Raw genomic sequence first — 55,715 nt, forward strand, 5'->3', positions numbered from 1 at the left:
ACGCTCGGCAACGTCACCGAGTTCAACTCGATCGCCTACCTCTACGACGGCGGTTCGTTCCAGGCCGGTATCTCGGTTGACGAGCTCGAAGGCTGGTCCACCAAGGCAAACGGCATCGGCGTCTCCGGTATCGTTTCGGCTTCGGTCGGCGGCGTTTCGTTCGACTTGCTCGGCGGCTACGACACCGAGTGGGAAGAAGGCGCCATCCGCGCTCTGCTCTCGGCTGACCTCGGCCCGGGCGTCTTCCAGCTCGCTGGTATCTGGGCTTCCAACCCGAACACCTACTGGGCTGAATCCGAGTGGTCCGTTGCAGCTTCTTACCGCTGGAACGCTACCGACAAGCTCGCCATCACCCCCGGCGTTCAGTACTTCGGCAGCCTCGCGGACTCGTTCACCGACTTCGGTAGCGACGACATGTGGCGCGCTGGCGTAACGGTTGACTACAAGATCACCGAAGGCCTCGCGACCCGCGTGTCGGTTCAGTATCAAGATGCTGACAACCAGGACGACCAGGTATTCGGCTTCGTCCGTCTGCAGCGCGACTTCTAAGATCGTCTGACTTCGGTCAGAAGAGAGAAACCCGGCTTTCGAGCCGGGTTTTTTCGTTTCCGAGAAGTGCAACGCTCAGCCACGGCCGGCGACGCGACCCGATTAAGCCGGGTGCATGCGCCCGTCGAGGTCAATGGTCGAGGTGGCCCTCTGAGTGCAGCCGATCGGTGCTAACTTGGCGCCGCAGTTGTGATGGCGGTGATAAAGGCGCTCACTGCCTGGCGAGGGCCGTCAAGATGCAGCAACGGTGCATGGCCTTGACCTCGTGCGGTGAATGCTACCGCTCCGGAATGCCGCTTGCACATTTCTCTTACCGTCCCTTCCGAGAGCAGCCGGGAGTGCTCCCCTCTGATAACCAAAAGCGGCATCCGGGAAAGGGCATCAAACTGCGGCCAGAGATCTGGCAACAATGCCTCAGCGGTCAGGCCCAGCAATTGCCGCGCAATGGCGACATCAAAATCTGGCATAGGAGCGCCGTCCTCGTCGCGGTAGACCGCCTTTGCCATCTGCAGCCAATCGCGTTCGCCGAGGATCGGGAAATCGGCTCCGTGGAGCTCTTTCAGATAGCCAGGCGCCTGGGGCCAGCTTGTCGGCTCGCTTGGCTCCTTGTTGAGATAGTTTCGGATGGCGAGCAGGCCCTCGATTTCGATGACAGGCCCAATGTCATTGAGGACCGTGCCTGCAATCAGGTGGGGTGCAACGCCGATGAGGTGGTGCAGGATCAGGCCCCCGCGGGAGGTGCCGATGAAAACTGCGCGATCAATCCCCAGATGCGTGCAGGCCGTAATGACGTCGGTTGTTTCGATTGCGATTGAGTAGTGGCTCTTGTCGTCGTCACGCTGCGAATTGCCTCGGCCGCGATAATCGAGTGAGAAGACGGTGTGTCCGCCACCGGACGGTGACGAAAGAAAGTTTGCGAGCTCGTGAAAATCGCGGCTGTTGCGGGTGAGGCCCGGCAGGCAGATGATCGGAACTGCAGGTGCGGGGAGTACAGGGCCGTAGCTTCGCGCGTAGAGTTGCAAATCATCAGCCGCGAGGAACCGATGTTCCCGAAACCCGCCTTGATTCATCGCCTGCCTGCCTCCAACCGCTAACGGCAGGATCGTAGCGGCTCGAGGTGAAAGAGCAAGGCGTGTGCATAGCGCGCATTCGCTGCGAATGGCTCGCTAGCAGCGCGCCACTTCAAGCGGCGAAGTTGGCATCACTGTGAACGTGGTCATCTGCCTTGTCAGTAGGGCGAATTGCATTGTCGCCGTGGACCGCCATAGGGCTGATACGAGTTGTCCCAGGCGCGATAGGACCGATAGCGGGCGTAGCACCAGCGCGTATGCCCATTGCCGCTGACTGCGCGCGGCCCATTGTAGTATCGCGGCTGGCTCAACAAACCACCGACGATTGCGCCTGCCGCAAGCCCGCCAATGAAAGCGCCGACATCATTGTCGTTGTTGTAGTGGCGGCGATAACGGTCGCGATAGTAGCCATCCCGGTAATAGCCGTCCCGATAGTATCCGCGTCTGTCGCCATCACGATAATAGCCGCGCCGGCCGCCGCGCTCGCAATAAGGAACGACACAACTGGGGCGGTTCTTGCGGGCTTCACCGCGCTCGTATGGGAACTGAGCCTTTTGAATGTCAGTCGTTTGCGATAGCTGCGGAGCGATCGGGAATGCATTGGCAGGCGGAACACTGCTCATTGCCGTCGCCAGGGACAGGGCGATAATGGATAAGGTCTTCATTGTGTTCACCATTTCCTTCAGGAAAGATCGAACCCTCAGAAGGGAAATGGCTTAAGCCGCATTTTGTGCCGCCGGCGATCATCACGATTACTTGAACGGCGAGTGGCGCGTTCGGTTATTACCGCCCCATTCTCAGGTCTTCGACGATATCGGCATTCTGCCCGAGCCTCGACTTGTAAACCTGATAGTTTTCCATGACCCGCTGTACATAATTGCGGGTCTCCTGGAATGGAATGCGCTCGATCCAGTCGACGACTTCGTCGATCGGCTTGCCGCGCGGATCGCCATAGCGGCTAAGCCATTCGGGAACACGGCGCGGTCCGGCGTTGTAGGCAATGAAGGTCAGGATATAAGACCCGCCAAAACTGCTGATCTGTTCGCCGAGATAGTGAGCGCCAAGCGTGGCGTTGTAGCCGGCATCGCTGGTCAGCCGGTCCTGCGAATAGGCAAGGCCATAGCGGTTGGCGACGCCCTTGGCGGTACCCGGCATCAGTTGCAGCAGGCCGCGGGCATTGGCGGTGGAGATGGCTGCGGGATTGAAGGCACTCTCCTGCCGCGCGATCGCATAGGCGAGCGCCTTGCCGGAACCGTCGATATTGGCGCTCGAAGGAATCACGCCGACGGGGAAGGCGAGGGCCGCGACATCGATGCCGCGTCCGAATGCAATCTTGCCGATCTGGAGCGAAAGCTGGTGGTTTCCGGCCTTCTCCGCGCGCGCCGAAAGCAGGGCGAGTTCGCCGGGACTGTTCAGTTCCTCGGCAAGTGCACGGTAGATACTGTCGGCGCGCCAGGCATGCCCGGCGCTTTCAAGGCGGGAGATCGCCCGCACCGCCTCGCGATTTTCGAATTGTGCCCGGTCGTCCGCCGACGGGGCAGGGTAGGCGACGTTCAGCGTCTTGCGGCCGAGCCGGGCGGCTGCGAGTTGCCCATAGAAGGTGCCGGGGTAGCGCGCCGCATTGGCGAAAAACTCGCTGGCATTGCCCGATCCGCCGGCCTCGGCCGACCGGCCCAGCCAATACCAGGCGCGGGAGGCGGAAAGCGGGCGGTTTGACGCATCGAGGATGCGGCGGAAATGGCGAGCTGCGATCGCCGGATCTTCCATGCCGCGTAGTGCATACCAGCCGGCGTGGAATTCGGCATCGACGATATCGGTCGCCTCCGTGGCCATGTGACCGGCCGCGATCCGGTAGGCCCCCTTGAAGTCGCCGGCGTCGAGCAGGCCTCGGCTGACAACGCGTTGCTCGACCCACCATTCGCCGGGATTGACGAGCATCCCTCTGTCCTTGGGCATACGGGCAAGCAACTTGGCCGCTTCCTCGTATTTCTTCTGTTTGCGTAAGGACTCGATCTGAACGAAGAGATAGGCGGGATCCTTGCGCCTGGAAGGATCGACCGCCGCGATCAGTGCATCTGCCTTGTCGTTTCCGCGGTTGACGGCCGCCCAGGCACGATAGAGCGACTGCGCCTTGCCGAGATCGCCAAAGCGTTCGGCCTGTTCAACGCGGTTGCGGTAGAGGAGCATGGCCATGCGTCGCTGATGATCGGCCGGCGTAAGTAGCCCGGAAAACTCCGCGAGAATCCGAGTCTCCATCTCCTTGTCCAGCGCGTCCCGTTGCCAAATCCCGCGCAACCGTTTCGCGGCTGCTTCCGTTTGTCCCTGGGCGACAAGTGCGCGAGCCAGGATGAGGGTTCCCTCGGTTGTCTCGGGCTGCGTGGTGCCAAAGGCGGCAAGGACGTCAGGCGCCGGCGGGTTTTCGCGATAGAGCGCCCGCTCCGAATTCGCGCGCAGGGATTTCAGGCCGGGCCATCCCTGAAGTTCGCGCTGGGCATCGGCGATCTCAAAGGAAGGAATGCCGCGCTGGCCGGAAACGGCAATCGCCCAGGTCAGGATGTGACGATCGAGCGCATCGCGGCTCATGGCATTGCGCACGGAAATCGCGGTCGCCGGCTGCCGGTTGGAGAGGGCGTCGAGGCCCGTCTTCAGATCGCTGTTGACCGGAGTGGCGATCGCCGGAATGGCATTGGTGGTCTCGTCGGTAGCAACCTGCGCAGCCTTGTTCGATATGTCGGGTTTGCGCGCCGGAACCGGGACTCGTTCCAGCGTTTCGGAACTGATCGCCGGCGATGTGAGCAACGCAGCGCCGACGATGGCGGCGACAGGCAGAAAATTTGATCCGCGCATCAAGAGGCCGTGTTCCCCGTGTCTCACATTCAGCTGCCGCCGGATTGTCTGAGGCAAGACTAGCGGCCAATATTGATCATGACAATCGCACCATGCCGCGCCGCGCCCATGGCGGAGCCGGACCATTATGCGGGCCGAACGTCAAGCTTTTGCATGAAAACCGGCGTGAAATGCCGTGTCACGACGCTTGCCGCAGCCCCCTCACATGATTATGGTGCGGCAGTTTTTTAACCGTCGATTACGGCCAAAGCATGAGTGCATTTTGCGTCTTTGCGCCGTCAGGAGTTGTGCATGTTCAAGGGTTCCATTCCCGCTCTCGTAACACCGTTCACCGCGACCGGCGCGGTGGATGCGGATGGTTTCGTCGCGCATGTGGAATGGCAGATAAAAGAAGGCAGCCATGGTCTCGTGCCAGTCGGCACCACCGGCGAGTCTCCGACCCTTTCCCATGACGAACACAAGAAAGTCGTCGAGCTCTGCATCGAGACGGCCGCCAAGCGGGTGCCAGTGATCGCCGGCGCCGGCTCCAACAACACGACGGAAGCAATCGAGCTCGCCCAGCATGCCGAAAAGGCTGGTGCCGATGCGATCCTCGTTGTCACCCCCTATTACAACAAGCCGACGCAGAAGGGCCTCTTTGCGCATTACGCCGCGATTGCCGAAAGCGTGAAGCTGCCGATCGTCATCTACAATATCCCCGGCCGCTCGGTCGTGGATATGAGTGTCGAGACCATGGCGGCGCTCAGCAAGGCCTATGCGAACATCATCGGCGTCAAGGATGCGACGGGCAAGATCGAGCGCGTTTCCGAACAGCGCATGGCCTGCGGTCCGGATTTCGTTCAGCTTTCCGGTGAGGACGCAACCGCGCTCGGTTTCAACGCCCATGGTGGCGTCGGCTGCATTTCCGTCACGGCCAATGTCGCTCCGCGCCTCTGCGCCGAGTTCCAGGAGGCGACGCTTGCCGGCGAATTCGCCAAGGCGCTCGCCTATCAGGACAAGCTGATGCCGCTGCACAAGGCGATCTTCATGGAGCCCGGCCTTTGCGGCGCGAAATACGCGCTGAACCGTCTCGGCCGGATGAGCCGCACCGTGCGTTCGCCGCTCTTGTCGACGCTGGAGCCGGCAACCGAAGCGGCGATCGACGCGGCGCTGAGGCATGCAGGATTGACAAACTGATGGCACCCAAAGGAAGCCAGCGCACGGTCAACAAGGTTGTGGCGGAAAACCGAAAGGCCCGCTTCAACTACGAGATCGTCGACACCTACGAGGCCGGTCTGGTTCTGACCGGCACCGAGGTCAAGTCGTTGCGCGAGGGCAAGGCCAACATCGCTGAGTCCTATGCGACGGACGAAGGTGGAGAGATCTGGCTGATCAACTCCTATCTGCCGGAATATCTGCAGGCGAATCGCTTCAACCATGAAACGCGGCGGCGGCGGAAGCTGCTTCTGTCGAAGCGCGAGGTCAATCGTCTGCAGGGCGCGGTCAATCGCGAAGGCATGTCGCTGATTCCGCTGCGCATCTACTTCAACGAGCGCGGCCGGGCCAAGCTAGAGCTGGCACTCGGCAAGGGCAAGAAGCTCCACGACAAGCGCGAGACCTCGAAAGAGCGCGATTGGAATCGGCAGAAAAACCGCCTGTTGAAGGATCGCGGCTAAGCGATCCCTAGTCGCCCCGCATCTATACCAACAAAAATAACGGCGGCGATCAAAGCCGCTCATATTTGAGGCTCGCGCGATGCGCGCCCCTACCGTCTCCCCAAAGCGTTCGACTGTTCTTTGAGCAATGCTCGAAAGCGATAGCTTGAGTGATTGTCGTCGCTTTAGATTTCGACGGGGTCCGCCACCGGTTCGGCCGTATGCCGCGGCGTGCGTTCGGAAGGCTCGCGGCCGATTTCGGCCCGCAGCGTTGCGAGGTCGATGAAGTGATCGGCCTGGCGACGAAGGTCGTCGGCAATCATCGGTGGCTGGGTGGACATTGTCGACACGACCGAGACCTTGCGGCCCTTGCGCTGCAGCGCTTCGACGAGCGTGGTGAAGTCGCCGTCACCGGAGAAGATGACGAGGTGATCGACGGTCTCGGACTGTTCCATTGCATCGATCGCCAGTTCGATGTCCATGTTGCCCTTGATCTTGCGGCGGCCAAGTGAATCGGTGAATTCTTTGGCCGGCTTCGTCACGACCTTGTAACCATTGTAGTCTAGCCAGTCGATCAGCGGGCGGATCGAAGAATATTCCTGATCTTCAATGAGGGCGGTGTAGTAGTAGGCGCGCAGCAGGTAACCGCGTTTTTGAAAGGCTTTCAGGAGTTTGCGATAGTCAATGTCAAAGCCGAGGCTCTTCGATGCCGCGTAGAGATTGGCGCCGTCGATAAAAAGTGCGATCTTTTCGCGGGGATCAAACATCGTCTTTCCTTTTCAATGCCGGCGCATCAAATGCCCGCTGCCGGCCGATACGCAAAAATAAGTCGGTTACATTAATAATTGCTGATATTGCAAATAATGTAGGCTAGGCATTGCATTATTCCAGCAGGGCGCTCGCGAATATAGCTAGTTTTAGCAGTTGCTATAGATAGTCCACATCCCTGGAGTGCCTTTTCTACCAGGCGTTTTGGCGTCGAGGCCGATGATGCAACCAGGTGTTTGCGGCTAAGGTTTTCCAGCCCATTGGGATCGCATTTTATCACGAAGTGTGACGTTACGTGAGCGGCACTTGAAGGAAAAACTTGAACTTGTCTTGTTTTGATTGTATCCGGGCGGCTAATTCCAGAAATCGGAGCCGACGAGGCCGTCGCTAGACGGCTGTTCCGGTTTCGTGTCGTCAATCCGTGCAGCGGCGATGCCGCCGCGCTTCGAGCCCAAAAGGACAGGCAATGGCCCGCGTCACCGTCGAAGATTGCATCGACAAGGTCGATAACCGTTTCGAACTCGTTCTGCTTGCCAGCCACCGCGCGCGCCTGATTTCCCAGGGTGCCGCCATCACCATCGACCGCGACAACGACAAGAACCCGGTCGTTGCGCTGCGCGAGATCGCCGATGAGACGCTTTCTCCCGGCGACCTCAAGGAAGATCTGATCCATTCGCTGCAGAAGCATGTTGAAGTGGACGAGCCCGAGCCCGATCCGGCTTCGCTGCTTCAGTCGGAAGCGGAAACCACCTTCACCGAAGTTGCCGAGGACGAAGATCAGCCGGAAGCGATCACGTTCGACCGCATGTCGGAAGAAGAACTGCTGGCCGGCATCGAAGGTCTTGTGCCGCCGGAAAAGAGCGACGACTACTGAGATCCTTCGCGGAACGCCCGTTCCTGCGTGTTTTCAAAGCAGTGCGCCACTCGTATGATTGGCGCACTTTTTTATTGATATCTTCTGGAGCGGGATGAGGAAAAGTGGATGCGGTTTTCCGCCCGCATCCCGCTCTACCTTATGAGAAACGATCACGTTTATGATTTAGGTCGTTTCGAGCTAAATCATCCTGATCTAGAGGACCGCTAGCGAATGATGCGCCAATACGAGCTCGTTGAGCGCGTGCAAAAATACAAGCCCGACGTCAATGAAGCCTTGCTGAACAAGGCCTACGTCTATGCGATGCAAAAGCATGGCCAGCAGAAGCGGGCAAGCGGCGATCCCTATATCTCTCATCCCCTGGAAGTGGCTGCGATCCTCACGGAAATGCGGCTCGACGAGTCGACGATTGCGGTCGCGCTGCTGCACGACACGATCGAAGACACGACGGCGACCCGCCAGGAGATCGACGATCTCTTCGGCGAAGACATCGGTGCGCTCGTTGAAGGACTGACGAAGATCAAGAAGCTCGATCTCGTCACGAAGAAGGCCAAGCAGGCCGAGAACCTGCGCAAACTGCTGCTGGCGATCTCCGACGACGTGCGTGTGCTGCTGGTCAAGCTTGCCGACCGGCTGCACAATATGCGCACGCTCGACCACATGTCGGCGGAAAAGCGGGCCCGCATCTCCGAAGAAACGATGGATATCTATGCGCCGCTCGCCGGCCGCATGGGCATGCAGGACATGCGCGAGGAGCTCGAAAACCTCTCGTTCCGCCACATCAATCCGGAAGCCTTCGAGACGGTCACCCGGCGGCTGGAAGAACTTTCCCAGCGCAACGAAGGTCTGATCAAGAAGATCGAGGACGAATTGCGGGAGCTCCTTCAGGCTGAGGGCCTGAAGGCTGCGCAGGTCAAGGGCCGCCAGAAGAAGCCCTATTCGGTCTTCCGCAAGATGCAGTCGAAGTCGTTGTCCTTCGAGCAGCTCTCCGACGTCTGGGGTTTCCGCATCATCGTCGACGACATTCAGTCATGTTACCGGGCACTGGGCATCGTGCACACGCGTTGGCGGGTCGTGCCGGGCCGGTTCAAGGACTATATCTCGACGCCCAAGCAGAACGACTATCAGTCGATCCACACCACGATCGTCGGTCCATCGCGCCAGCGCATCGAGCTGCAGATCCGCACGCGGCGCATGAACGATATCGCCGAATACGGTATCGCCGCCCATTCGCTCTACAAGGACGGGGAGGGGAACTCGGATCCGGCCCTGTCGCCGACGTCGAATGCCTATTCCTGGCTCAGGCGCACGATCGAATCCCTGGCCGAGGGTGACAATCCTGAAGAATTCCTCGAGCACACCAAGCTCGAACTGTTTCAAGATCAGGTGTTCTGCTTCACGCCCAAAGGGCAGCTCATCGCGCTGCCGCGTGGCGCGACGCCGATCGACTTCGCCTACGCCGTACACACCAACATCGGCGACACCTGCGTCGGCGCCAAGATCAACGGCCGCATCATGCCGCTGGTCACCCGCCTCAACAACGGCGACGAGGTGGAGATCATCCGCTCGGGCATTCAGGTGCCGCCGCCGGCCTGGGAAGAGATCGTCGTCACCGGCAAGGCGCGCTCGGCGATTCGACGGGCGACAAGGGCTGCCATTCGCAAGCAATATGCCGGCCTCGGCTATCGCATTCTGGAGCGCACCTTCGAGCGCGCCAGCAAGACGTTTTCGCGCGAGGCGCTGAAGCCGGCGCTGCATCGTCTCGGCCAGAAGGAAGTCGAAGACGCGATCGCTGCGGTCGGTCGCGGCGAGCTCTCTTCGCTCGATGTCCTGCGCGCGGTCTTCCCGGATCACCAGGATGAGCGCGTGACGGTGAAGCCGAGCGCCGACGATGGCTGGTTCAACATGCGCAGCGCCGCCGGCATGGTGTTCAAACTGCCGGGGCTTGGAAGGGATGCGAACGGCGCAGTACAGGTCGAAGGGCCAGAAGCGCTTCCAATCCGCGGTCTCTCCGGCAATGCCGAGGTGCATTTCAGCCCCGCCGGTGCCATTCCCGGCGATCGTATTGTCGGTATCATGGAAAAGGACAAGGGCATCACCATCTATCCGATCCAGTCGCCCATCCTGCAGAAATTCGACGACGAACCGGAGCGCTGGATCGATGTGCGCTGGGATCTGGACGAAGCCAACAGCAGCCGCTTCATGGCTCGGATTGCAATCAGCGCCCTGAATGAGCCGGGAACGCTGGCCGAAGTGGCTCAGGCGATCGCGACCAGCGACGTCAATATCCGCTCACTGTCGATGGGCCGCGTGGCGGCGGACTTCAGCGAGTTGCAGTTCGATCTCGAAGTCTGGGATCTGCGCCAGCTCAACCATCTGATCACGCAGCTCAAGGAGCTTCCGAGCGTGTCCACGGTGAAGCGCCTCTTCGAATGAGCCAACCGGCGCGGCGGCCTGGAAGGCGGCCGTGGCCGTCGGCGGGCCTGTTTTACATGTCGCTGCCTCAAAAACAGGCACGAGGTGCATGGCAAAGCGGCAAGGCATGCTGTGACTGCATGGCTGCCGCCTTTTCCTGGAACTGGTGGAAAAGGGACTTCTAAACTATCTTCTGTATCGGGAGGTAAACAAAGAGGTTTGCCATGTTCAATCAGTTGAAGAAGATCACCCGCGCCCTGCGCGTCCCCACTCAGGAAGAGCGCGAGCTCGCCTATCTCAATAGCTCGGTCGATCGCATCGATCTCGAGTACCGTCAGCGCCAGATCGATCGCGGCCTGTTCCGCAACTACTAAGTCGATCGCGTCCCGTCTGATGGCGGGATGCTGAAGCCATGCGTTCCGTGAATGGCTCGCCTGCGACACGTGCGCGGCGCGCCAGCGGGTTGCAAGCCGCAGGCATGACGCCTATCTTGCGGCCAGCAAACAGGCGGACGCGCCGTCTTGTGCCGGTCGCACGGCTCCAAGATGCGGTCATGACGGCAGAATGTTATTTAGACGCAGAAAACCGGTCACGATTTCCGAAAGGCTCCGCGCACTCCTTTGGCCGCGCAAGGGCTTTCGGCGTGGCCCGCGCTACATTGCCTTGCGGGTCCTGCGCCTCTCCTCGACACCGCACTCGATTGCTATCGGGGTGGCTGCGGGCGCGGCGTCGTCGTTTACGCCGTTCTTCGGTCTGCACATCGTCATAGCCGTCGCCCTGGCCTTCGTGTTCTCCGGCAATCTGGTTGCCGCCGCGATCACCACCGCGCTTGCCAATCCGGTGACGATCCCGATGATCCTGACCGCGTCCTACGAGCTCGGCATCGCCATCTTGGGTGTGGAAAGCGCGCACGCCGCCAGCAGCGCCGATGTGATGCGCATGGTCGAGCACTTCGACCTCTCCGCTCTTTGGGGACCGGTCTTCAAGCCGATGCTCATCGGCTCCCTGCCGCTGGCCGCCGCCGGCGCGCTGATTTCCTATCTTGCGGCTTACCACGCTGCTCGCATCTTTCAAAAGCGACGCCGCGCGCGCACCAAGGACTTCGGATCTTCCTCATGATCATAGGCATAGGCAGCGACCTGATCGATATCAGGCGGATCGAAAACTCGCTTTCTCGATTCGGCGAGCGCTTCGTGCAGCGCTGTTTCACGGAAATCGAGATCGCCAAGTCCGAAGGCCGGAAAAATAGGGCAGCCTCCTACGCCAAGCGCTTCGCCGCCAAGGAAGCCTGTTCGAAGGCGCTGGGCACGGGTCTGGCGCAGGGCGTTTTCTGGAAGGACATGGGCGTCATCAATTTGCCCGGCGGCAAACCGACAATGAACCTCACCGGCGGTGCGGCGGAGCGTCTGGCGCAGATGCTGCCGCCCCATCACCGGGCGGCCATTCACCTAACGATCACCGACGATTTTCCTCTGGCGCAGGCCTTCGTGATTATCGAAGCGCTGCCCGTTGCCCCGGTTGAGGGAACGGTTTAGAGCATTCCGCTGGAAAACCCGGTCCGAGGCGATTGAAGGGCAGGCAGCCTGCAGCATATGGGACCGGATTGTACGCAGTTTGAAGGTGGGATCAGAGCTGCGGAAGAAAGTTAAGAGCAAGCCCCGGTGAGGGCGTTGCCATGATAAAGGAAGACACGAGCGTGGCAGAAAAGACAGAAGCGAAGCAGAGCGGTCTCTGGGAAAACGTGAAGGTCGTTATCCAGGCGCTGCTCCTGGCCGTGGTCATCCGTACCGTTCTCTTTCAGCCCTTCACCATTCCCTCGGGCTCGATGATGCCGACGCTGCTCGTCGGTGACTACATCTTCGTCAACAAGTTCGCCTACGGTTTCTCCAAGTATTCACTGCCGCTTTCTCCCGATCTGTTCTCCGGCCGCATTCTCGCCAGCGAGCCGAAGCGTGGCGATATCGTCGTCTTCCGCTTCCCGCCGAACCCCGACATCGACTATATCAAGCGCCTCGTCGGCCTGCCGGGGGATCGCGTCCAGGTGCGCAACAGCATCCTTTACATCAACGACAAGCCGGTCGACCGCGTGCCGGACGGTGCGTTCCGCGCCGACGATCAGTACGACACCGGCGGAGACGTCCCGGTCTATCGTGAGACGATGGACAACGGCGTGTCCTACGACACGCTCGACCAGTTCCCGGATTCGCGCGGCGACAACACCCGCGAATTCATCGTGCCCGAAGGCCACTATTTCATGATGGGCGACAACCGCGACAACTCGGCCGACAGCCGCTTCGACGTCGGCTTCGTCCCGGCCGAGAACCTGGTTGGCCGCGCCAGCATGATCTTCTTCTCGCTCGGCAACGACACCTCGTTCCGCGAAGTCTGGAAGTGGCCGGCGAACCTGCGTTACGATCGTCTGTTCAAGGCGGTCGAATAATGAAGTCGCGGTCGCTGAGCGCGGAGGATCGGGCAAAACTCGAGACCGTGATTGGCTATCAGTTTGCTGAGAAGGAGCGCCTGGATCGGGCGCTCACCCATTCCAGCGCCCGTAGCGCCAAAGGCTCCAATTATCAGCGCCTGGAGTTCCTGGGCGACCGGGTGCTGGGGCTCTGCGTTGCCGAACTTCTGTTCCAGACGTTTCGCGATGCAAATGAAGGCGAGCTGTCGGTGCGGCTGAACCAGCTCGTCAGCGCCGAAAGCTGCGCCATGGTCGCCGACGATCTGGAACTGCACCAGTTCATCCGCACCGGTTCCGACGTCAAGAAGATTACCGGCAAGGCGATGATGAATGTGCGCGCCGATGTGGTAGAGTCGCTCATCGCCGCCATCTATCTCGATGGGGGCCTTGAGGCCGCCCGCGGCTTCGTGCTGCGCCATTGGAAGGATCGGGCGGTCCGCGCCGACGGTGCCCGCCGCGATGCGAAGACCGAATTGCAGGAATGGGCGCATGCCAAGTTTGGCATCGCGCCGACTTACAGAACGGACGATCGTTCCGGCCCGGATCATGATCCCCGCTTCACGGTAACCGTGGAGATCGCGGGGGTCGCGCCGGAGACCGGGATCGACAGGTCCAAGCGTGGCGCCGAGCAGGTCGCCGCGATGAAATTGCTGGAACGCGAAGGCGTGTGGCGGAAAAACTCCGCCGGAAATTGACGGAAAAAATGACGGACATGGAAAAAGATACGGCCGCTGAAGGCGCGCCGACCCACTCGGGTTTCGTGGCGCTGATCGGCGCGACCAACGCAGGCAAGTCGACTTTGGTCAACCGCCTCGTTGGCGCCAAGGTTTCGATCGTCAGCCACAAGGTGCAGACGACGCGCGCGATCGTGCGTGGCATCGCGATCCACGACAACGCTCAGATCGTCTTCATGGACACGCCCGGCATCTTCAAGCCGCGGCGGCGGCTCGACCGTGCCATGGTCACGACCGCCTGGGGCGGCGCCAAGGATGCGGACGTGATCATGCTCCTGATCGATAGCGAGCGTGGCCTGAAGGGCGATGCGGAAGCGATCCTCGAGGGGCTGAAGGAAGTGCACCAGCCGAAGATTCTTGTGTTGAACAAGATCGACCAGGTGCGGCCGGAGGATCTTTTGAAGCTCGCGGCTGCGGCCAACGAGACGATCAAGTTCGAACGCACCTTCATGATTTCGGCGCTGAACGGTTCGGGCTGCAAGGACCTCATGGACTATCTCGCCGAGACGTTGCCGGAAGGTCCCTGGTACTATCCGGAGGATCAGATTTCCGATTTGCCGATGCGCCAGCTCGCGGCCGAAATCACCCGCGAGAAGTTGTTTCTGCGCCTGCATCAGGAGCTTCCCTATGCCTCGCATGTCGAAACCGAGAAGTGGGAAGAGCGCAAGGACGGATCGGTTCGCATCGAACAGGTGATCTACGTCGAGCGCGAAAGCCAGAAGAAGATCGCGCTCGGCAAGAACGGCGACGCGATCAAGGCGATCTCGACGGCGTCGCGCAAGGAAATCTCCGAGATCCTCGAGCAGCCGGTGCACCTCTTCCTGTTCGTCAAGGTGCGCGAAAATTGGGGCGACGACCCCGAGCGCTTCCGCGAAATGGGCCTCGAATTCCCGCGATAGGCTTGGGCACATAGGATGCCGGCAAGGGGCAAGCCGTGCGGTGGATGCCGCCTCAGTTTGCCCTGGCCTCAGCGATCTGCCGCTTTCCCAGGGCCGGGCCGATCATCTCGATACGGTTGGTCCAGATGTAGCCGGAAAACCCCGGCGGGACCAATTCCAGATCCTGCATCGTATCGATCCCGGTGGTGAAGTCGCCGCCGTGATAGGGGCCGAGCAGGATGATCTCGCTTCCGGCCGCTTTCATGCGCGCGGAGAACCGATCGGGCCAACCCCAGAGAAAATGCGCGTAATTGCCGGGCACGATGACGAGCGTGTTCCTGCAGGCCTCCGGCATCAGACCGGTCCAGCCATAGCCGAGATAGCGCGTTAGGCACGCCATCGTCGACGTCCGGTCATAGCCGCGCATCCCTTCCAGGCGCTTCAGAGTCTCGCGAGTCGGTTCCTCTCCGCCATAGACTCCGAACATAGCCTGCCGCCATTGTGGCTGCGCTTCGATCAGCGTTGCGAGTGCCGCGCCCTCCTCGGTGCGCCGGCTCTTGAAGTTGACGAGAAACCTGCGGTCGGGCAGGGCAGCCAGCACCTCATCCAGCGTCGGCATCTGGCCGACGCCCTTTCCGCGGAAGGGGAAGGTCTTGCCGCCATCGGCCGTATAGCCGTAGCCGATATCGAGGCTCTTCAGCGTCGCCATCGGCGTTTCCTCGGTGACGCCCTTGGTTTCGGTCCGGCAATCCAGCGTCCAGTCATGGAAGACCGCGAATTTCTTGTCCGGGGTAAGATGCACGTCGAGTTCGACGACGTCGGCCCCGGCGTCGAAGGCAGCCTGCATGGAGGCAATCGTGTTCTCCAGATAGGAATGCTGCGGCGTGTCGATGATCGTTGCCGTACAGGTGTCGTTGCCGACATTCGTCTTCGGATAGGTCTGGTGGACGCCTCGGTGCGACAGCAGTTTCGCCGAGCCTGCCGGTGGCGTGACGAACAGCGACGTGTTCATCAGCCAGACGACGGCGGCAAACAGAACAATGGCAGCAACGAACTTCTTCATCCTGATTCTCCTCTTCGAATCCGGATTGCTCGACATTGTGGCGTCAGGATGTTGATACACGCCTCACGTGCGTGTCGCGGATTGCGAACGATGTGTCACCCGCGCGCGCGATTGACCCTCAGCCGCGCCCTGTGAGACGTAGCTATCGCTGATTTTGCGATCCGGAGAAAAGAGATGCCGCAGCTTGTCGAAGGAAAATGGGTCAAGGGCGACGTTGCGGCCAGCGAGATGAAAGGCGGTGCATTCCACCGGGAGCCGACGCGCTTTCATCGCTGGATCACGCCGGACGGGAGCCCAGGGCCGGATGGCCAGCCGGCTCTGCCGGCCGAGGCGGGGCGCTACCGCCTGTTCGTTTCCTATCTCTGCCCCTGGGCCTCGCGCACGATTGCCTTCCGCAACCTCAAGGGATTGCAGGAGATCATCGGACTTACGGTGGCCAACCCGGTGCTCGGTGAGGATGGCTGGACCTATGACGAGCCGGTCGATGCCGGCGAGCGCGTCGGCAAGATCCGTTTTCATCATGAACTCTATGTGGCGAGCGACCCGACCTATACCGGCAAGGTCTCGGTACCGGTTCTCTGGGACATGCGCGAAGGGCGGATCGTCAACAACGAGTCCGCCGACATCATCCGCATCCTGAACTCAGGCTTTGATCATCTGACCGGCAACCGGCTCGATTTCTATCCGGAGGCGTTGCGTGGCGAAATCGATCGCTGGAATGGCCCGATCTACGAGCGGGTCAACAACGGCGTCTACCGATCCGGCTTTGCAAAGACGCAGGAAGCCTATGATGAGGCGGTGTCGAGCCTGTTCGGCATGCTCGACGAGCTCGAGGCGCATCTTACGGTCAATCGCTATCTCGCAGGCGAGTACCTGGCCGAGGCAGACATCCGCTTGTTCGTCACCCTGGTTCGCTTCGATGCGGCCTATCACGGCGCCTTCAAATGCAACATCCGCCGGATCGAGGACTACCCGGCGTTGTCGAACTATCTGCGCGAAATCTATCAATGGCCGGGTATCCGCGAGAGCGTGCGCATCGATCAAATCAAACGCGGCTACTACGGCATTGCCCATATCAATCCGACCCGCATCGTTCCCGCCGGCCCGATGCTGGATTTCGATCGCCCGCATGATCGTGCTCGCTTGCGAGGGCGCGGAGTCGTTGGCGCATAGCCGCGTTTCCTCATTTGCTAAGGAAACAAATCTATGAGGGGCCATAGAGAACCCATTGCCAATCGATGGAAGCTTCCTAAATTAAATGGAAGTTCTGATGGATAGGAGCCCGATGGCGGCTGGCCTGACGAATTTCCGGCGGGGCAAGCACAAGGATCCTGACGCGCCCGCTGGATACCCGTGACGCCACGCCCGAGCCGGTTCTCGCCGCTTCCGGACGTGCTCGCGTCTGTTCGCCATGCGCGCTCACGCAACCCCCGGAAGCCCCGAAAGAGCCGGCCCTTCGCATCTCTCGTGCGCCAGGACACGTATGTAGGTCTGGTAGGGGTGAGATATGAATGCAGCATTGTTGACTTTGCTTCGCCGTCTGGTGCGCAACGGCAATCTGACGGTGACTTTTTCTTCCGGCGAACAGGTCATTTTGGGTGACGGCACCGGAAAACCGGCATCAATCCGCATCGTCGACGCGGAGGCGGAGAATGCGATCGTCCGGGACCCGGGCCTTCGCTTTGGTGAAATGTACATGGATGGGCGCGTCGTCATCGAAAGAGGTGACATTTTCGACGTGCTTTCGATCGTGAAGGCGAACGGCATCGAGAATGCGGCAAATGCCACCAACACGATCACAGGCCTGTGGCATGTGCTGCGCCAGCAGTTGGTGAGCCGCATGCCGGTCAATCGCAACCGGAACAACGTCGCCCATCACTACGATCTCGATCGCAATCTCTTCAACCTGTTCCTCGACGAGGACTGGCAATACTCCTGCGCCTATTTCCAGCCGCGGGGAATATCGCTCGACGCTGCACAGCTCGCCAAGAAGCGGCACATCACCGCGAAGCTTCTGCTGGAGCCGGGGCAGAAGGTGCTGGAGGTCGGCTCGGGCTGGGGCGGGATGGCCATGTATCTGGCCGAATCTTCCGGAGTCGAAGTCACGGGCATCACGCTCAGCGAGGAGCAACTGAAGGTTTCCCGTGATCGTGCCGCCAGGCGCGGGCTTTCCGATCGCGTCCGCTTCGAACTGCAGGACTACCGAACCCTTGAGGGCCGGCAGTTCGATCGCATCGTTTCCGTCGGCATGTTCGAGCATGTCGGCATCGGCAACTACGGAAATTTCTTCAGCAAGATAAAGGAGCTGCTGACGCCGGAAGGCGTCATGCTGCTGCATTCGATCGGCCAGGTCTACAAGCCCTGGGCGACCAACCCGTGGATCGAAAAGTACATCTTCCCCGGCGGTTATATTCCCGCTCTCTCCGAGGTTCTGCCGTCGGTCGAGCGTATGCGGCTGCTGGTGAAGGATGTCGAGATCCTGCCGATGCACTATGCCTGGACCTTGCGGGCCTGGCGTGAGCGTTTCGTCGCGCGCCGCGAAGAGGCGGTAAGGCTCTACGACGAACGCTTCTTCCGCATGTGGGAGTTCTATCTGGCGGCTTCCGAAACGGCCTTCCTCTACGACAAACACTTCATCTTCCAGCTTCAGCTCTCGCCTTCTCTCGATGCCGTGCCGGTCACGCGCGGCTACATCGAGGAGCGGGAGCGGCAATTGATCGAGTTCGAGAAGCGTCGGCCGCCGCTCGAACCGGTCAACAATTGGGACGAGGCGCCGGCGGAAGAACACATCGAACCGGCTGCGATCGCGGTCTGATGCAAGGGCCATCCCTGTCGCTATAGGTCGACACGGGATGGCCATCTCCCATCTTCTGTGGAGTTCGGAATTTCCTCCGAAGGCCTTCACTTGGCCTCGAAGCCCTGCGCCTTTATGGTCGCCGACCAAACGACTGCCTGTTTCCGCAGATCATCTCCGATCCAAGGACAAAACGTGCGGTGCTTTTAAGCGCTGCAGGAAAGACGGAATTCCCATGGCCAGCCCCGCTAAATCCATCGCCGCCATTATTGCCAGCGAAATCAAGGCAGCACCTTCGCAGGTTACAGCCGCTGTCGAGCTGCTGGACGAGGGGGCAACGGTGCCGTTCATCGCGCGCTACCGCAAGGAAGTGACCGGCGGGCTCGACGATACGCAATTGCGTATGCTGTCGGAGCGGCTGACTTACTTGCGCGAACTCGAGGCGCGTCGGGCATCGATCCTGGAGTCGATCCGCGGGCAGGACAAGCTGACGGACGAACTGGAAGCCAAGATCGCCGCCGTCGAAACCAAGGCGGAACTCGAAGACATCTATCTGCCCTACAAGCCGAAGCGCCGCACCAAGGCTGAGATCGCCCGCGAGCGTGGCCTCGGGCCGCTGGCCGAAGCGATCCTTGCCGATCGCTCCATCGCGCCGGCCGATCGCGCAACGGCCTTCCTGACCGCCGAGGTGATGGATGTGAAGGCGGCGCTTGATGGCGCCCGCGACATCATCGCCGAAGGCATGACCGAAAACGCCGATCTGCTCGGCCGCCTGCGCAACCACATGAAAGGTGCCGCGTTCCTGCGGGCCAGGGTCGTCGACGGCAAGCAGGAGGCGGGCGCCAAGTTCTCCGACTACTTCGACCATTCCGAGCGCTGGGCGACGACGCCCGGTCACCGGGCGCTGGCGATGCTGCGCGGTTGGAACGAAGAGGTTCTGTCCGTTGATATCGTCGTCGATCAGGACGACACGTCGCCGGTAAAGCCGGTCGAGCGCATGATTGCCGCCGCCTACAATGTCGGCGCCCATCTGCCGGGTGACAAATGGCTTGCCGAGATGATCGGCTGGACCTGGCGCGTGAAGCTCTCCATGTCGCTGTCGCTCGATCTGATGCGCGAACTGCGCGAGCGCGCGGAGGAGGAGGCGATCCACGTCTTCGCCCGCAACCTCAAGGATCTGCTGCTTGCCGCACCTGCGGGATCGCGGGCCACGATGGGCCTCGATCCGGGCATCCGCACCGGCGTCAAGGTCGCGGTGGTCGACGGCACCGGCAAGCTGCTCGAAACGACGACCGTCTACCCGTTCCCACCGAAGAACGACGTCCGCGGCACGCAGGCCGAGCTCGCCTCGCTGATCCGCAAGCACAAGGTGGAACTGATCGCGATCGGCAACGGAACCGGCAGCCGTGAGACCGAAAAGCTCGTTGCCGACATGCTCCAGCAACTGCCGGCGCCGAAGCCGACCAAGGTCATCGTTTCCGAAGCCGGCGCCTCGGTTTACTCGGCATCTGAAACGGCCGCCCTGGAGTTCCCCGGCCTCGACGTTTCGCTGCGCGGTGCAGTCTCGATCGCCCGCCGCTTGCAGGATCCGCTGGCCGAGCTTGTGAAGATCGAGCCGAAGTCGATCGGCGTTGGCCAGTACCAGCACGACGTCGACCAGTCGAAGCTCAGCCGCTCGCTCGATGCGGTGGTGGAAGACGCGGTGAACGCCGTCGGCGTCGACGTCAACACGGCGTCGGCACCGCTGCTTGCCCGGGTGTCCGGCCTCGGCAAATCCTCGGCCGAGGCGATCGTCGCGCATCGTGACGCGACCGGGCCATTTGGAAGCCGCAAGGAACTGTTGAACGTGCCGCGGCTTGGCGCGCGCACCTTCGAACAGTGCGCAGGCTTCCTGCGCATCCCGAACGGCAAGGAGCCGCTCGATGCCTCCTCCGTCCATCCGGAAGCCTATGGCGTCGCCAAGAAGATCGTCGCCGCCTGCGGCCGCGACGTGCGCGCTCTGATGGGCGACAGTGTCGCGCTGAAGCAACTCGACCCACGGACCTTCGTGGACGAGCGCTTCGGCTTGCCGACCGTCAAGGACATTCTCGCCGAACTCGAAAAGCCGGGCCGTGACCCGCGCCCGAGCTTCAAGACCGCGACCTTTGCCGAGGGCATCGACGACATCAAGGACCTGAAGGTCGGCATGCAGCTCGAGGGCACCGTCACCAACGTCGCGGCTTTCGGTGCCTTCGTCGACGTCGGCGTCCACCAGGATGGCCTCGTCCACCTGTCCCAACTCGCGGACCGTTTCATCAAGGACCCGCATGAAGTGGTGAAGGCCGGGGATGTCGTGACCGTTCGCGTCACCGAGGTGGATATCGCCCGTAAGCGCATCGGCCTGACGATGCGGAAGGATGGTGGCGCTGAGTCAGGTCGCGAGGCCCGTGGCACCGCACCGAACGGCGGCAACCGCGGCGCGCCCACGCGCCAGCAGAAGCCGCAAGCGCCGTCGCAGGGCGCCTTTGGTGCGGCCCTGATGGAGGCGATGAAGCGCAAATAGCCGCTTCGGCATCGGCTCTGCAGCGTCGCGCGTCATTACGACGCGCGGCGCCTCCGGTGGATGGTCTATAAATTAGATAATTGTAATAATCGCGGCTTTCCGCCATACTCTCTTCATCGTGGCACCTGCGCTGTTGTGTAAGCAGTGTGCCAATCGAGCAGCCGGATCTACGGCGGAAAAGGTTAGCGGAAACTCCTCCTCCGCCGGGCATCCGGTGAAAGGAGTTGGGTGATGGTACGCAAGGCGATCCGCGGCTTGGCGCTGGCCGCCCTTCTGGCAGCCGGGGTAACGGCGCGCCCGGTCCCCGCAGTTTCGCAGGCCCCGATAAATTGCGCGAACCGATCCGAGGTGATCGAGTTTCTGGCGCGGCAGTATCGGGAAAAGCCAGCCGCGACGGCGCTCATCAATCCTCAGGCGATCCTGGAAGTCTATGCCGCCGACAACGGCAGCTGGACATTGATCGTCACCGACGTCAACGGCCGTAGCTGCGTCATCCTTGCCGGCAAGAGTTGGGAAGCTCTGCCGCCGCTGCCGATTCCAAAGGCATAGTCGGCGCGCCGTTCCGTCCGCTTCCGCCCCTCCCGTGGACCGAGGCCCTCAGAGGGGCCGGCCGATGCTGGAATAGGCAAAGCCGTGCTTCACGACCTCGTCCTGGCGATAGATGTTCCTGAGGTCGACGAGAATGGGTGTCTTCATCGCCGACTTCAAGCGGCGGAAGTCAAGCGCGCGGAACTCGTTCCATTCCGTTACGATCACCAGCGCATCCGCTTCGTTGGCCGCCTCATAGGGATCGCTGGCATAGTCGATGCCGTCGATGATCTTCTTGGCGTTCTCCATGCCTTCCGGGTCGTAGCCGATAATGTGGGCGCCGGCGTCCCGCAGCGTCTGCACGATGGCGATCGCCGGACTGTCGCGCATGTCGTCGGTGTTCGGCTTGAAGGTGAGGCCGAGGATCGCGATCTTGTGGCCGCGCACGTCGCCGCCGGCAGCCGCAATCACCTTGCGGCCCATTGCCCGCTTGCGGTTGTCGTTGATCGCAACCGTGGTCTCGACGAGCCGGACGGGCGCGTCATGGTCCTGCGCGGTCTTGACCAGTGCCAGTGTGTCCTTCGGGAAGCACGAGCCGCCGTAGCCGGGGCCGGCATGCAGAAACTTCGAGCCGATGCGGCCGTCGAGGCCGATGCCGCGGGCGACGTCCTGGACATTGGCGCCGACCTTTTCGCAGAGGTCTGCCATCTCGTTGATGAAGGTGATCTTCATCGCCAGGAAGGCGTTGCCGGCATACTTGATCAGTTCGGAGGTGCGGCGCGACGTAAAGACGAGCGGCGACTGGTTGAGATAGAGCGGCCGGTAAACCTCGGTCATGACGTCACGCGCCCGCGCATCATCGTCGACAACACCGATGACGATACGGTCAGGCCGCTTGAAGTCCTCGATCGCCGCACCCTCGCGCAGGAATTCCGGATTGGAGACGACGGCGAAATCGGCGTCAGGATTGGTTTCGCGAATGATGCGCTCGACCTCATCGCCCGTGCCGACCGGAACGGTGGATTTGGTAACGATGACGGTGAACCCCTTGAGGTTCTCGGCAATCTCGCGGGCCGCTGCATACACGTAGGAGAGGTCGGCATGACCATCGCCGCGGCGGGAAGGCGTACCGACCGCGATGAAAATGACGTCGCTGTCGGCGACGGCGGAAACGAGATCGGTCGTGAACGACAGCCGACCCGAGGCGACGTTGCTGGCCACCAGATGGTCGAGGCCGGGTTCGAAGATCGGAATACGGCCCTGCATCAGCGCGTCGATCTTGCTCTCATCCTTGTCGAGACAGACGACGTCGTGACCGAAATCCGCAAAACACACACCGGAAACGAGGCCTACATAGCCGGCGCCGATCATTGTGATTTTCATAGGCTCTTTCCTTTGTTGTCTGGCGAGCTCTTGTCCGCGAACGCTGAAACCATGCTGGTTTGCACGTATCTATGCCTGCGAGGCCGAGGATCCGGCTTTCCCGCCAACATTGTAGTATTCCTCATACCAGGCGGCAAAGCGCGCCACGCCTTCTTCCACCGGGATTGAGGGTTTGAAATCTGTCAATGCCTCCAGAAGATCGGGGGAGGCATAGGTGCGCGGCACATCGCCCTGCTGCATCGGCAGCATGTTGCGCAGTGCCGGTTTGCCGACGGCCTTCTCGACCGTTTCGACGAACGTCATCAGTTCGACCGGCTGGCCGCCGCCGACGTTGACGACACGGAACGGTCCTTGGCGCGACAGCGTGTCCTCGGCCTTCTCGGATGGCACGCGGTTTTCTTCCGCCGGTGCCACGTGCGAGAGCCTGAGGATGCTTTCGACGAGGTCGTCGATATAGGTGAAGTCGCGGCTCATACGGCCTTCGCCATAGATGTCGATCGGCTGTCCCTTGTGGATGGCATCGACGAACTTGAACAGCGCCATATCAGGCCGCCCCCAGGGACCATAGACCGTGAAGAAGCGGAAGGCGGTGGTTGGAACCTTGTAGAGATGGGCATAGCTATGCGCCATCAGTTCCATCGATTTCTTGGTGGCGGCATAGAGCGTCATCGGCTCGTCGGCGCGATCGGTCTCCGCAAACGGGATCTTCTCGTTGGCGCCGTAGATCGAGGACGTCGAAGCGAGCATCAGGTGTTTTGGGCCGAGTTCCCGCGCCAGTTCCAGGATGTTCCACGAGCCGATCAGGTTGGAATCGACATAGGCCTTGGGATTTTCAAGGCTGTATCGGACGCCGGCCTGGGCCGCGAGGTGGATGATGACCTCGGGCTCGGCAATCTCCGCCGCATGGTTGAGCGCCGCGCGATCCTCGAGCATGCCGACGACAGCCTTGAAGCCGTTCGAACGCGCCAGGATCTCATGCCGGCGCTGCTTCAGCGTCACGTCGTAATAGGGGGTCATGCCGTCGAAGCCGACCACGAAATGTCCTTCGTCGATCAATCGCTTGGCGAGATGAAAGCCGATGAAGCCCGCGGTGCCGGTGATGAGGTAGCGCACGACCATGTCCCCAGATTGTGTTGTCAGGGCGTTCTTACGAAGAAAGCCGGGCAATGGAAAGTCGAAACCATCACTCCGACGGTTGGCCCAGTCCCTGTTGCAGGGCGGAGAGGACCGACATTGCGTGCCCCGCATATTGGCTGATCCAGCGGTCGTGAATGGCTTGGATCGGCAAAGCGTTCAAGTGGTTCCAGCGCTCGCGGCCCTCGCGGCGAACGAGCACGAGTTCGGCCTCTTCCAGCACCTTCAGATGCTGCATGACGGTGCAGCGATCGAGATTGCCGAATTGTTCGCAAAGCATGCCCGTCGTCTGCGGCGCGTGCTTCATGGCGTCGAGCATCTGGCGGCGCAGGCCGTTGGCCAAAGCTTTGAAAACGAGGTCGTCTTTCGAATCGGTTGACATGTTATGTTTTTATAACATATTCTGTTCGGGCTCAATAGGAGGAACATCAGATGCCCTTCGAATTCCGTGTGAATGGACGGATCGATCGCCCGGTCGCCCAGGTCTTCGATGCCGTCGTCAATCCGGATCAGCTCAGTCGCTATTTCGTCACCCTTGGCGGCATCAGCGGACCGCTGGTCGCCGGGGCTGCGGTCAAATGGTGGGGCGAGGTCCCGGTCCAGGTCGAGGCGGTCGAGCAGAACGAGCGGATCGTTTTTCGCTGGGACGCCATGGTCGCCAAGGGCGAGGAGCCCTACCAGACCCGCGTGGAGATGCGCTTCCAGTCGCTGGATGACGGCGCCACCATGGTGACGATCGCCGAAAAGGGATGGCGTGAGAACGAGCAGGGGCAGAAGGGGTCTTATGTCAACTGCGAAGGCTGGTCGCAGATTGCCTGCATGAAGGCCTGGCTCGAATACGGCATCAACCTGCGCCAGGGCTATTACCTCAGCGAACTCTCAGGCAAGCCGGCACTCGAGCCGCAAGCCTGAGCCAGCCGGCACCGGGCTTTCCGCTCCGGATCCGGGCGCGAGATTATCGACAATCGAAACACAGACAATGAGCCGCATCGGCAGTCGTCGGGCGGCAATAGGAGATTGCGCCATGACGAAAATTACAGGCGGCATCAATATCGCGGTGAAGGTTCCCTCGCATCAATACGAGGCAGTCGTCGCCTTCTATCGCGACACGGTCGGCCTCGAACCCATCGAAGAAAAGCTGCCGGCCATCGGCTTCAAGCTTGGGCCCAACCAACTCTGGATCGACGAGGCGCCGAACTACAGCCAGGCCGAGGTCTGGCTCGAACTCTTTACCGATGACCATGTGGGCGCACTTGATCATCTCGCCGCCAGGGGCGTTGTGCGCTGTGATGCGGTGGAAGATCTCGGCGAAGGTTTTCGCGGCGGCTGGATCATGAACCCGGCCAATATCGTGCACATGGTGCGGACGCCGGACGCCTGGTAGGCGCCCGCCATTCCGTCAAGCAGGTATCAATAGGCGGGCGGCAGGCCGCCATTCGAAACGCTCGCCATCGGCACGCCCCCGGCCGGTTCGGTCATCGGCGGTTCGGCTTGCAGCACGACGACGCGCGAATCGAGCGGCACACGGCTGTAGAGATCGATGATATCGGGGTTGAAGAGACGGATGCAGCCGCTCGAAACGGCTTTGCCGATCGACCAGGCCTCGGTCGTGCCGTGGATGCGGAACAGCGTGTCGCGATTGCCCTGGAAGAGATAGAGCGCGCGCGGCCCGAGCGGGTTGCGCACGCCCGGCTCCATGCCGCCGGCAAGCGGGCCGTAGCGCTCCGGTTCGCGTGCCACCATGTCCTGTGTCGGCGTCCAGCGCGGCCATTCGGCCTTGCGCGCAATGCGGGCCTCGCCCTCGAATTCGAGGCCCGCCTTGCCGACGCCGATCCCGTAGCGCATTGCCATGCCGCCATCCTGGACGAGGTAGAGGAAGCGGTTCTGGGTATCGATCACGATCGTGCCCGGCGGCTCGTGCGTCTGGTAGGCGACCTGCTGGCGCAGATAGCGCTTGTCGACCTTGCTGATGTCGATCGCATCCAGCGGGAACTTTTCGTTGGGCAGCGGCCCGTACATCGCCACATAGTATGGATCCGGTCCCTTCGGCTTGGCCGGCCCCGACGTGGTGACGCAACTAGCGAGCGCCGAGGTGGCGAGAAGAAGGGCGAAGAGCTGCGCCAGGCGGCCGGCGCTGTTCCGGGACACACACATAGTGAAATTTTGATCCTGCTGATTGTTTTTTCGGGCGGGAGGCACGGCTTTTGCCGCTCTTCCGTTCTAATGTCAAAGACGGCGTCGGGGCGGCGACAGCATGTCGCAAATGAGGCAACCAGTGAGTGTGGCCGAAAGGCGACAGTCGCCCCTATCACGCTGGCTATCGCAACATCGCTTGATCCGCTTTCGACCGCGGGTGTATGCCATATCCATGCAATGGAGCGATCAGGCCATTATTCTCGGCATACGGCGGCACGGCGAAAGCTCTGCCATCGTGGAGGTCATGAGCGCCGCCCACGGCCGGCATCTCGGTATGGTGCGCTCGGGCCGCTCGCGCATCATGCAGCCGGTGCTGCAGCCGGGCAATTCGGTGGAAGTCACCTGGCGCGCGCGGCTTGACGAGCATATGGGGGAATTCCGCATCGAGCCGGTGGAACTGCGCGCTGCACGTTTGATGGAAACCGCGACCTCGGTCTATGGCATCCAAGCGCTCGGAGCACTTCTGCGGCTGCTTCCTGAGCGTGACCCGCATCCGCATCTCTACGAGGCACTCACCGTCATCGTCGATCATCTCGCCGATCCCGCCGATGCCGGAGAATTGTTCGTGCGCTTCGAGCTCGCGGTTCTCAACGATCTCGGCTTCGGGCTCGATCTGACGGAATGTGTGGCAACCGGCGCCCGCACCGACCTGGTCTATGTCTCGCCGAAATCGGGCAGGGCGGTTTGCCGCTCGGCCGGGGAGCGTTATGCGGACCGCATGCTGGCGCTGCCGGATTTCCTCTCCGCCGAAGCGCGTCGGGCTGCCGATCACGACAGCCTTGCCGCCGCTTTCCGCCTGACCGCCTTCTTCCTCAACCGCCATGTCTATGAGCCGCGCGGCCTCGACGTTTCTTCCGCACGAGACGGCTTCGTCCATGCGGCGCTCAAAGCGCTGAAAGCGCAATCCTCCGCCGCCTGATCCCCCAGGAGTTATCAATGTATCAAGAACTTTATCCCGGCATGTCCGTATCCGGTATCGGCGTGCTGTCGCTTGACCGCGTCGCCCGCGACGGCGGTCTCAAGGCGATGCAGGACCTGCTGAGCGGCGAGCTGCCGGCACCGCCGATGTCGAAGACACTGAAGTTCGGACTGAGCGAAGTCGAAGAGGGCCGGGTGGTCTTCAAGGGTTTTCCGACCGAGGAACATCTCAATCCGCTTGGCACGGTGCATGGCGGATGGACGGCGACGATCATGGACTCGGCGCTCGGCTGCGCAGTTTTCACCACGGTGAAACCCGGCGAGGCCTATACGACGGTGGAATTCAAGGTCAACCTCGTGCGGCCGTTGCTGCCGGGAATGGGCGAGGTCTTCTGCGAGGGCCGTATCGTCCATCGCGGCCGAACGATCGCGACTTCGGAAGCCTGGCTGCGCGACGGAAACGGCAAGCTGCTGGCCCATGGCACCGAAACCTGCGCGATCTTCCCGATCGACAATCTGCGGCGTTAAAAGCAATTCCAGGAAAAGTGCGAAGCGGTTTTCCGTCCGGAGTTGCGTCGCTTCAAATAGAATTCCAGGAAAAGTGCGAAGCGGTTTTCCGTCCGGAATTGCGGCGTCAAATACAACTCCAGAAACAAGAAACGCCGCGCGGTAAAGCGCGGCGTTCTTCTTTGCGATCGCAGCTTTTGTCAGCCGATGCGGCCGCCGCCCTGCTTGGTCACGGCGACGACGGCCGGACGCACCGGCATGTCGTCCTTGAAGTCAGGCCAGCGGGTTGCCGGCGTCTCGTAAGTGGCAAGACCGGCGTCGCCCGGATGCTGGACGGCCAGGAAGAAGGTGTCCGACGTCGGGTTGAAACAGGGACCGCACATTTCGGCGCCAACCGGCACGCGGAAGAAGAGCTTCGACGTGCCGCGGGCACTGCCGTCCGTGTCGATCGCCCAGATGCCGTCGGTGCGGCCGGTTTCCTTCTGGTTGTTGCCGTCGGTCGATACCCAAAGGCGGCCATCGGTGTCGATGGCGCAGTTGTCGGGCATGCCGAACCAGCCGTTCTTGGTGGTCGCCGTCGAGAACGAAGCGCCGACCTCGGCAACAGCAGGATCGCCGCACTTCAGAAGCACGTCCCAGCGGCTCTTCAGTGAGGTGAAGTCGCCGTCGGTTTCAGTGATCTCGACGATGTGGCCGAAGGCGTTCTTGGCGCGCGGGTTGGCGGCGTCGACTTCTTCTGCCTTGCGCTTGGTATTGTTGGTCAGCATCACGTAGACCTTCCCGGTTTTGGGGTTCGGCTGAACGTCCTCCGGGCGGTCCATCTTGGTGGCACCGAGCGCGTCGGCGGCGAAGCGGGTGTTGATCAGCACGTCCGCCTGCGAGGCGAAGCCGTTGGCTTCGGTCAGCGGGCCTTCGCCGTGAGTAAGCGGCATCCAGGTGACGGTGCCGTCCTCGTCGAACTTGGCGACATAGAGCGTGCCTTCGTCGAAGAGGTCCATGTTGGCGGCGCGATCATCAGGGTTAAAGGCGCCCTTGGTCACGAACTTGTAGACATAGTCGTAACGCTCGTCGTCGCCGGAATAGAGCACGACGCGCCCATCCTTGTTGACGATCGATTCACAGCCTTCGTGCTTGTAGCGGCCGAGTGCGGTGCGCTTCTTCGGTACCGAGGTCGGATCCAGCGCGTCGACCTCGACGATCCAGCCGAAGCGATTGGCTTCGTTCGGTTCCTTGGAGACGTCGAAACGGTCGTAGAAGGAGGCCCATTCGTACTGGCCACCCGGTGCGCCCAGGCGTTTGAGCTGCTTGTACTCCGGGTGGTCTTCGGCGAGCTCGCCGCCGAAATAGCCGTTGAAGTTTTCTTCGGCCATCATGTAGGTGCCCCAGGCGGTGACGCCGCCGGCGCAATTGTTGATCGTGCCGAACACCTTCTTTCCCGTCGGGTCGGACGGCGTCTTCAGGCGGTCATGACCGGCGGCCGGCCCGGTGATCTGCATCTCGGTGTTGACCGTGATGCGACGGTTGTTCTTGCCGTCGAGAACCGGCTGCCACTTGCCGTCGACCTTGCGGATCTCGATGATCGTGCCGCCATGAGCGGCCATCTCGATGTCGACCAGCTCCTTGGTGTACTCGCCGAGAACGACCTTCTCTTCCTCGACTTCCTTGCCGTCCTTCGTCACCTTTTCCTTCACCACGCTGGCGAAGGCCGGGAACATCAGTTCGGCATTGGTGTATTCGTGGTTGACGACCAGGAGACCGTGGTCGGCGCTGCCGTCGAGCGGGATGAAGCCGACATAGTCGTTGTTGTAGCCGAACAGCTTTTCCTGGGCGGCCGCCGTCTGGTTCTTCGGGTCGAACTCCGGGCTGTCGGCGAAGATCTTGTCGCCCCAGCGCAGCAGGATGTCGGCATCGTAACCTTCGGCGACGTGGTGCTTCTCGTCGACGCCGGCTTCGATTTCGGTGAAGTCGAAGCGCGAGCCTTCCTCGGCGCGTGCTTCTTCGGCAGTCAGGAGAGCCAGCGGGCTGACGGTCGTCGAAATCGCGGCAACGGCGAGCGAACCGCCGATGAACGAGCGGCGCGAGAAACGGCGATGGATGATGTCGCCCATCGTCGGGTTGGTGGAACAGTTGTGGCCAATGTCTTCCAGCTCTTCCCTGCGTTCCGTCAGCGTCTTGAATTCGGTCTCTTCCGTCTGGCCGAGATGCTTGTCCATGATCGGGTCTCCTGGTTGAACGATGGAAACCACCGCGCCGAGGCAGCGGTGTTCATCCGCCTGTACCAGTTGCTCGGTGACAGTTCTGCGACATTTCCGTGAAGAGATTACAGCGCTCGGCCGTCTATTGCATGTTTCCTGGAATCGCCTCCGATTTAAGGACAAAGACACGCAGCAATTCAGAGTGCTACAGCGACCTTTGCTAGTCTGATAAGACGCGCGGCGCTGTAGCGATTTGGGGCGCGCGTAAAAATCTGTATGGTTGCGTGCGATCTGTGCGTGCGACTGCCAGGGGAAAACATGTTCGAACTCTTTGCTTTTCTTGCCTTCATTCTCGCTCTTTCCGCCTTTGCCGGCGGTCGCAAGACGGCCGAGCGGCTGGGGGCCGAAATCGCCGCGCTGAAGGCGGAGGTCGCAAGGCTGAAGACCTCATCGGGCGCCGGCGTTCAGGCCGAAGCGACGACCGAAGAGCTCGCCGCCGCGCCCGAATTGCCGGTGGAACCGGAGACGGTAGAGGAGGCTGCGATCGGCCTGACGGCCGGCGCGCGCGAGGGGGCCCGGATCTTTGGCGACGCGGAGAACGCGGCGGAAGACATCGAGGGTGCCGAGACCATTGCCGCCAGCACAGAAGCGCCACAGCCGGTTCCGGCTGCGCTCCGTCAGACCGAAAGCCTGGAAAGCCGGCTCGGCGCACGTTGGGCCGTCTGGGTCGGCGGCATTGCGCTCGCGCTCGGCGGCGTCTTCATGGTCAAATATTCGATCGATGCCGGCCTCCTGAGCCCGACGGTTCGCCTGACGCTTGCCGCCCTGTTCGGTCTTTTGCTGATGGCAGCAGGGGAGGTCATTCGCAGGCGCGCGGTGCCTGTCATCGCCAATGAGTTCCAGAATGCGATGATCCCCGGCATCCTGACGGCGGCCGGCGCAGTCACCCTGTTCGGTGTCGCCTATGCCGCCTATGGCATCTACGGTTATATCGGCACGGGCACGGCATTCGTTCTGCTGGCTGCGATCTCGCTTGCGACCGTTGGTCTGTCGCTGCTGCATGGGCAGGCGCTCGCCGGCCTCGGCCTGCTTGCCTCGCTCGCAACCCCGGCACTCGTCTCGAGCGACGAGCCGCGACCCTGGGTCCTCTTCGGTTTCCTCTCGATCGTCTGGCTTGCGACGTTGCTCGCGTCGCGGCTGCGGACCTGGACGGTAGTGCCGACCCTTGCCAACGTCGGCATCGGGCTTTGGGGGCTTGCCTATATCACTGCGGCCTCGCCATTCGAACCGCTGCCGGTCGCCTTTGCGCTGTTGGTGATGACCATCGGCATCGGCCTCGTCTGGCCAGGTGCTACGGAAGCTGCACCCGCGCCCGACGTCCCTGAGGGTGCGGAGCGACGCGGTGCCGTTGCCGGACCATGGGAGCGGTTGTTTATCCCGCCACATGCGGCAATCTCCATTTCCGCGGCCATCGCCGCCATGGTGCTTGCGCTCCTTCTGATCAGCCCGGCGGTGGCCGCGGTCAAATATCCCGTGACGGAATTTGCTGTGGTCATTGCGGCGCTGGCGGCCTTGGGAGCCTGGCGGCCGACGGCGGTCTATCCCGCCGTGCTTTCCGCCGTCGGGGCAGTGGCCGGCGTCTGGAGCCTGACGGCGCTGAGCGGTGTGCTCGCCTATCTCGATCCCTCGCTCGCCGACGCTCTGCCGACGATCGTCCTGCCTGGCCGCACCGCCATGATTACGGCAATGCTGCTTGCGGCGCTGTACGTGTTGCTCGGCGGCTTCGTGCTATCGCGCCGTCTCGTCACCCATCCGCAATATTCGACCCTCTGGGCCGGTCTTGCCGCCGTCGTCCCCATCGCGCTGACGGCCATGTCGTTCCTGATGACCGGCAACTATGCCTTCGATCTGCCGCACGGTCTGTTCTCGCTCATCCTCGGTGCCGCGTTGCTCGCGTTAGCGGATTGGCTCTATCGCCGCGACGACGAGGCCGAGGCGCGCGATATCGCGGCTGGATTGCTGGTCGCCGGTTCGTTCGCGTTCTTCGTCCTTGCGCTTCATGCCTGGACCGATGGGTTGGTCACGACACTTGCGATTGCCGTGCTCGGAACGGCCTATGCGCTCGCGACGCGCATCCGCACCTGGCCGATCCTGCCTTGGATGACCGGTGCTGCGGCTGTGGTCGTTCTCGGGCGCATCGCCTGGGAGCCGACGATCGTCGGTGCCGGCAATCTCGGCACCACGCCCGTCTTCAATGCGCTGCTGCCGGGCTACGGTATTCCCGCCGCACTGCTTGCGGGCTCCGCCTATTTCCTCAGATCCTGGCCGAACACGCGGGTACGCAACCTCCTGCAGGCGCTCGCCAGCCTTTTCGTGCTCTTGACGCTCGCGATTCTCGTGCGTCACGCGATGAACGGCGGCGTGCTCGATAGCGCTGTGCCGACGCTCGGCGAGCAATCGATCTATACCCTGCTGGCGATCGGCGCCTCGGCGATCTTCATGAGCCTCGACATGAAGTCGCCGAGCCCGGTCTTCCACTATGGCGGCATGGGCCTCGGCGTGCTCTCGATGCTGTCGGTGCTTTCGGCTCATCTCCTCGGCCTCAATCCTTATTTCAGCGGCGAGCTTCTCGGTCATATCCCGTTCTTCGATCTCCTGCTGATCGGCTATCTGCTGCCGGGGCTCGGCTATGCGGGACTGGCCTGGTATGCGCGTGACAAGCGGCCGTTGCCCTATGTCATGGCGCTTGCGGTCAGCGGCGCGGTGCTGGCCTTCGCCTGGGCGAGCCTTACGGTCCGCCGCGCATGGCAGGGAGAAAACATCGCGGATTGGAAGGACTTCCTGCAGGCAGAGACATATACCTATTCGGTCGTCTGGTTGCTGCTCGGCGTGCTGCTGCTCGTGCTCGGTTCGCGTTTCCACGCCAAGAGCATTCGCATCGCCTCGGCCGTTCTCGTCTTCGTCGCTGTCCTGAAGGTGTTCCTGATCGACATGTCCAACCTCGAAGGTTTCCTGCGGGCCCTGTCCTTCATCGGCCTTGGCGGGGTATTGATCGGGATAGGGCTCTTCTATCAGAAGATCCTGTCCGGCGTCGGCGTCGCATCGACGGCGCCGACAAACCCTGCCGAACAGCAATAGGACGTCATGACACGTATTTCGAAACTGGCGGCAGCCTTCGCGCCGCATGAGGATCTCGCCGCGGTGCTGCTGCCGCATGCCTTTGCCGCCGATGACGGGTCGCACGATGCCGCCCACCTGATCCGCGTCTGGAAGAATGCCGCACGCATCCACGCGGAGGAGGGCGGTGATGCGCGATCGCTCGCCGCAGCGGTGCTGCTGCATGACTGCGTCTCGGTCGAGAAGAATTCGCCCTTGCGCACCCAGGCATCACGTCTGGCGGCGGAGAAGGCGATCGGCATTCTGCAGGAACTCGGCTGGGGTACGGGAGAGACCGCCGCCGTGGCGCATGCCATCCTGACCCACAGCTTCTCGGCCAACATTGCACCGGAGACGCTGGAGGCGAGGATTCTTCAGGATGCGGACCGGCTGGATGCGATCGGTATGGTCGGCGCCGCCCGCTGCTTCTATATCGCCGGGCGTATGGGCAGCGGTCTCTATGACCCGCTCGATCCGCTGGCGGAGGCGAGGGACCTCGACGACAAGGCCTTCGCCATCGATCATTTCGAGACCAAGCTTTTCCGGCTGGCCGATGGCTTCAAGACCGAAGCTGGCCGCCGATTGGCGACACAGCGCGAGGAGCGCCTGCGCGACGTGCTTGCCATGATGCTCGACGAAATCTAATCCTTTCAACGGATTATGGCGGCGCCGTGAATCGGATCGTCAGGCGCTTGAATCAATTTTTGAAGATGAAGGAATTGCCATGAAGGTGACCGGCCTCAACATTCATCCCCTGAAGAGCGGCCGCGCCATCGCCCGCGAGTTGGTTACCGTCAATCTCGACGGCATCGAGGGCGACCGGCGCTTCATGCTGATCGAGCCCGACGGACGCTTCATCACTCAGCGCGAATTGCAGGCGCTGGCGCAGGTCGAAGCCAGGCACATCGATGGCGGTGTGCATCTTAGGATGGGCGACAGGGAAACTTCGGTACGCTTTGATCCGGATCGCCGGCTGAACGTCCAGGTCTGGGGCAGCGAAGTCGATGCCGCCGTATCCGACGATGCGGCGGATGAGACGCTGTCGGCATGGTTCGGTCGCCCGGTCAAGCTTGCCCACATGGACGCTTCGGCCGAGCGCTTGGTCGGTGCCGAGTGGGCCGGCACCGCAGCGCCTGTCGGCTTTGCCGATGGGTTCCCGATCCTGATCACGACGACCGGCTCGCTCGCCGATCTCAACCGGACGCTCGCCGAAAAGGGCCAGGAACCCGTCGGCATGGACCGCTTCCGCACCAATATCCTCGTCGATTGCGACGACGCCTGGGATGAGGACTTCTGGGAAAGCGTCGAGATCGGCGGCATCCGGTTCGATCTCGTCAAGCCCTGCGCCCGCTGCATCATGACGACACAGGACCAGGTCACCGGCGAGCGCATCGGCGGCAATCCGATCCAGGGGCTGGCCGAAAAGCGCATGTCGTCTGATCGGCGCGTGCCCGGCGTGCTCTTCGGCTGGAATGCGGTGCCGCGCAACGAAGGCACCCTAAAGCTTGGCGATGAGGTCAAGGTCACCGGCCGGCGCGGTGAACGCTGGCCGATGAAGGTGCGGGCTTCGGCTTAAGTCGGACGCAACTGCGGACGGAAGGCTGTTTCACATTCTTCTCGGAATTGCTCCGGGCAGCATCACGCCCAGGGCGTGATGCCGAGAAGCCTTGCGCCGAGATCCGAGAGGCTGGCGGGGGAGGCATTGTGCTTCTCCCACTGGCGCGGGTCGCCGGGAAAGGCGTCACGCTTGGGGTGGTCGAGTTCCCGCCACAACCGCACCCGTTCCTCGCGCTCGGCGACATTGTCCCATTCCGCCGGATGCATCGAGATATATTGCGCCATTCGCACACGGTCGTCGGAGTGGTTCGGGCGCACACCATGGGCGAGCAGGCTGTTGAAAATCATCAGGTCACCCGCCTCCATCTCGATGTTGACAGTCGAGAGACCGGCCATGTCGGGGTGCATCGGGTCGCGGTTGGTCGGCTGGGTCCTCTCCCAGCTTTCGAAGTTTTCGAAGAGTTCCGGCACGCATTGGAAGCCGCCGACGTCGCCATCCTGCTTCTTCAGGCTCAGCACGCCCTGAACGCCGATCGGCAGCGGCCGGATCGAGGTGTCGACGTCCCAATGGATGAATCCGTCAGGATTGCCCTTCACCTTCTTCGGCGGATTGAGGTTGGCGCGGTCGATCGTCACCCACAGGTCCTCGCGATCCCAGATGTCGACGAAGGCGCCGTAGATGCGCGGCTCCTGCCGGTTGTCCCAGAGATACTGGTGATTGTAGATTTCCAGCATGCCGGTGTTGTTGAGTTCCTTCATCTTGTGCTCGCGCCGCTGCGGCGCATACCAGGTCGAAGGATCCCCCGGATCCTTCTCGTCGAAGCGCCAGAGCAGGTCGACAAGCCGCTCGACATTGGCCGGCGGCACCGCCTGGCGCACGATGACATAGCCCCTGGTGATCCAGTGCTGCCAGTCCGCCTCCGACAGCACGCGCAACGGCAGCCGCTTCTTGATGTCCTTCAGTTGTACCTCGAGATTGGCAGCCGTGGGGTGGCTGTCTCTGAGCGCCTGCATCGGTTTCTCCTCGCCTTAAATGTTCGATTGTTCGATGGAGAAAGCGTAACCGTTCCGTCGGGCCTATGTTGCACAGAGCATGCCAAGATTGATACTATTCTTGCATCGTGAGGCCAAGGCATGCAATATGAAGGCTGTTCTGCAGAAAATACCGCGGGCGACCAATGCTTCGTCGATCCTGCTCGACCGCCGCCTCGACGATTCCATTCCGTTCCAATGGCACCATCATCCGGAGTTCGAACTGACGCTGACGCTCAATTCGCGCGGTCAGCGCTTCATCGGCGACCATATCGGCGCCTATGACGAAGGCGATCTCGTGCTCGTCGGTTCCAACCTGCCGCACACCTGGCACTCATCGGGTAAGATTGACGATGCCGAACCGCATGTGGCGCTGGTGCTCTGGTTTCATCCGGAATGGGTGGAACGTCTGGATGACGGCTTTGTCGAGCTCACCGGCGTCAAGACGATGTTCGAGCGATCCGCACCGGGCTTGCAGTTCACTCCAGAAGTTGCCGCCCGCGTGCGTCCGCTGTTCGAAGGGTTGCGTCGGCTGGCGCCGGAGGAGCGCCTGCCGGATGTCCTGTCGCTGCTGACGATCCTGTCGCGCGAGCAACAGGTGGCACCGCTTTCGAGCCGTGTCGTCACGCCATCGGGCCGATCGGTCGATCGTGGTCGCCTCGACCGTGTGCTCGATCATATCCATCTGCATTACGCCGAGAACCCGTCGATGGAGGAACTCGCCGACCTTGCCGCCCTTAGCCTTTCCGGTTTGCATCGCCTGTTCCTGCGCCACCTCAACATGCCGGTCTCCGAGTATCTGATGCGGTTGAGGATTGGCGAGGCCTGCGCGCTTCTCAGCGGCTCTGGACGATCGATCGCCCACATCGCCGAAGCCGTGGGATATCGCTCCATTGCCAACTTCAACCGCCAGTTCAAGGCGGCCAAGGCCATGACGCCCAGGGAGTTCCGCAACCGGTTCCGCAGCGCCGCTTGATAGAGGAAACTTGGCGGCATCAATTTCGGTGATCGCGGCGTCAATATAATTGGCTTTTATCTGTTTTAGCAGCCGCCTAGGATGCCGGTCCATCAATCGGAGATATTTCATGTCCGCTGTTTCCGGAGCATCCGCGCCGTCCCATGCTCGTCAGGAGATGCCCTGGCTGATCATTGCGGCCGGTTCGGTCGTTGCGATGCTCACCTTCGGCCCGCGCTCGGCGATGGGCTTCTTCCAGTTGCCGATGCTCGCCGATACCGGCTGGGACCGGACCACCTTCGGCCTCGCCATGGCCTTGCAAAACCTCTGCTGGGGCTTGAGCCAGCCGTTCTTCGGCGCGATCGCCGATAGGTTCGGCACCTGGCGGGTGCTTGCCATGTCAGGCCTCCTCTATGCTGCGGGCCTGTTCATCATGGCCTTTGCCAATGCGCCGATCTGGCTGCATATCGGTGGCGGCGTGCTCGTCGGCATGGCGGTCGGCTCCGGCTCCTTCGGCATTCTCCTGTCGGCCTTTGCGCGCAACGTCACGCCGCATCAGCGGTCGTTCGCCTTCGGCATCTGCACGGCGGCGGGCTCTGCCGGCATGTTCCTGTTCGCGCCTTTGAGCCAGGGGCTGATCTCCGCCTATGGCTGGTCGGACAGCCTGGTCTATCTCGGCGTCCTCATGCTGCTGGTGCCGTTCTTCGCGATTCCGCTGCGTGGCAATGCCTCCTCCGGTCGCCAGAGCGAGGCGCAATACAAACAGTCGATCGGCGAGGCGTTGAAGGAAGCGCTCGGCCACAAGAGCTACCTGCTCTTGGTCTCGGGCTTCTTTGTCTGCGGCTATCAGGTTGCCTTCATCACCGCGCATTTTCCGGCCTATATCGGCGATATCGGCATCGACGCGCGCTATGCGGTGATCGCGCTGGCGCTGATCGGCTTCTTCAACATCATCGGGTCGCTGTCGGCAGGCTTCATCGCCCAGCACTATTCGAAGCCCTATTTCCTGGCGCTGATCTATATCGCCCGCTCGGTGGCGGTGACTGCCTTCCTGCTGCTGCCTCAGACCCCGACCTCGGTGATCGTCTTCGCGATCGTCATGGGCCTGCTCTGGCTGTCGACCGTGCCGCCGACCAACGCGCTGGTCGCAATCATGTTCGGCACGCGGCATCTGGGTTTGCTTGGCGGCATCGTTTTCCTCTCGCACCAGGTCGGGTCGTTCCTGGGTGTATGGATGGGCGGTTACCTCTACGACCACTTCGGTTCCTACGATCCGGTGTGGTGGCTCGGCGTGGCGCTCGGCATCTTCGCGGCGATCGTCCACTGGCCGATCGAGGAGAAGGGCGTGGTGCGGCCGGCGATGGCCTGACCGCATGGGCAAACTGGGGCGCTGCGAAAAACAGCGCTCCATTCTTGAATTCTGTCACAAAACTTTCTAAATCAACCCATGCGGCTCTGCCGCTTTTGTTTTGGTTCAATTATGCTCATACTGAGCATAATTGAAAAAACCGCCCGGGAAGAGGGCGGAGAGGAGATCTCGATGACGCGCGTTGTTTCCCGCAAAGAGGCGGTGGCGAACCCGGTTCTTGTCAGCGCTGCCCAGCGATTTGGTGTCATCGAAAGACCCGAACTTGCCTTCACGCCAGCGGTCGCACGCGAGACGGAACATCTCTACGAGAAGGTGAAGGATTTCATCCCGGCGATCGAGTGGCCGGTCTATGCGCCCTATGTTCACGCCATCAACCGGCTGAAGAAGGAGCGCAATGCCGTCATCCTCGCGCATAACTATCAGACGCCCGACATCTTCCACTGCGTTGCCGATATCGTCGGCGACTCGCTGCAGCTTGCCCGCGACGCCAGCAAAGTCGATGCAGAGATCATCATTCAGTGCGGCGTGCACTTCATGGCCGAAACGTCGAAGCTGTTGAGCCCGGAAAAGACGGTTCTGATCCCGGACGGTAAAGCCGGCTGCTCCTTGTCGGAATCGATCACCGGCGCCGATGTGCGCCTTCTGAAGCAGCGTTACCCCGGCGTTCCTGTCGTGACCTACGTCAACACCTCTGCCGACGTGAAGGCCGAGACCGATATCTGCTGCACCTCGTCCAACGTGCTTGACGTCGTCGAGAGCCTGGAATCCGACACGGTGCTCTGCATCCCCGACGAATATCTGGCGATGAACGTCGCGCGCCAGACCAACAAGAAGATCCTGACCTGGAAGGGGCACTGCGAGGTGCATGAGCGCTTCACCGCTGGCGAGCTGCTTGCCTACAAGGAAGCCAATCCGGGCATCGAGATCATCGGACATCCGGAATGCCACCCGGATGTGATCGCCGTCTGCGACTTCGCCGGCTCGACGTCGGGCATGATCAACTATGTCAAGGACAACCGCCCGTCGAAGGTGCTGCTCGTCACGGAATGCTCGATGGCGTCGAACATCCAGGCCGAGATCGAGGGCGTCGAGTTCGTCAAGCCCTGCAACCTCTGTCCGCACATGAAGCGCATCACGCTGCCGAAGATCCTCGACAGCCTGCTCAACATGACGGAGGAGGTTCTCGTCGATCCGGCGATCGCCGCCCGCGCCCGCCTTGCGGTCGAACGCATGGTGAACCTCAAGCAGTAACAATTCCGCCTGGCGGTTCGCCCGGCCTACAGCGCCGCGCGCCTTATCAGGCGCGCAAAGGTCGCTGTAGAATGTAAAAACTTTGCATGCGCATTGGAGGAGAATGAAACATGCTGACCGACCATTTCCGCCCGCAATCCTTCAACGGGATTGACGACATCGTCATCGTCGGCGGCGGCCTGGCCGGCCTTTTCTGCGCGCTGAAGCTGAGCCCGAGGCCGGTCACGATCCTGGCTGCCGCGCCGATCGGCCACGGTGCCTCGTCGGCCTGGGCTCAAGGCGGCATCGCCGCGGCCATGAGCCCGGGCGACACCTTCGAGAAACACGTCGCCGACACGCTCGCCGCCGGCGCCGGCATCGTCGACGAGAAGATGACGCGCATGATGGTGGCCGAAGGCCCGGCGCGCATTCACGATCTTCTGGAATATGGCGTGCCCTTCGATCGCGACCTCGAAGGCAAGTTGCTGTTGTCGCGCGAGGCGGCGCATTCCGAGCGCCGCATCGTCCGGGTCAAGGGCGACATGGCCGGCAAGGCGATCATGGAAGCGTTGATTGCCGCGGTGCGCAAGACGCCGTCGATCCGGGTGATCGAGGGTTACGTCGTGGAGGAACTGGTTCGCGAGGGCCGGTTCATCTCCGGCGTCATCGCGCGTCCGGATGCCGGGCAGTCGAAGAAACGCGTCTCGTTCCCAGCGCGCGCCGTCGTACTCTGCTCCGGCGGCGTCGGCCATCTCTATGCGGTCACCACCAACCCTTGGGAAGCCTGCGGGCAGGGGGTCGGCATGGCGGCGCGCGCCGGCGCGATCATCGCCGATCCGGAGTTCGTGCAGTTCCATCCGACCGCGATCAATATCGGCAAGGATCCGGCGCCACTGGCGACCGAAGCGCTGCGCGGTGACGGTGCCCATCTCCTGAATGCGGCCGGCCATCGCTTCATGCTCGACATTCACCCGGACGGCGAGCTTGCGCCGCGCGACATCGTTTCGCGCGGGGTCTTCGCCGAAGTCCAGGCGGGGCGCGGTGCCTTCCTCGATTGCACCAAGGCGGTGGGCAAGCACTTCCCCGAGATGTTCCCGACGGTCTATGCCTCCTGCATCGCCGCCGGCATCGATCCGGTAACGCAGCCGATCCCTGTCGTGCCGGCAGTCCACTACCACATGGGCGGCGTGTTGACGGACGCGGAGGGCCGCACCTCGATCGATGGCCTCTGGGCCGCCGGCGAAGTCACCTCGACAGGCGTGCACGGCGCCAACCGCCTTGCCTCCAACTCGCTGCTCGAAGCGGTGGTCTTTGCGGCCCGCATTGCCGAAAACATCAAGGGCACGCTGCCGACGCCGCAGCTCACCGAGTGGGGCGACAATGCCGGCGAGAACGATGATCCGGTGACCGTCGAGGACAGCCCGCAGCTTAAAGTTCTGCGCCAGGTGATGAGCGAGTGCGTCGGTGTGATCCGCACCCGCGAGAGCCTGCTGAAGGCAATCCGAGAGATCGCGGTGCTCGAGCGCGAGAATGGCCGCATGCGCTTCACCAACATCATCACCACAGCCAAGCTGATCACCGTCGGTGCGCTTCGTCGCACGGAAAGCCGCGGCGGCCACTTCCGCGCCGATTGCCCGGCGGAGCGGCCGGAATGGCGCCGACGTACCTACCTGACGCTCGCCGACGCCAATCGCCTTTCCAAGGAATTGGCTGAAACGGAACCGGCGTGATCCGGCACTCCGCCACTCGCATGTGACTGAAGCTCAAGGACCGCCAGCAGATGACCGCAGCCCTCCGCCCCGAACTGCCCGCACTGATGATCGAGGACCAGGTGCGCGCCGCACTGCTTGAGGATCTCGGCCGCGCCGGCGACATTACCACGCTGTCGACGATCGGACCGGAGCTGACGGCAACGGCCGGCATGAATGCCCGCGACCCCGGCGTCGTCGCCGGGCTCGATCTCGCGCGCGCCGCCTTCCGTCTGGTGGACTCGTCGATCGGTTTCGAGGCGTTGGTGGCGGACGGCGACCGGGTGGCGCCGGGAACGGCAATCGCCCGCATCTCCGGGCGTGCCCGCGGCCTGCTATCGGCCGAGCGGGTGGGCCTGAATTTCCTTATGCATCTCTCGGGTATTGCGACCTATACGGCGAAGTTCGCCGACGCGATCGCCCATACCCGCGCAAAAATCTGCTGTACCCGCAAGACCATCCCGGGGCTGCGCGCGCTTGAGAAATATGCCGTGCGTCTCGGCGGTGGCTCCAACCACCGCTACGGGCTCGACGACGCGGTGTTGATCAAGGACAACCACATCGCCGTTTCCGGCGGTGTCGCCAGCGCGGTCTATGCGGCACGGGCCTATTGCGGCCATCTCGTCAAGATCGAGGTCGAGGTCGATGGTCTCGACCAGATGCGCGAGGCGCTGGCCGCCCAGCCCGACGTCATCCTGCTCGACAATATGGGCCCGGAGCTGCTGCGCGAAGCCGTCGCCGTCAACCAGGCATTCTGGCAGCTTTCGGCCGACGCCTACGCGCTCGACGCCCGCCGCACCCGGCTCGAGGCCTCCGGCAACGTCAAGATCGATACGGTGCGCGCGATTGCCGAAAGCGGCGTCGACTACATCTCGACTTCAAAGATCACCATGGCGGCTCCAACGCTCGACATTGGCCTCGATGTGGTGATCAACCGGTAACACGCGCAGTTCAACTACAGCGCCGCGCGTCTTACCAGACGCGCAAAGGCCGCTGTAGCACTTTGATTTTCTGCATGTCTTGGACCTTAAATCGAGGTCGATTTAAGGAGACACCCAGTAGCGTTATCGCTGCATGATGAACGGGCAGGCGAACCGCTCGCCGACAGTGATCTGCGTTCCGCAATCGTAGCGGCAGGTCTTGAACTGCCCGTTCGAATCCTGGCTGTTGAGATTGCAGATCGTGGTCTGCGGCTGCATGCCGCCGCCCTGCTGGTTCTTGAAGTAGTCGGGCATCTTCGGCTTCTCGTCGATACCTGACTGGGGCGAGGTGCCGAGCAGCGACGTCAGCAGGGTCAGTGCGAGCAGCATGGTTGTCACCTCCGTCATGAGCAGCGCGGAAGCTGGACCCATTCGCACCGCGATGGACGCGTCCTGTACCCGCGCCATGGCCTAGAATGTAGTGCGATTTTCGCGATCTGTTAGACGTAGCGCCGATTTTCCGCGGCCGGCATCCGCAATCATCGCCCGCCAACCTTGAGGCCCGGGGCAGGGCGCTCGTCGAGGATCTGGCGGCGGAAGCGGAAGAGGGCGGCCGGGCGCCCACCGGTCGAAGACAGTGTCATGCCTGTCGGTTCCACCAGCTCCGCACCTTCGACGAGGCGGCGGAAATTCTGCTTGTGCAGGTGGCGGCCGGAGATCGCTTCGACGGTCGCCTGCAGATCGGTCAACGTGAACTCCGGCGGCATCAGTTCGAAGACGACAGGGCGATATTTGAGCTTGCCGCGCAGTCTCGCGATCGCTGTCGCGACGATGCGGCGGTGGTCATGGCGCATCGCCTGTCCGACGGTCAGCACGTCGTGGCCGTTGCCGTGGCCGTCGAGCACAGCTTCGGGCACGAGCCCGGCCTCGTAGAGCAGCTCGTAACGCTCCAGCACACGCTCCTCGTCCCAGGGAAAATCGTCGAGACCAAATGCTAGGCGAATGCGCGCCCGGCGGCGGGCGATCCGGGCGGCCTGTTCTTCACCGGTCGCGCCAGTCTCCCAGCGGGCAAGGGCCGGCAGGATTGCTTGATCGAGGACCGCCGGGCGGCCCTGCCGCCAATCTTCCCAGGGCAGATAGCCGTACCAGTCGCGCCAGTGCGCGCCGGCTTCGGCGAGCCGCTCGGTGTTTTCGGCGTCGGTCCTGGTCAGTGCCAGATAGCCGACCGAAACCATGTGCTTGCCTTCTTCGCCAGGAAGCCGCTGCCGGCCGCGATCACCGAAGGTGTAGAGCTGCTCGATATAGCCGAGTTTCAGCGCCGTGCGCTTTTCGACACGATCGCGCAGGCTCGTCTCAAAGGTCCGATGCAGCGCCGGATCAAAGGGACCGAAGGGCAGGCTGTCGCGCGCGTCGCCGTCGGTTTCGCTGACGGCAAGGATCCGTGGGCTGCGCTGGACGATGGCGACGATCGCCGCATTGAGGCCAATTTCGACCGTCGTCGGCTGCGTTTCAGTCGGCAACGGCTGCCCCCTCGGCAAGGAGCGGCAGGACAAAGGGTGCGTTGCCGTCAGCGTCCGCTCCGCGGCCGATCGCGCACACGGCGGCAACGAGCCGTCCCTCGCGTGCAAGCACGGCATCGCCGATTTCGACCAGCCGGGTGTTCGGAGTCGCGAAGGGCGAGGCGCGCCGCAGGCGCTGAACCAATTCTGCGTCGTCCTGGTCCGGCTCGGCGGCAAGGGCCGCGATAAGCGCCGCTGCCGGCGAACGCGAAACGCCCATCCAGCAATGGACGAGCAACGGCCGCGCGCGATCCCATTCGCGCGCAAAGGCGACGATCTGCCGGACATGCTCTTCCTGCGGCGCGATGAGGTCGCCGGTGCCGGCAAAGGTGATGTCGTTCATGCCGAGCGTCAGGTGCCGCGCTTTGGCGATAACCCCGGGGCGATGAAAGTCCTGGCCCTTGGCGACGAGACTGATCATCTCGGTGCAGCCATGGCGGACGGCCATTTCGGCGATGCGGGCGAGCGGCGATACGACGATTTCAGGCATGTCAGATTTCCGCGCGCGCCGGCAGGCGCTCTGCTTCCAGAACCTGGAACCGTTCCGTGAACAGCCGCTGCGCCTCGACGGCCGGCAAGGGATCGATCAGCAGCGTTTCGCGGGTAATGCCGCGTGGCTGGCCGAAGAACTTGCGCGCCTCTTCGACCGAGAAGCCGGCAAGCACGGTCGCTTCGAAATAGGCGGCGACGTGGTCGGCCTTCTTGATCCGATCCTTCAATTCCTTGGAACAATGCGCCGGCAGCCCGAAGCGAAGGTGAATGGCGCTTTCCAGCCGCTTTTCCACCGACTTGTAGCCGCCGCCGACCACCGCCTTGAACGGCGAGATCATGTCGCCGATCACATATTCCGGCGCGTCATGCAGCAGGGCCAGCAGGCAGTCGTCGGTGCTGCATTTATTGCTGCGGCGAAAGATATCCTCGACCATCAGGCTGTGCTGCGCCACCGAGAAGGCGTGGTCGCCGGCGGTTTGGCCGTTCCAGCGGGCAACGCGCGCGAGCCCATGGGCGATGTCGCCGATTTCGACGTCGAGCGGCGACGGGTCGAGCAGGTCCAGCCGGCGGCCGGAGAGCATGCGTTGCCAGGCGCGGGTCGACGTCACGCGCTTGCCTCGTCGGCGCTCGTCGGGAAGGTGAGCCCGGTCCATTCGGGCAGAACCATGGTCACCGGTACGTCACCGGCAAGCAACTGAACATCGTTCGCCATGGCTTCGCCGGCCTTGTCGATGCGCACGATCGCGAGCGCCGACTTGCCTTGAACCGTACCCAGCGTGCCGATGGACTTGTCGTTCGCAGTAATCGTCGTTCCCGTAGGGGGAAGCGCGGCCTGCGCAGAGACGATCACGACCCGGCGGCGCGGCATGCCGCGGTGCTGCATCCGAGACACCACTTCCTGGCCGACGTAGCATCCCTTCTTGAAGGAAAGGCCGCCGTTCTTGTCGAGGAGAACATCATGCGGAAAAGCATCCTGCGCCGCATAATCGGTGCTGGCACTCGCGACGCCCGCTGCGATGCGAAGCCGCTCGAGTTCTTCGAGGCCGGCCGTGTCGTCGGCGGCATCGCCATAGGCGCGGAAGAGTGCGACGCCGGCTATCTCGAAGCGGTGATCCCGGTAGGCCCCCTCAGGCGCGGCTTCGTCAAATATCACGGTGACGGCGGACGCATCGATCGAAAGGTCGACCGCCGAGCGAAGCTTGTACATCGTCAGCCGCTTCAGGAGCGCTTCCGCCTGGTCGCGCGCGGTCTCCAGCCTAAGGCCGTCGCCGTCACGGGAGATCATGAAGTCGAACAGGATCTTGCCCTGCGGCGCCAGCAAGGCGCCGGGACGCGATTCGTCGGGCGCCAGCGCATCGAGGTCGGTGGTGATCAATCCCTGGAGGAGATCTTCCGCGTCCTTGCCGGAGACGGCGACAATCGCGCGGTCGTCGAGGCGAACTTTGGGCATCGTTCGAATCCTGCTCGGCGGGTGGGAACCCGCTCTAACCTAGAGCATTTCCAGCAAAAGTACGTAGCGGTTTTGCGTCCGGAAATGCGTACAACAAACACCGATCACGTCGGCGATCCGGGTCGACTCGACCTGGTACCATCGTGATCTCTTGGCGAAGAGGTAGGATGTTCGGAGAGGATCGGCAAGCTCGGTCGCCGGCGGTCAGTCGCCGGCGATGAAGAATTTCCACTTTCCGTCCGGCATGATGCCGACGCGGTAGAAGTTGTAGCTGCCGAATTCTTCCATGTCGGCGAAATCGCCGGCCGTGACCAGGCGGAACAGGTCGACCTTCTCCGGTGCCGTCAGCGTCGAGAGCTTCTTTTCCGCGAAGTAGGGCCAGACATAGGCCTCCTGCGGCGTGCCCTTGTCCACCAGCACGAAACCGGTCGACAGCACGTCGAGCAGGATCGCCAGGATTTCGACACCCTCTTGATCGCCCGAAAGTCCCTTGAGAATCGCGACCGGATCTTCGTCGCCGGTGACGCCGGTGACCTGGGTTTGGGTCGGACCCTTGCCGAGCAGCGGACGCAGACGCTCGATATCACCGGAAGCAGCCGCTTCGACAATGAGCTCACGCATCCGGGCAACCGGCGCCGGTATCTTGGAAACGTCGGTCAGAACCTCGACGGGCCCGGCCGTCTCCGGCTCTTCGGCCGCGGGGACGTCTTCCTTGGTAGCCGTCGCTGACTTGTTGATCAGCGGATCGGGCATCGGAATTTCGAGCGGAAGCTTTTCTTCCTCGTCCGGCTCTTCCGCGACGGGTTCGGCCACAGGCGGTGCCGCCTTCTGGTCACCGGCAGCGGGCTGTTGGGCAGGAGCGGGCTGCTGCTCGCCCTGCAATTCGCTGAGAGCAAAGGCGGGGGAGAACGTTGCCGGGGCGGTCAAGGCGACACCGGCCAAAAGCAGCGTGGCGAGGCGAACCGGAATGGTCCGGTTTGCAAGATTCCGATACATCGGGCAGTCCTGATATTACTGAAGCGTGCGCTGGGGCGAGAATTCGCCGGCGAGGACGCGTTCGCGAAGCGAATTGAGCATCGCTTCCGCGCCGTCTTCGCCATGAAGCCGAACGGTTTCCCGCATGGCGAGCGCGATGGCCGCATCGGCGATGATTTCCGGCTCGATACCATCAGCCATGCCGTCCGCCCAGGCCTCGCTCTGGTGTTCCAGCGCAGCCTGCATTTTCTCGTGGACGATCATGTCATCGATGTCGGTCAGGCTTGGTTCCATCATTCGTTCCATGCGACTTCCATTGTGCAAGCGGTTCATTCTTTGGCCGTCCGGCTGAACTCCAACTGAACGGCTGTGACGGACTCGCCACTTCTTACCACTCTCTTAACAAACTTAGCAGCCTTTTCCCGAAACGACACGGGGTCGTGAGAAAAGAGGTTAATTTATTGCTAATTTCCAAAGCGGGCGACGATTTCTGACGCAAGTGTTGCGCCTTCGGCACGGTATCGCTGCTCGGCGACGATCGCCGGTCCCGTGCAGGTCGTATAAACAGAGGCAAAGGTGCGATACCCACGGTTGAAGGCGGCGGTCATTCTTTCGCGTCGTTTGATCTCGTCGGCCGTTTCCTTGTCGATCAGTTCCTGCATCGAACGACGCCAGACATCCTCCGGCTCCTTGACGCAAAGGTTCCTGAGATAGTGAACGGAACCGATGATTTCGGAAAGCCGGATCAACCTCTGGTCGTAGGGTGTGGGTTTCTCTTCCACGACGGCAGGAGCAGGGGCTGCAGCCTCGGTGGTTGCCGTCTCCTTTGCCGGCGTTTTTTGCGCCGCCGCACCGGTGGCGGCTGTCAGCGCGAGGCCGGCCAGGGCGAGCCGCGCAAGGATCGGGGCAGTGATCATGGCTTCACCAAGCCGGAATTGACGGCGGTTTCAAGGCCGCGGTCGGATTCCGTGTCGATCTCCGCAAGCCTTTCCACGCATTCGCGCACGCTGTCCGGGATCGGCAGGGCAAAGATTTCGGCCGGCGTGAACCAACCAAGACCGGCGGCGTCGTCGCTGGCAACGGCTACCGCGTCGCCACCCGCCTCGGCTCTGAAGACAGAAAGCAGGAAATGCCGTCCTTCCGATTCCTTGCCGGGCAGGTCGTAGGTTTCGAACAGCACGGGATTGCTGGCCTCTATGCCGGTCTCTTCCAACAACTCGCGAAGCGCAGTTTCAGCCGGCGTCTCTCCGGGCTCCGCTCGTCCACCGGGAAAGGCGTACATGTCGGCCGACGGCGGGTTGGCCCGCCTTACGAGCAGGTAGCGGCCGTCGCGTTCGAGAATGACGGAGGAGGCGAGTTCAGGCTTGGTCGACATCGGGGAATCAAATTGCCTCAGTAACGTTGACCCATCCTACGTGAAGTGCCACATCGATGTCATGTGCGGACGTTTTGCGCTGACGGCGACGCCGGAAGAATTGATGGAGCTATTTGCGCTGCTGGAAAGCGAGGACTTTCCGGCGCGCTTCAACATCGCACCGACGCAGCCGATCATGGTCGTCGTTGCCGGCGAGCGGGCGCAGCCCGGCAGCAATCTTCCGGAGCGCAAGGCGGTGCTCGTGCGCTGGGGGTTCATGCCCGGCTGGGTCAAGGACCCGCGTGACTTTCCGCTGCTGATCAATGCCCGCGCCGAATCGGCCATCGAAAAGGCCTCGTTCCGGGCGGCCATGCGACACCGGCGCGTGCTTGTGCCGGCATCTGGCTTCTACGAGTGGCGCCGGCCGCCGAAAGGCAGCCGCGAGCCGTCGCAAGCCTATTGGGTGCGCCCGCGCAAGGGCGGGATCGTTGCCTTCGCCGGCCTGATGGAGACCTGGTCGTCGGCCGATGGCTCGGAAGTCGACACCGCCGCCATCCTGACGACGGCGGCCAATGCCTCGATCCGGCAGATCCACGACCGTATGCCCGTCGTCATTCAGCCCGAGGATTTCGCCCGCTGGCTGGACTGCAAGACACAGGAGCCGCGCGAGGTTGTCGATCTCTTCGGCCCGGTGGCGGAAGATTACTTCGAGGCGATCCCCGTTTCCGACAAAGTCAACAAGGTTGCCAATGCCGGCCCTGACATTCAGGAGGCGGTGACGCCCAATGTCGCGCCGGACGCTCGACCCAAGAGCAAACCGGCCGAACTCGATAACGCACAGATGTCCCTGTTCTGAGGGTCAGGCGGGCCGCTTGGTGAGCTTGGTCGCAGGCTTCACCTTTGCCTGCAGCGCAGCGGCGAGTACGGCCTTCAGGCCGAGCGGGCGGTACTGTTCGACGAGATTTGCGGATTTGGCGACGTCTTTGGTCTTTGCGGCTTTCACTTGCACTCACTCCTTGATGCTTACCTGAACCGGATACATGCCGTTCTCGTCATTCAGCGCGAAAACGACGCTCCTCCCTGTTCTCCGGAGACAGGAACCGTGGTGCAGAACCAACTACACCGCGAATCTGTTTTCCGCGTGGCGCTCTCAGATAAGCCTAATCATGACAAATCCATGGCCGCCGTTTCCCTTTCGATAGCTTACTGTGCGTGCATGCGGCTGACCTCTTGACCGAGCACAGGCGACGCGCGATAAGTGAGCCTATGAAAACGGTTATCTGCATTATCTGCCGGAAGATTATTCGCTAGCGTCCCGCTGGCCTGGCCGTTTTCGTCTCCTAAAATCCAAGATGACAAACGCGCGGGCCGCCCGGGCGCCGTGTTTCGACGGTCGTATGCATATGGAGATTGGGAATGGGCGGAGCGCCGACATTGAAGCTGTACAACACGCTGACGCGGGAGAAGGTCGAGTTCCGGCCGATCGATCCCGACAACGTCCGCATGTATGTCTGCGGCCCGACGGTCTATGATTATGCCCATATCGGCAATGCCCGGCCGGTGATCGTCTTCGATGTGCTTTTCCGGCTGCTGCGCCACGTCTATGGCGCGGAGCACGTGACCTATGCGCGCAACATCACCGACGTCGACGACAAGATCAACGCGCGGGCGCTGCGCGACTATCCGACCCTGCCGCTCAATGAAGCGATCCGGCGGGTGACAGAGAAGACCGAAACGCAGTTTCTGGCGGACGCCAAATCGCTCGGCTGCCTCGATCCCGACGTGCAGCCGCGGGCGACCGACAACATCGCGCAGATGATCGAAATCATCGAAAAGCTGCTTGCCAAGGTGCATGCCTATCAGGCGGGCGGCGAGGTGCTGTTCGATACCAAGTCGATGGCCGACTACGGTCAGCTTTCAAAGCGCAACCTCGACGAACAGCAGGCCGGCGCCCGCATTGCCGTGGAAGTGCACAAGAAAAATCCCGGCGATTTCGTGCTGTGGAAGCTTTCGGCCGACAACGAGCCGGGCTGGGACAGTCCGTGGGGCAGGGGCCGTCCGGGCTGGCATATCGAGTGCTCGGCGATGAGCAGCCGTTATCTCGGCGAGGTCTTCGACATTCATGGCGGCGGGCTCGACCTCATCTTCCCGCACCATGAAAACGAGATCGCCCAGTCCCGTTGCGCCCACGGCACGCAAGTGATGGCGAATGTCTGGATGCACAACGGCTTCCTGCAGGTCGAAGGCCGCAAGATGTCGAAGTCCGAGGGCAACTTCGTCACCATCTACGAACTGCTGCACACGGAGAAGTTTGCCGGCCGCCAGTGGCCGGGCGACGTGCTGAGGCTTGCCATGCTGATGACGCATTACCGCGAACCGATCGATTTCTCGGTCAAGCGGCTGGAGGAGGCCGAGCACCTGCTTTCCAAGTGGCCGGTGCCGGGTGACGCAAAGGGCGAGGCCGATCCGGCGGTGGTTGCCGCACTTGCGGAGGACCTCAACACCGTTGCCGCCGTTCAGGCGCTCCATGCGCTCGCCCAGAAGGCGGCGGCCGATCCGAAGCTGCTCGGCACCTTCGCCGCCAGTGCTGCGCTGATCGGCGTTGTGCCTGAGGCGGTCGAACTCGACGAGGGCGTGGTACGCGACATCGACGGCCGCGTCCGCGCCCGCCTGGAACTGCTGAAGGCGAAGAATTTCGCCGAGGCCGACAAGATCCGCGACGATCTTCTCGCCCAGGGCATCCAGCTCAAGGATGGCAAGGATGCGGCAACCGGCGAGCGTGTGACGACCTGGGACATCAAACGGTGATCGCGAGCCCGGCGGCGAGCTTTGTCCGACCCCTTTGAGCGGGATCGGACAGGGCCTCCAGGAACGGCGGAAACGCGGAGAGCATGCGTGAAAGAGGAGTTCGTGCGATGATCGACCATACGGGCATTCCCGTCTCGGATTTCGACCGGGCGCGGTCATTCTACGACAAGGCCCTCGCTCCGCTCGGCGCCTCGCTGCTGATGATGGTGCCGGTTGAACATACCGGCGGCGTCAAGGTTGGCGGCTATGGCCGCGAACGGCCGGTCTTCTGGTTGCACGAAGCGGCGACCGGTCCGGGACGGCACTATGCGTTTTCGGCAAAAAGCCGCGCCGAAGTCGACGGCTTCTATGAAGCGGCAATGGCCGCCGGCGGGCGTGACAACGGCAAGCCCGGGCTTCGGCCGCACTATCACCCCGACTACTACGGGGCCTTCGTACTCGATCCCGACGGCAACAACATCGAAGCCGTCTGCCACGCGCCGGCTTGAGGAGGGGTTGCGATGAGTCTCGACAACAGGCCCTATTATACCGGAGGCTGTCAGTGCGGCGCGGTCCGCTTCCGCGTCGAGGGCAAGCTCGGTGACGCATCCGTCTGTCATTGCCGCATGTGCCAGAAGGCGAGCGGCAACTTCTATATGCCCTTGGTTTCCGTTCGCGGCGCGTATGTGACCTGGACGCGCGGCGAGCCGAAGCGCTTTCAGTCATCAAACGTCGCGCGACGCGGCTTCTGCGCCGATTGCGGCACCCCGCTGACCTACGAGGCACCGGATGGCATGGCGCTCGCCATCGCTGCCTTCGACGAACCGCAAGGCATCGTGCCCACCATCCAGTGGGGCATCGAGGGCAAGCTGCCCTATGTCGATCACGTGGCCGATCTGCCGGGCGTTCAGACGATGGAAGATCCGGACGCGATCGAATTCCTGACCAATCTCGTTTCCTATCAGCATCCCGACCACGACACCGAAACCTGGCCCCCGGAGGAAATACGATGAGCGAAAACGTTCGAACAGGCGGATGCCAGTGCGGCGCGGTCCGCTTCCGGATCCGGGGAGAACTTGGACGAGCGTCGATCTGCCATTGCCGCATGTGCCAGAAACAGTTCGGCTCGTTCTTCTCGGCGCTGGTGACGGCGCCGAAGGATGGCGTCGAATGGGTGCGGGATGAACCGAGCTACTTCCAGTCCTCGGTCAACATCGATCGCGGCTTCTGCCCGAAATGCGGCACGCCGATGACCTACCGGCACCCCGGCGGCCTTGAGATCGCGATCGGCACCTTTGACGATCGCACCGATCTCGCGCCGAAAATCCAGGTCAATCACGCGTCGCGGCTGCCCTGGGTCGATACTATCTTCGCGCAGCCGGTGCTGGAGGATCAGGACTTCTACGCGCGGCAGGAGAGCATCATCTCCTTCCAGCACCCGGACCACGAGACCGAGCAATGGCACCCTTCGGGGGCATTCCGGTGACCATCGCCCGCATCTATACCGGTGGATGCCAGTGTGGCGCCGTCCGCTACCGTGCCGAAGGCACGCTCGCGGATCCGCATATCTGTCATTGCCGCATGTGCCAGAAGGCGGCCGGCAACTATTTCATGCCGCTGGCGAATGTCGCGCGCGACAGTTTCGATATTACCCGCGGCCAGCCGTCCTGGTTCCGCTCGTCGCATCTGGTCCGACGCGGCTTCTGCAGCGACTGCGGCACGCCCCTGTTCTATGACATGCCGGATGCGGATTTCATCAACATCACGCTCGGTTCGCTCGACGATCCGGATGACGTGTTGCCCGTCTATCAGGCCGGCGTCGAGTCTCGCGTGCTGTGGTTTTCGCGCCTCGCCAAACTGCGCGAAAAAGAGACGGATGACGGCAGCGAGGTGTCTGCCACCCGCCATCTGATCATACTCGAAACGAACCGCCAGCACCCGGACTACGACACCGTGCACTGGCCGCTGACGAAAGACTGAAAATGACGACTGTATTGCGTACGCTCTACCCGGAAATCGAACCCTACGCGTCGGGCCACCTCGATGTCGGCGACGGTCACGTGATCTATTGGGAAAAGGTCGGCACGCCAGGTGCCAAGCCTGCCGTCTTCCTGCATGGCGGACCGGGCGGCACGATTTCTGCCAACCATCGTCGTCTGTTCGATCCGGCGCTCTATGATGTGACTTTGTTCGACCAGCGCGGCTGCGGCAAGTCGACGCCGCATGGGAAGATCGAGGCCAACACCACATGGCATCTCGTCGCCGACATCGAACGGCTGCGCGCCGAGGCAGGGGTCGCCAAGTGGCTGGTCTTCGGCGGTTCCTGGGGATCGACGCTGGCGCTCGCCTATGCCGAGAAGCACCCGGAGCGGATTTCGGAACTCGTGCTGCGCGGTATCTACACGCTGACGAAGGCCGAGCTCGACTGGTACTATCAATTCGGCGTCTCGGAAATGTTCCCGGACAAATGGGAGCGGTTCATCGCGCCCATTCCGCCATCCGAACGGCACGAGATGATGCACGCCTACCACCGCCGCCTGATGAGCGACGACAAGGCGGCCCGTCTTGCCGCCGCAAAGGCCTGGAGCATCTGGGAAGGCGAGACGATTACGCTGCTGCCGGAACTGTCGACGAGCGCACCTTTCGCGGACGACGAGTATGCCGACGCCTTCGCGCGCATCGAGAACCACTTCTTCGTCAATGCCGGCTGGATGGACGACGGCCAGTTGTTGCGGGATGCTCACCGGCTTCACGGTATTCCCGGCGTCATCATCCACGGGCGCTACGACATGCCGTGCCCCGCGAAATATGCCTGGCAGTTGCACAAGGCCTGGCCCGGGTCCGAGCTCCATCTGGTCGAGGGGGCCGGGCACGCCTATTCCGAGCCGGGCATTCTCGACCGTTTGATCCGGACCACGGACGCATACGCAGGCAAGACAGAGTAAGACCAGCAAGAACCGAGCATTTGGACGATTAGCCATGACCAGGGAACGCATCTACCTCTTCGACACGACGCTACGGGACGGGCAGCAGACGCCCGGCATCGACTTTTCGGTCGAGGACAAGATTGCGATTGCGGGTCTGCTCGACGCGTTCGGCATGGACTACATCGAGGGTGGCTATCCCGGCGCGAATCCGACCGACACCGAGTTCTTCACGCGCAAGCGCACGCAGAAGGCATCCTTCGTCGCCTTCGGCATGACCAAGCGCGCTGGCGTTTCGGCGTCCAATGATCCGGGCCTCGCGGCTCTGCTTGCCGCAAAGAGCGACGCCATTTGTCTGGTCGCCAAGAGCTGGGACTATCATGTCGAGGTCGCCCTCGGCTGCACCAACGAGGAAAATCTCGACAACATCCGCGCTTCGGTCGAGGCGGTGGTCGCCTCCGGTCGTGAGGCGATGGTCGACTGCGAGCATTTCTTCGATGGCTACAAGGCCAATCCGGCTTACGCGCTCGCCTGTGCGAAGACTGCTTTTGAAGCCGGCGCCCGCTGGGTCGTGCTCTGCGACACCAATGGCGGCACGCAGCCGCCGGAAGTGCGCGAGATCGTCACCGCTGTGATCGCGTCCGGCGTGCCCGGCGCCAATCTCGGCATTCACGCGCATAACGACACCGGCCAGGCGGTGGCGAATTCGCTGGCCGCAGTGGAAGCCGGCGTGCGCCAGATCCAGGGGACGCTGAACGGCATCGGCGAGCGCTGCGGCAACGCCAATCTCGTCACGCTGATCCCGACGCTGGCGCTGAAAGAAACCTATTCCAATCGCTTCGAAACGGCGATCGATGCCGATCGCCTGCAGGAACTGACGAAGCTCGCCCATTCTTTCGACGAGCTGTTGAACCGCTCGCCGGACCAGCAGGCGCCCTATGTCGGCGCATCGGCCTTTGCCACCAAAGCCGGCATCCATGCCTCGGCGCTGCTCAAGGATCCGCGCACCTATGAGCACGTCGCGCCGGAAAGCATCGGCAACCTGCGCAAGGTCATGGTCTCCGATCAGGGCGGCAAGGCCAATTTCATCAATGCGCTGAAGCGCCGCGGCATCGCTGTGAGCAAGGACGACCCGAAGCTCGACAAGCTGATCGCCATCGTCAAGGAGCGGGAAGCGACCGGCTATGCCTATGAGGGGGCGGATGCGAGCTTCGCGCTGCTGGCGAGCCGCATCCTCGGCACGGTTCCGGACTTCTTCCACGTCGAAAGCTTCCGCGTCATGGTCGAGCGTCGCTTCGATGCCAACGGCCATCTGAAGACCGTGTCGGAAGCGGTGGTGAAGGTGGTGGTCGACGGCGAGACGATGATGTCGGTCGCTGAAGGCCACGGGCCGGTCAACGCGCTCGACCTCGCGCTGCGCAAGGATCTCGGCAAGTACCAGTCGGAAATCGAAGATCTCGAACTGGCGGACTATAAGGTCCGTATCCTCAACGGCGGCACCGAGGCGATCACGCGCGTGCTGATCGAGTCGACCGACGGAACCGGCGCGCGCTGGTGGACGGTGGGTGTCTCCGACAACATCATCGACGCCTCCTTCCAGGCGCTGATGGACAGCATCATCTTCAAGCTGCTGAAGAACCGCGACCATGCCGGACTGATTGCCGCCGAATGACGTCGGCGACAAGGTAGGGCAGGCTCCGCTGCGGTGGGATGATGAGCAAAACTCACCATCTCTTCACGGAAATGAATTGGTGCATTCCTGGGCGTTGGAGTAGGACGCACCTGTGGGAGTTTGCGCCGGCTGGTAAGCCGTGCCTTCCCTTACGACTGGAGAGCGTCGCTTCGCCACTATGGTCCTCCGGCAAACACACCAGGAAAAGATGTTATGGCTGAGCCAAAAGCACCCGCCGAAAATACCGATTCCGCGAGAGGCTTTGCCTTTGCGCTGACCGCCTATCTGCTTTGGGGCTTTCTGCCCTTCTTCATGAAGGCCGTCGCGCACATTCCGGCGCCGGAAGTGGTGGCGCACCGGATCGTGTGGTCGGTGCCGCTCGCGGGTCTGGTTCTGCTTTGGCTCGGTCGTACCGATGACATCAAGGTCGCGCTGCGCTCGCCGCGCATGCTGCGCATGGCGGCGCTGACCGCGGTGCTGATCACCATCAACTGGGGCATCTATGTCTGGGCGATCGGCGCCGGCCGGGCAATCGAGACGGCGCTCGGCTACTATATCAACCCGCTGTTTTCGATCTTCCTCGGCGCGGTGCTGTTGAAGGAAAAGCCGAACCCGGCGCAGATGGTTGCGATCGCGCTTGCGGCATCGGCCGTCGCCGTGCTCGCGTTTGATGCCGGCGGCCTGCCGTGGGTGTCGATCGGCCTTTGCCTGTCCTGGGGCTTCTATGCTTTCTTCCGCAAGACGCTGCCGGTCGGTCCGAACCAGGGCTTCTTCCTGGAGGTGCTGCTGCTCAGCGTTCCGGCGATCGGCTACATCATCTGGCTCGAGGCCACCGGGCAGGGGCATTTCGGCGACATTGGCACGGCCGATGTTCTCTGGCTGATGTCGTGCGGTGTCGTCACCGCCATTCCATTGATGATCTATGCCAACGGCGCCAAGCTGCTGCGGCTGTCGACCATCGGCATCATGCAGTACATCGCTCCGACGATGATCTTCCTGATCGCCGTTTTCGTCTTCCACGAGCCCTTCGGCACAGCGAAGCTCA

At 62.2% G+C, this 55,715-nt stretch carries 57 protein-coding genes (1 of these 57 running past the window's edge); 36 read left to right on the top strand and 21 right to left on the bottom strand.

Features of this window, described 5'->3' with window-relative positions; genetic code table 11:
* On the top strand, positions 1 to 549 hold a 549-nt coding region (locus V7S54_RS17750), incomplete at its 5' end, for a porin (protein WP_336408655.1).
* A 170-nt stretch (positions 550 to 719) separates the two neighbouring features.
* On the opposite strand, the gene V7S54_RS17755 is transcribed toward V7S54_RS17750, so the two are convergent.
* From V7S54_RS17755 to V7S54_RS17765, 3 genes are all read right to left on the bottom strand, one after another.
* A complete protein-coding gene (locus tag V7S54_RS17755; protein WP_065377020.1) occupies positions 720 to 1,619 on the bottom strand; it encodes an alpha/beta fold hydrolase in 900 nt (299 codons plus the stop codon).
* A gap of 158 nt (positions 1,620 to 1,777) precedes the next feature.
* A complete protein-coding gene (locus V7S54_RS17760; protein ID WP_065377019.1) occupies positions 1,778 to 2,284 on the bottom strand; it encodes a BA14K family protein in 507 nt (168 codons plus the stop codon).
* 118 nt (positions 2,285 to 2,402) lie between these two features.
* The gene (locus V7S54_RS17765) at positions 2,403 to 4,466 is read right to left on the bottom strand and encodes a lytic transglycosylase domain-containing protein (protein ID WP_065377018.1); all 2,064 of its coding nucleotides are present in this window, start codon (positions 4,464 to 4,466) and stop codon (positions 2,403 to 2,405) included.
* 291 nt (positions 4,467 to 4,757) lie between these two features.
* On the opposite strand from V7S54_RS17765, the gene dapA reads away from it, so the two are divergent.
* Complete coding sequence (gene dapA / locus V7S54_RS17770) at positions 4,758 to 5,642, top strand: 4-hydroxy-tetrahydrodipicolinate synthase (protein WP_065377017.1); 885 nt, start codon at positions 4,758 to 4,760, stop codon at positions 5,640 to 5,642.
* Complete coding sequence (gene smpB, locus V7S54_RS17775; RefSeq protein WP_057252818.1) at positions 5,642 to 6,121, top strand: SsrA-binding protein SmpB; 480 nt, start codon at positions 5,642 to 5,644, stop codon at positions 6,119 to 6,121. The genes dapA and smpB overlap by 1 nt, the downstream gene beginning before the upstream one ends.
* Positions 6,122 to 6,285: 164 nt before the next feature.
* Here smpB and V7S54_RS17780 read toward each other — a convergent pair whose 3' ends face one another.
* Positions 6,286 to 6,867, bottom strand: a complete 582-nt coding sequence (locus V7S54_RS17780; RefSeq protein ID WP_057252816.1) for a LabA-like NYN domain-containing protein — start codon at positions 6,865 to 6,867, stop codon at positions 6,286 to 6,288.
* A 467-nt stretch (positions 6,868 to 7,334) separates the two neighbouring features.
* On the opposite strand from V7S54_RS17780, the gene rpoZ reads away from it, so the two are divergent.
* The 8 genes from rpoZ (at position 7,335) to era (ending at position 14,251) form a co-directional block, all read left to right on the top strand.
* Positions 7,335 to 7,742 carry a DNA-directed RNA polymerase subunit omega gene (gene rpoZ, locus V7S54_RS17785; RefSeq protein ID WP_057252814.1) on the top strand — a complete coding sequence of 136 codons (408 nt, stop codon included), beginning with the start codon at positions 7,335 to 7,337 and terminating at the stop codon, positions 7,740 to 7,742.
* A 213-nt stretch (positions 7,743 to 7,955) separates the two neighbouring features.
* The gene (locus V7S54_RS17790) at positions 7,956 to 10,178 is read left to right on the top strand and encodes a RelA/SpoT family protein (protein WP_065377016.1); all 2,223 of its coding nucleotides are present in this window, start codon (positions 7,956 to 7,958) and stop codon (positions 10,176 to 10,178) included.
* Positions 10,179 to 10,381: 203 nt separating this feature from the next.
* Positions 10,382 to 10,531, top strand: a complete 150-nt coding sequence (locus tag V7S54_RS17795; protein ID WP_065377015.1) for a DUF3563 family protein — start codon at positions 10,382 to 10,384, stop codon at positions 10,529 to 10,531.
* A 289-nt stretch (positions 10,532 to 10,820) separates the two neighbouring features.
* Positions 10,821 to 11,276, top strand: coding sequence for a DUF2062 domain-containing protein (locus tag V7S54_RS17800; RefSeq protein WP_234793204.1), 456 nt, complete (start codon positions 10,821 to 10,823; stop codon positions 11,274 to 11,276).
* Positions 11,273 to 11,692, top strand: coding sequence for a holo-ACP synthase (gene acpS, locus V7S54_RS17805; RefSeq protein WP_058320270.1), 420 nt, complete (start codon positions 11,273 to 11,275; stop codon positions 11,690 to 11,692). The genes V7S54_RS17800 and acpS overlap by 4 nt, the downstream gene beginning before the upstream one ends.
* Before the next feature lie 161 nt (positions 11,693 to 11,853).
* Positions 11,854 to 12,597, top strand: a complete 744-nt coding sequence (lepB, locus tag V7S54_RS17810; RefSeq protein WP_057252913.1) for a signal peptidase I — start codon at positions 11,854 to 11,856, stop codon at positions 12,595 to 12,597.
* On the top strand, positions 12,597 to 13,313 hold the full coding sequence (rnc, locus tag V7S54_RS17815) for a ribonuclease III (RefSeq protein ID WP_141679572.1): 717 nt from the start codon (positions 12,597 to 12,599) through the stop codon (positions 13,311 to 13,313). Before lepB ends, rnc begins: the two co-directional genes overlap by 1 nt.
* Before the next feature lie 8 nt (positions 13,314 to 13,321).
* Positions 13,322 to 14,251 (top strand): GTPase Era, encoded by a 930-nt coding sequence (gene era, locus V7S54_RS17820; RefSeq protein WP_057252807.1) that lies wholly within the window; start codon positions 13,322 to 13,324, stop codon positions 14,249 to 14,251.
* 52 nt (positions 14,252 to 14,303) lie between these two features.
* On the opposite strand, the gene V7S54_RS17825 is transcribed toward era, so the two are convergent.
* Positions 14,304 to 15,293, bottom strand: coding sequence for a glycerophosphodiester phosphodiesterase family protein (locus tag V7S54_RS17825; protein ID WP_336408656.1), 990 nt, complete (start codon positions 15,291 to 15,293; stop codon positions 14,304 to 14,306).
* 174 nt (positions 15,294 to 15,467) lie between these two features.
* On the opposite strand from V7S54_RS17825, the gene V7S54_RS17830 reads away from it, so the two are divergent.
* From V7S54_RS17830 to V7S54_RS17845, 4 genes are all read left to right on the top strand, one after another.
* A complete protein-coding gene (locus V7S54_RS17830; protein WP_065377012.1) occupies positions 15,468 to 16,466 on the top strand; it encodes a glutathione S-transferase family protein in 999 nt (332 codons plus the stop codon).
* 334 nt (positions 16,467 to 16,800) lie between these two features.
* Entirely contained in the window at positions 16,801 to 18,108 is a 1,308-nt protein-coding gene (locus tag V7S54_RS17835; RefSeq protein WP_065377011.1) for an SAM-dependent methyltransferase, read from the top strand.
* A gap of 214 nt (positions 18,109 to 18,322) precedes the next feature.
* Positions 18,323 to 20,629 carry a Tex family protein gene (locus tag V7S54_RS17840; RefSeq protein WP_065377010.1) on the top strand — a complete coding sequence of 769 codons (2,307 nt, stop codon included), beginning with the start codon at positions 18,323 to 18,325 and terminating at the stop codon, positions 20,627 to 20,629.
* A gap of 231 nt (positions 20,630 to 20,860) precedes the next feature.
* Complete coding sequence (locus V7S54_RS17845; RefSeq protein WP_065377009.1) at positions 20,861 to 21,178, top strand: hypothetical protein; 318 nt, start codon at positions 20,861 to 20,863, stop codon at positions 21,176 to 21,178.
* Between the two features lie 48 nt (positions 21,179 to 21,226).
* On the opposite strand, the gene rkpK is transcribed toward V7S54_RS17845, so the two are convergent.
* The 3 genes from rkpK to V7S54_RS17860 form a co-directional block, all read right to left on the bottom strand.
* A complete protein-coding gene (rkpK, locus tag V7S54_RS17850; protein ID WP_065377008.1) occupies positions 21,227 to 22,540 on the bottom strand; it encodes a UDP-glucose 6-dehydrogenase in 1,314 nt (437 codons plus the stop codon).
* Positions 22,541 to 22,609: 69 nt separating this feature from the next.
* Entirely contained in the window at positions 22,610 to 23,653 is a 1,044-nt protein-coding gene (locus tag V7S54_RS17855) for an NAD-dependent epimerase (protein ID WP_065377022.1), read from the bottom strand.
* A gap of 70 nt (positions 23,654 to 23,723) precedes the next feature.
* On the bottom strand, positions 23,724 to 24,056 hold the full coding sequence (locus V7S54_RS17860; protein ID WP_058320262.1) for an ArsR/SmtB family transcription factor: 333 nt from the start codon (positions 24,054 to 24,056) through the stop codon (positions 23,724 to 23,726).
* A gap of 50 nt (positions 24,057 to 24,106) precedes the next feature.
* On the opposite strand from V7S54_RS17860, the gene V7S54_RS17865 reads away from it, so the two are divergent.
* Together V7S54_RS17865 and V7S54_RS17870 are read left to right on the top strand one after the other, a co-directional pair.
* Positions 24,107 to 24,586: an SRPBCC domain-containing protein gene (locus V7S54_RS17865; RefSeq protein ID WP_336408657.1), complete on the top strand. Its 480-nt coding sequence runs from the start codon at positions 24,107 to 24,109 to the stop codon at positions 24,584 to 24,586.
* Between the two features lie 112 nt (positions 24,587 to 24,698).
* Positions 24,699 to 25,058: a hypothetical protein gene (locus tag V7S54_RS17870; protein ID WP_057252792.1), complete on the top strand. Its 360-nt coding sequence runs from the start codon at positions 24,699 to 24,701 to the stop codon at positions 25,056 to 25,058.
* Positions 25,059 to 25,084: 26 nt separating this feature from the next.
* On the opposite strand, the gene V7S54_RS17875 is transcribed toward V7S54_RS17870, so the two are convergent.
* A complete protein-coding gene (locus V7S54_RS17875; protein ID WP_065377006.1) occupies positions 25,085 to 25,828 on the bottom strand; it encodes a L,D-transpeptidase in 744 nt (247 codons plus the stop codon).
* A 214-nt stretch (positions 25,829 to 26,042) separates the two neighbouring features.
* On the opposite strand from V7S54_RS17875, the gene recO reads away from it, so the two are divergent.
* Positions 26,043 to 26,789: a DNA repair protein RecO gene (gene recO, locus V7S54_RS17880; RefSeq protein WP_065377005.1), complete on the top strand. Its 747-nt coding sequence runs from the start codon at positions 26,043 to 26,045 to the stop codon at positions 26,787 to 26,789.
* A 17-nt stretch (positions 26,790 to 26,806) separates the two neighbouring features.
* Positions 26,807 to 27,316, top strand: a complete 510-nt coding sequence (locus V7S54_RS17885) for a PaaI family thioesterase (protein WP_057252787.1) — start codon at positions 26,807 to 26,809, stop codon at positions 27,314 to 27,316.
* A 179-nt stretch (positions 27,317 to 27,495) separates the two neighbouring features.
* Here V7S54_RS17885 and V7S54_RS17890 read toward each other — a convergent pair whose 3' ends face one another.
* Entirely contained in the window at positions 27,496 to 29,508 is a 2,013-nt protein-coding gene (locus V7S54_RS17890) for a PhoX family protein (RefSeq protein ID WP_065377004.1), read from the bottom strand.
* Positions 29,509 to 29,808: 300 nt separating this feature from the next.
* Here V7S54_RS17890 and V7S54_RS17895 point away from each other — a divergent pair, with 300 nt between their 5' ends.
* From V7S54_RS17895 to V7S54_RS17905, 3 genes are all read left to right on the top strand, one after another.
* Positions 29,809 to 32,628 carry a DUF2339 domain-containing protein gene (locus V7S54_RS17895; RefSeq protein ID WP_065377003.1) on the top strand — a complete coding sequence of 940 codons (2,820 nt, stop codon included), beginning with the start codon at positions 29,809 to 29,811 and terminating at the stop codon, positions 32,626 to 32,628.
* Between the two features lie 6 nt (positions 32,629 to 32,634).
* Positions 32,635 to 33,291 (top strand): HD domain-containing protein, encoded by a 657-nt coding sequence (locus tag V7S54_RS17900; protein ID WP_065377002.1) that lies wholly within the window; start codon positions 32,635 to 32,637, stop codon positions 33,289 to 33,291.
* A 79-nt stretch (positions 33,292 to 33,370) separates the two neighbouring features.
* On the top strand, positions 33,371 to 34,222 hold the full coding sequence (locus V7S54_RS17905) for an MOSC domain-containing protein (RefSeq protein WP_065377001.1): 852 nt from the start codon (positions 33,371 to 33,373) through the stop codon (positions 34,220 to 34,222).
* A 62-nt stretch (positions 34,223 to 34,284) separates the two neighbouring features.
* Here the strand turns inward: V7S54_RS17905 and V7S54_RS17910 are convergent, their stop codons facing one another.
* Positions 34,285 to 35,217 carry a phytanoyl-CoA dioxygenase family protein gene (locus V7S54_RS17910; RefSeq protein WP_065377000.1) on the bottom strand — a complete coding sequence of 311 codons (933 nt, stop codon included), beginning with the start codon at positions 35,215 to 35,217 and terminating at the stop codon, positions 34,285 to 34,287.
* 127 nt (positions 35,218 to 35,344) lie between these two features.
* On the opposite strand from V7S54_RS17910, the gene V7S54_RS17915 reads away from it, so the two are divergent.
* The 5 genes from V7S54_RS17915 (at position 35,345) to nadC (ending at position 41,478) form a co-directional block, all read left to right on the top strand.
* Positions 35,345 to 36,211, top strand: a complete 867-nt coding sequence (locus V7S54_RS17915; protein ID WP_065376999.1) for a helix-turn-helix domain-containing protein — start codon at positions 35,345 to 35,347, stop codon at positions 36,209 to 36,211.
* 109 nt (positions 36,212 to 36,320) lie between these two features.
* Complete coding sequence (locus V7S54_RS17920) at positions 36,321 to 37,559, top strand: MFS transporter (protein WP_065376998.1); 1,239 nt, start codon at positions 36,321 to 36,323, stop codon at positions 37,557 to 37,559.
* 171 nt (positions 37,560 to 37,730) lie between these two features.
* Positions 37,731 to 38,810, top strand: coding sequence for a quinolinate synthase NadA (nadA, locus tag V7S54_RS17925; protein WP_065376997.1), 1,080 nt, complete (start codon positions 37,731 to 37,733; stop codon positions 38,808 to 38,810).
* A gap of 110 nt (positions 38,811 to 38,920) precedes the next feature.
* Complete coding sequence (locus V7S54_RS17930; RefSeq protein WP_065376996.1) at positions 38,921 to 40,519, top strand: L-aspartate oxidase; 1,599 nt, start codon at positions 38,921 to 38,923, stop codon at positions 40,517 to 40,519.
* Between the two features lie 50 nt (positions 40,520 to 40,569).
* A complete protein-coding gene (gene nadC / locus V7S54_RS17935) occupies positions 40,570 to 41,478 on the top strand; it encodes a carboxylating nicotinate-nucleotide diphosphorylase (protein WP_065376995.1) in 909 nt (302 codons plus the stop codon).
* A 123-nt stretch (positions 41,479 to 41,601) separates the two neighbouring features.
* On the opposite strand, the gene V7S54_RS17940 is transcribed toward nadC, so the two are convergent.
* The 9 genes from V7S54_RS17940 to V7S54_RS17980 all read right to left on the bottom strand — a co-directional run bounded on the left by V7S54_RS17940 (position 41,602) and on the right by V7S54_RS17980 (position 47,308).
* Entirely contained in the window at positions 41,602 to 41,847 is a 246-nt protein-coding gene (locus tag V7S54_RS17940) for a hypothetical protein (protein WP_058320251.1), read from the bottom strand.
* A gap of 149 nt (positions 41,848 to 41,996) precedes the next feature.
* Positions 41,997 to 42,977 (bottom strand): NUDIX hydrolase, encoded by a 981-nt coding sequence (locus V7S54_RS17945; protein ID WP_336408658.1) that lies wholly within the window; start codon positions 42,975 to 42,977, stop codon positions 41,997 to 41,999.
* Entirely contained in the window at positions 42,967 to 43,506 is a 540-nt protein-coding gene (locus V7S54_RS17950) for a tyrosine phosphatase family protein (RefSeq protein WP_065376992.1), read from the bottom strand. Before V7S54_RS17950 ends, V7S54_RS17945 begins: the two co-directional genes overlap by 11 nt.
* 1 nt (position 43,507) lies before the next feature.
* Positions 43,508 to 44,116 (bottom strand): YfbR-like 5'-deoxynucleotidase, encoded by a 609-nt coding sequence (locus tag V7S54_RS17955; RefSeq protein WP_065376991.1) that lies wholly within the window; start codon positions 44,114 to 44,116, stop codon positions 43,508 to 43,510.
* The gene (gene ygfZ, locus V7S54_RS17960; protein ID WP_065376990.1) at positions 44,113 to 44,958 is read right to left on the bottom strand and encodes a CAF17-like 4Fe-4S cluster assembly/insertion protein YgfZ; all 846 of its coding nucleotides are present in this window, start codon (positions 44,956 to 44,958) and stop codon (positions 44,113 to 44,115) included. Before ygfZ ends, V7S54_RS17955 begins: the two co-directional genes overlap by 4 nt.
* Before the next feature lie 204 nt (positions 44,959 to 45,162).
* Positions 45,163 to 45,954, bottom strand: a complete 792-nt coding sequence (locus tag V7S54_RS17965) for a hypothetical protein (RefSeq protein WP_065376989.1) — start codon at positions 45,952 to 45,954, stop codon at positions 45,163 to 45,165.
* Between the two features lie 15 nt (positions 45,955 to 45,969).
* Positions 45,970 to 46,239, bottom strand: a complete 270-nt coding sequence (locus V7S54_RS17970; protein ID WP_093232155.1) for a hypothetical protein — start codon at positions 46,237 to 46,239, stop codon at positions 45,970 to 45,972.
* Between the two features lie 158 nt (positions 46,240 to 46,397).
* Positions 46,398 to 46,850: a TIGR02301 family protein gene (locus tag V7S54_RS17975; protein ID WP_065376988.1), complete on the bottom strand. Its 453-nt coding sequence runs from the start codon at positions 46,848 to 46,850 to the stop codon at positions 46,398 to 46,400.
* The gene (locus V7S54_RS17980; protein WP_065376987.1) at positions 46,847 to 47,308 is read right to left on the bottom strand and encodes an NUDIX hydrolase; all 462 of its coding nucleotides are present in this window, start codon (positions 47,306 to 47,308) and stop codon (positions 46,847 to 46,849) included. The genes V7S54_RS17975 and V7S54_RS17980 overlap by 4 nt, the downstream gene beginning before the upstream one ends.
* Before the next feature lie 61 nt (positions 47,309 to 47,369).
* Here V7S54_RS17980 and V7S54_RS17985 point away from each other — a divergent pair, with 61 nt between their 5' ends.
* Positions 47,370 to 48,143 carry an SOS response-associated peptidase gene (locus tag V7S54_RS17985; RefSeq protein WP_336408659.1) on the top strand — a complete coding sequence of 258 codons (774 nt, stop codon included), beginning with the start codon at positions 47,370 to 47,372 and terminating at the stop codon, positions 48,141 to 48,143.
* A 3-nt stretch (positions 48,144 to 48,146) separates the two neighbouring features.
* Here the strand turns inward: V7S54_RS17985 and V7S54_RS17990 are convergent, their stop codons facing one another.
* Positions 48,147 to 48,290 carry a hypothetical protein gene (locus V7S54_RS17990; protein ID WP_176707620.1) on the bottom strand — a complete coding sequence of 48 codons (144 nt, stop codon included), beginning with the start codon at positions 48,288 to 48,290 and terminating at the stop codon, positions 48,147 to 48,149.
* Positions 48,291 to 48,703: 413 nt separating this feature from the next.
* Here V7S54_RS17990 and cysS point away from each other — a divergent pair, with 413 nt between their 5' ends.
* The 8 genes from cysS to rarD all read left to right on the top strand — a co-directional run.
* A complete protein-coding gene (gene cysS, locus V7S54_RS17995) occupies positions 48,704 to 50,095 on the top strand; it encodes a cysteine--tRNA ligase (RefSeq protein ID WP_065376985.1) in 1,392 nt (463 codons plus the stop codon).
* Between the two features lie 107 nt (positions 50,096 to 50,202).
* Entirely contained in the window at positions 50,203 to 50,583 is a 381-nt protein-coding gene (locus V7S54_RS18000) for a VOC family protein (RefSeq protein WP_065376984.1), read from the top strand.
* 12 nt (positions 50,584 to 50,595) lie between these two features.
* Complete coding sequence (locus tag V7S54_RS18005) at positions 50,596 to 51,087, top strand: GFA family protein (RefSeq protein ID WP_065376983.1); 492 nt, start codon at positions 50,596 to 50,598, stop codon at positions 51,085 to 51,087.
* The gene (locus tag V7S54_RS18010; protein ID WP_065376982.1) at positions 51,084 to 51,560 is read left to right on the top strand and encodes a GFA family protein; all 477 of its coding nucleotides are present in this window, start codon (positions 51,084 to 51,086) and stop codon (positions 51,558 to 51,560) included. Before V7S54_RS18005 ends, V7S54_RS18010 begins: the two co-directional genes overlap by 4 nt.
* Positions 51,533 to 52,054 (top strand): GFA family protein, encoded by a 522-nt coding sequence (locus V7S54_RS18015; protein ID WP_065376981.1) that lies wholly within the window; start codon positions 51,533 to 51,535, stop codon positions 52,052 to 52,054. The genes V7S54_RS18010 and V7S54_RS18015 overlap by 28 nt, the downstream gene beginning before the upstream one ends.
* A gap of 2 nt (positions 52,055 to 52,056) precedes the next feature.
* Positions 52,057 to 53,019: a prolyl aminopeptidase gene (gene pip / locus V7S54_RS18020; RefSeq protein ID WP_065376980.1), complete on the top strand. Its 963-nt coding sequence runs from the start codon at positions 52,057 to 52,059 to the stop codon at positions 53,017 to 53,019.
* Positions 53,020 to 53,053: 34 nt separating this feature from the next.
* The gene (cimA, locus tag V7S54_RS18025; protein ID WP_065376979.1) at positions 53,054 to 54,670 is read left to right on the top strand and encodes a citramalate synthase; all 1,617 of its coding nucleotides are present in this window, start codon (positions 53,054 to 53,056) and stop codon (positions 54,668 to 54,670) included.
* A gap of 213 nt (positions 54,671 to 54,883) precedes the next feature.
* Positions 54,884 to 55,715, top strand: the 5' portion of a protein-coding gene (gene rarD, locus V7S54_RS18030; protein WP_065376978.1) for an EamA family transporter RarD. 104 nt of this gene lie beyond the right edge of the window; 832 of the gene's 936 nt are visible here — the first part of the coding sequence; the start codon lies at positions 54,884 to 54,886; the stop codon falls past the right edge of the window.

The organism is Ensifer sp. CCNWLY38, from assembly GCF_037120565.1.
GTDB lineage: Bacteria > Pseudomonadota > Alphaproteobacteria > Rhizobiales > Rhizobiaceae > Ensifer > Ensifer adhaerens_H.

Bases quoted from the DNA above. Each gene is read 5' to 3' on its own strand.
- V7S54_RS18005 (WP_065376983.1), top strand. From the start codon at position 50,596: ATGAGTCTCGACAACAGGCCCTATTATACCGGAGGCTGTCAGTGCGGC.
- nadA (WP_065376997.1), top strand. From the start codon at position 37,731: ATGACGCGCGTTGTTTCCCGCAAAGAGGCGGTGGCGAACCCGGTTCTT.
- V7S54_RS17765 (WP_065377018.1), bottom strand. From the start codon at position 4,466: ATGCGCGGATCAAATTTTCTGCCTGTCGCCGCCATCGTCGGCGCTGCG.
- V7S54_RS17875 (WP_065377006.1), bottom strand. From the start codon at position 25,828: ATGTGTGTGTCCCGGAACAGCGCCGGCCGCCTGGCGCAGCTCTTCGCC.
- V7S54_RS17905 (WP_065377001.1), top strand. From the start codon at position 33,371: ATGAAGGTGACCGGCCTCAACATTCATCCCCTGAAGAGCGGCCGCGCC.
- rkpK (WP_065377008.1), bottom strand. From the start codon at position 22,540: ATGAAAATCACAATGATCGGCGCCGGCTATGTAGGCCTCGTTTCCGGT.
- V7S54_RS17870 (WP_057252792.1), top strand. From the start codon at position 24,699: ATGACGAAAATTACAGGCGGCATCAATATCGCGGTGAAGGTTCCCTCG.
- nadC (WP_065376995.1), top strand. From the start codon at position 40,570: ATGACCGCAGCCCTCCGCCCCGAACTGCCCGCACTGATGATCGAGGAC.
- V7S54_RS17895 (WP_065377003.1), top strand. From the start codon at position 29,809: ATGTTCGAACTCTTTGCTTTTCTTGCCTTCATTCTCGCTCTTTCCGCC.
- recO (WP_065377005.1), top strand. From the start codon at position 26,043: ATGCAATGGAGCGATCAGGCCATTATTCTCGGCATACGGCGGCACGGC.
- V7S54_RS17950 (WP_065376992.1), bottom strand. From the start codon at position 43,506: ATGCCTGAAATCGTCGTATCGCCGCTCGCCCGCATCGCCGAAATGGCC.
- V7S54_RS17890 (WP_065377004.1), bottom strand. From the start codon at position 29,508: ATGGACAAGCATCTCGGCCAGACGGAAGAGACCGAATTCAAGACGCTG.
- V7S54_RS17860 (WP_058320262.1), bottom strand. From the start codon at position 24,056: ATGTCAACCGATTCGAAAGACGACCTCGTTTTCAAAGCTTTGGCCAAC.
- era (WP_057252807.1), top strand. From the start codon at position 13,322: ATGACGGACATGGAAAAAGATACGGCCGCTGAAGGCGCGCCGACCCAC.
- V7S54_RS17975 (WP_065376988.1), bottom strand. From the start codon at position 46,850: ATGATCACTGCCCCGATCCTTGCGCGGCTCGCCCTGGCCGGCCTCGCG.
- V7S54_RS17790 (WP_065377016.1), top strand. From the start codon at position 7,956: ATGATGCGCCAATACGAGCTCGTTGAGCGCGTGCAAAAATACAAGCCC.
- V7S54_RS17900 (WP_065377002.1), top strand. From the start codon at position 32,635: ATGACACGTATTTCGAAACTGGCGGCAGCCTTCGCGCCGCATGAGGAT.
- V7S54_RS17760 (WP_065377019.1), bottom strand. From the start codon at position 2,284: ATGAAGACCTTATCCATTATCGCCCTGTCCCTGGCGACGGCAATGAGC.
- cimA (WP_065376979.1), top strand. From the start codon at position 53,054: ATGACCAGGGAACGCATCTACCTCTTCGACACGACGCTACGGGACGGG.
- V7S54_RS17825 (WP_336408656.1), bottom strand. From the start codon at position 15,293: ATGAAGAAGTTCGTTGCTGCCATTGTTCTGTTTGCCGCCGTCGTCTGG.
- smpB (WP_057252818.1), top strand. From the start codon at position 5,642: ATGGCACCCAAAGGAAGCCAGCGCACGGTCAACAAGGTTGTGGCGGAA.
- V7S54_RS17965 (WP_065376989.1), bottom strand. From the start codon at position 45,954: ATGTATCGGAATCTTGCAAACCGGACCATTCCGGTTCGCCTCGCCACG.
- V7S54_RS17985 (WP_336408659.1), top strand. From the start codon at position 47,370: ATGTGCGGACGTTTTGCGCTGACGGCGACGCCGGAAGAATTGATGGAG.
- V7S54_RS18010 (WP_065376982.1), top strand. From the start codon at position 51,084: ATGAGCGAAAACGTTCGAACAGGCGGATGCCAGTGCGGCGCGGTCCGC.
- cysS (WP_065376985.1), top strand. From the start codon at position 48,704: ATGGGCGGAGCGCCGACATTGAAGCTGTACAACACGCTGACGCGGGAG.
- V7S54_RS17795 (WP_065377015.1), top strand. From the start codon at position 10,382: ATGTTCAATCAGTTGAAGAAGATCACCCGCGCCCTGCGCGTCCCCACT.
- pip (WP_065376980.1), top strand. From the start codon at position 52,057: ATGACGACTGTATTGCGTACGCTCTACCCGGAAATCGAACCCTACGCG.
- V7S54_RS18000 (WP_065376984.1), top strand. From the start codon at position 50,203: ATGATCGACCATACGGGCATTCCCGTCTCGGATTTCGACCGGGCGCGG.
- V7S54_RS17830 (WP_065377012.1), top strand. From the start codon at position 15,468: ATGCCGCAGCTTGTCGAAGGAAAATGGGTCAAGGGCGACGTTGCGGCC.
- V7S54_RS17780 (WP_057252816.1), bottom strand. From the start codon at position 6,867: ATGTTTGATCCCCGCGAAAAGATCGCACTTTTTATCGACGGCGCCAAT.
- rpoZ (WP_057252814.1), top strand. From the start codon at position 7,335: ATGGCCCGCGTCACCGTCGAAGATTGCATCGACAAGGTCGATAACCGT.
- dapA (WP_065377017.1), top strand. From the start codon at position 4,758: ATGTTCAAGGGTTCCATTCCCGCTCTCGTAACACCGTTCACCGCGACC.
- V7S54_RS17910 (WP_065377000.1), bottom strand. From the start codon at position 35,217: ATGCAGGCGCTCAGAGACAGCCACCCCACGGCTGCCAATCTCGAGGTA.
- V7S54_RS17885 (WP_057252787.1), top strand. From the start codon at position 26,807: ATGTATCAAGAACTTTATCCCGGCATGTCCGTATCCGGTATCGGCGTG.
- V7S54_RS17930 (WP_065376996.1), top strand. From the start codon at position 38,921: ATGCTGACCGACCATTTCCGCCCGCAATCCTTCAACGGGATTGACGAC.
- V7S54_RS17920 (WP_065376998.1), top strand. From the start codon at position 36,321: ATGTCCGCTGTTTCCGGAGCATCCGCGCCGTCCCATGCTCGTCAGGAG.
- V7S54_RS17835 (WP_065377011.1), top strand. From the start codon at position 16,801: ATGAATGCAGCATTGTTGACTTTGCTTCGCCGTCTGGTGCGCAACGGC.
- V7S54_RS17755 (WP_065377020.1), bottom strand. From the start codon at position 1,619: ATGAATCAAGGCGGGTTTCGGGAACATCGGTTCCTCGCGGCTGATGAT.
- ygfZ (WP_065376990.1), bottom strand. From the start codon at position 44,958: ATGCCCAAAGTTCGCCTCGACGACCGCGCGATTGTCGCCGTCTCCGGC.
- V7S54_RS17845 (WP_065377009.1), top strand. From the start codon at position 20,861: ATGGTACGCAAGGCGATCCGCGGCTTGGCGCTGGCCGCCCTTCTGGCA.
- V7S54_RS17840 (WP_065377010.1), top strand. From the start codon at position 18,323: ATGGCCAGCCCCGCTAAATCCATCGCCGCCATTATTGCCAGCGAAATC.
- V7S54_RS17970 (WP_093232155.1), bottom strand. From the start codon at position 46,239: ATGGAACGAATGATGGAACCAAGCCTGACCGACATCGATGACATGATC.
- rnc (WP_141679572.1), top strand. From the start codon at position 12,597: ATGAAGTCGCGGTCGCTGAGCGCGGAGGATCGGGCAAAACTCGAGACC.
- V7S54_RS18015 (WP_065376981.1), top strand. From the start codon at position 51,533: ATGGCACCCTTCGGGGGCATTCCGGTGACCATCGCCCGCATCTATACC.
- V7S54_RS17915 (WP_065376999.1), top strand. From the start codon at position 35,345: ATGAAGGCTGTTCTGCAGAAAATACCGCGGGCGACCAATGCTTCGTCG.
- V7S54_RS17865 (WP_336408657.1), top strand. From the start codon at position 24,107: ATGCCCTTCGAATTCCGTGTGAATGGACGGATCGATCGCCCGGTCGCC.
- V7S54_RS17980 (WP_065376987.1), bottom strand. From the start codon at position 47,308: ATGTCGACCAAGCCTGAACTCGCCTCCTCCGTCATTCTCGAACGCGAC.
- acpS (WP_058320270.1), top strand. From the start codon at position 11,273: ATGATCATAGGCATAGGCAGCGACCTGATCGATATCAGGCGGATCGAA.
- V7S54_RS17940 (WP_058320251.1), bottom strand. From the start codon at position 41,847: ATGCTGCTCGCACTGACCCTGCTGACGTCGCTGCTCGGCACCTCGCCC.